Here is a 57,671-nt window from a genome sequence, read left to right on the forward strand (position 1 = left end):
GAGCGAGACGGCGAGTGCAGGCAGTCCAAGATGCCGGCCCTCCATGGCCGCAGCAACCGTTCCGGAATAGATCACGTCATCGCCAAGATTCGGCCCGGCGTTAATACCCGACACGACAATGTCGGGACGCGGCTGCATCAGCTTGTTGACACCGAGAAACACGCAATCGGTCGGCGTCCCCATCTGTATGGCAATATCGCCATTTTCATGGGTAAAAGTGCGCAACGGGGTTTCTAATGTCAGAGAGTTTGATGCGCCACTGCGATTGCGATCGGGCGCAACCACCTGCACCTCAGCAAACTCACGTAGCGCGCGAGCCAGCGTCTGAATGCCGGGAGCATGAATTCCATCGTCGTTGCTGAGCAATATCCGCATCTATTCCTGACCTTTGTTCATTCAACTGGCCCTCAACCCACCTGCTAAACGCAGCTCAACCGTAAAAAGAGGCAATCTGGCGGGACAAGGATGTTTGCATTCTAGCGGTGAGGCGCGGGAAGTGGTAGGCGAAAATCAAGGAACTGCCGGTGTTTGCCGTAACAATATGCAATTAGTGATGATGCGTGAAACAGAAATGCCCGGCGAAAAAGCCGGGCAAATGTGAAGATTACTGACGGTCAGGTAAGCTGACCGCATACAAGTACCAGGCCGAATGAGGCAACCAACCCTCCGCCCAGCGCCAGTCATCGTCTTTTCGTGTAACCGCATAACCTTCGTCGAAGGCGATGCCATCGGCAACCTGATTGGATGCACCGGTAATACCGTTAACAATGCCACCCGGCAGCGTGGTGTATTTCCATGAATTGAAGAACAGATAGCTGATATGGCGATAACCGCTGCCAGTCAGCATGCTGACATCATACGGATTGTTCCCCAGAATCCAGTTAAGCTGATCCCAGGCATAATTTTGCAGCTGCAGCGTAAAGGCTTTGTCTTCAGCAAACAGCGGCATTGCCTGACGTGCCGCCGCAGCCAGCGACGCGACGCGCGCATTTTCACCCTGCCACCACGGCGCGGCTTCACTGTCATGCGGGAAGAAGAAGCTGGTGCGCTTCTCGCCATTTTTTAGCTGAATCAACTGGCGTGCATAGCCAAACGGATTACTGGTTTCTTTTGTCACCGCCAGCTCAAAGCCCAGTGAACGTTTCACCGTATCTTTGATTTTTGTCTGCTGATCGGGGGACGCAATGCGGGCATACTCCAGCAGCGCGATCACCGGCAGGCCAGCATCCGATGGGTGGAAGAAGGGACGCTGCTGCGCATCCGCTCTCCAGTAATCATGCCAGTTATCCAGGGATGTCAGGCGCGCCATCAGGCTTTGCGCCCGCTGTTGTGCTGCCGCCAAATAGTCAGCTTTATGCGAAGCACGATACAGTTCAGTTGCCGCCAACAGCGCGGTATAGTCATCAACGATATTTTCCTTACCGTCGTTAACCATCTGCACATTGTGTTTTTGCAGGAAAGCAAAGGCGTCTTCGGCGGTTTGCAGATACTGTTTGCGACTGAAGTTACCGTCATTTTCCATGGTGCTAGCCAGCGCCAGCGCGGCAATCGACATACCGGCACCGGAACGGAAGCTTGCCTGCCACGCCAGTGGCCCAACGGCATCTTCCTCAACAATGGTTGAATCTGACTCTTTCTCTTTAATCTGCGTACGCCAATTCGGATTAGCAATGACCCGATCCTGCGCCAGCTTCTCTTTACCCGGAGAGGAGATCGCCTGGAAGAACGATTCACCAGGACGTTTCATGCGCACCAGGAAATCTGCGCCGTAGAGACCTTCATCCAGCATACGTCGGCGATACTCATCAAAATTCTGATTATGCCGTTCGCCAAGATGTTGATATCCACGCAAGAGGCTCCAGGCCACCAGCGGAGCCTGCTGTGGATTGAAATAGGAGGTCAGATTTTGGTGTGACAGGTGTACACCGTAATCGCCGGTGGCATCATACCAGCCACCGTGCACATCAACGGTGCCCGATCCTGTGCCGGCTGGCAGCGGGAGTTTCCGATCGGCTTTGTCAAACAGGCCGGTAACGCGCTGGCTTTTGAAGTAAGCAATCACATCAGAAAGCGTGTAGCGTTCCAGCAAATCGGCACCGATGATAAAGGGCCCCGAACGGACGTCACCATCGCTACTGGTGGTTTGCAGCACGTAGCGCCCCGCTTTTTCCAATCCGAGAAATCGGCACGGTAGAAGGTGCGATCGCCCCAACTCTGCACTTCACCCTGCGGCTGCAAAGTGCCGCTCAGCACTTGCTGATTGGTTTCACTGTCGAGCAATACAAAGTTGACCGGCGGTTTAACGCGTGATTCGCCAGTCAATTGCACTATCGCGTTTTTCGGTGCGGCAATGTCGTAGCCCACCTGATTAATTAAAACCTGGGTTTCGGCGTGCGCGAGACCGGCCACCAGCAGCGCTGCGGTTAGCGCGGAGAAACGAATCCTCATACTCATCATCCTTTGTGTCGTGAGTGATTAAAACAGGCTAAAAGGGGCAATCATCAGGAATTTGATGTCCTTTTCGTCCTGGAAAACGTTGCCATAGCCACCACCCCAACTTGGGTTATCGCTATGATTATTGAAGGCGGTGAGATGCAGTTTGAATACGGTGTCTTTAGCCCAGCCAGATTGCACCTGCCAGACCAGATCGCCATTAATGGCGGTTTCGGTCAGGCGCTGGTTCTGTGACCAATCACCACCGCGCGCCGGTTTGCCATCCCAGCCCCAAGCAAAGGAGCCGCCGATGCTAACGCCAGGCCAGACGATATCGCTGAGATCGACCATCATGCCGGCAAACAACGCCTTCTCGCCGTCGGCATTGAAGTCAGAACGCGAGTCCCACCACATATCGATGCGGCCTGCGGAGTTAGGGTAAATCGGTGTCATCGCGACGGTGTAATAGCCCTGTTTACCCGGCGAGTGCACCACACTGCCCTCCAGACGGAACTGATAACGATCCACCTGATACGACAGCGTTAACCCTTGTTGCCAGGCGAATTCATCATAAACATCATGGCGGCCCGTACGATCCTGCGAGCCGTAAAATTGCCAGCTCATGCTCAGCGGATTTTCCCAAAGCGTGGTTTGACGCGCGGCCTTGGCGAAATATTTATCGAGATAGTGCGGTGATTCTCCCCACGCCAGCTCAAGCGTGTTGCCGTTTTTGAAGTCGTATTTGCCGCCTAACGAATGCAAATAGCGAATGCGCGTCTGGCGGTCAATTTCGCGAAACTCGTACATTTTGCGATACCACGGCGCTTTATATTTGTTGGCTCCCATCCATGAAAGCGACAGCGCCCCGGCTGAGCCATAATCATATACAGCTCCGACTTCAACACCCTGATAAGTGCCGGGTAAAAATCCCCACTGCGTACCCAACAACGTCTGGCCGCTCGGCTGGATATAACCGGCACGTAGCCAATAATCACCGGCATTGACCTTCAGCGCTGCACGATAAAGATCGAGGCTATTTTTTTCGCCGACGCCGCGGTCTTCCCACATAGAGGGACCATGGCTAAAGCTAATTTCGTTAGGATGTGCCGGGCTTCCTTCAAACAGATCCCAGGTTCCAAAGGCGGCGATATCAACGCCGACAACGTCCGCCAGATAGCCCGATTGATAATCCAGCGCGCCAGTCAGCGTGCTGTGATGCAAATTGGTTTGATAGTGCTGGTAATGGCTACTATCGGGATTGAGATCTTTGCGTTCGCGATGGCGCTGCCAGTAGTACAGCGTGCCATCTAATTTGCTGTCTTCAATAAAACCTGCGGCTTCAACCGCGGGCGGTGCCGCAAACAACATCAACGTTGCCAACGGCAGCAGCGCCACTTTTTTTCCCTGAAGTAAAGCGTTCATTATATTTCCTTAAGGTGTACGCAACCCTGCGATAGCGGCCGCATACCTATTCCCTGTTGGTCAGTATTTAAAAAATGTTGCGCGTCAGGCGCGGGGCGTCGTCACACTCGGCCGCGTCCAGCGACCATAAATCAGCGTTAGAATGAAGGGGACCAGGAAGGCCACGGCAATTGCCGCCACTTCATAAATCATTTTCGACTCGGGTCCTTCAAACAGACCGAGTTCAAACACGTTCAGTACTGGCAGGAAGCTGTAGGTTTTTACCTGTAGTAGTCCGGTAATGCCGCCGCCCAACGCCGCACCGATGCAGCCGAAGATAAACAACATGCGGAATTTGAGGTTTACGCCGTACAGCGCGGGTTCAGTAATGCCGAAGAAAGCGGAGAGCGAAGCCGAGATGGCAATCTGGCGGTCACGAAGATTACGGGCAATAAAGATCGCGCCGCTCACCGCGCCAAACTGCCCCATCACCGCCGACATGAACATCGCCATGATGGTGTCATAGCCCTGCACCTGAATATTAATCAGCGCGAGGGGGATGATGCCCCAATGCACACCGAATACCACGAACAGCTGGCCAATACCCGCCAGCAGAGCGCCGGAGATCATAGGACTGAGCTGATATAGCCAGCTGTAACCATTGGCGATACCGACCCCCACGTAATCGGCCAGCGGGCCGATGATGGTAAATACCACAAAGCCACAGATAATCAGCGCGAGACACGGCACAAAAACCAGCGCCGCGACGTCCGGAATCCACTGTTTCAGTTTGCGTTCAACTTTGCTCAGCAGCAGGACCGCCAGAATCGCGGGGATCACCGCTCCACCGTAAATTTTCAGGCTGATACTCAAACCAAACAGGGCGAAGTGCTGCGGCAGATCGGGCTGCGTAAGAGGAAATACCATTGCTGCGGTTAGCGCCAGCGCGGTGAAGCGGCTGGCCCCGAAACGATCGGCGGCAGTCACGGCGATAAACAGCGGCAAGAAGACAAATACGCCGCTGGCCAGGGCATTGAACATGGCAAAAAGCAGGTCATCACTGGAAACCAGACCCTGCGTTTGCAGCAGCACCATAACCCCTTTGATGACGCCAATTCCAGCCAGCACGCCGATATAGGGGGTGAAAATAGCGCCAAGCGTCGCCAGCATTTTTCCAGCAAGGCCGCGTTCGTCAGTACCCGGTTTAGCGGGCTCCACTACCGGTGCAGCACCGTGCTGCATGGCCTGATACAGCTGCTCTACCTGCGGGCCTACGACTACCTGCAGTTGTCCTGGTGCATTCACGACGCGAATCACCCCCGGCAAACCGCTAATTGCGGGAATATCGACCTTGGCTATATCGTGAATAGCCAGGCGTAAGCGAGTCGCGCAGTGCGAGATATGGCTGATATTATCGTCGCCGCCGATCTGCTCTTTGATGGCTTGCGCCAGCTTCACGTAATCGAGTTTCATCGTTGTTATCCTTATTACATCGCGCCCGATGTTAGTCGTAATCGCCCGGTTTGGTTTTGCTCTTCATCGACACACCAAAGTCGGTGAAAATACGCTGCGGCAGATTGTTGCCCTTCGCTTCCGCAATGTGGTGCGCCAGGATTTGGAAGGGCACCACCAGCAGCAGCGGCGCGATCCATTCGCTCACTTCTACACCCAGCGCCAGCGTGCGTTCGTCATTGCTTTCGCCCAGGCACAGGCTCCAGACATGAGGCGTCACGCGCTGTTCATAGTCACGTAGCAGGCGCAGACGTTCGCGAACAGGCGCATCAACATCAATAAAGAACAGGCGGTGCTGCGGGTTAATCTCAAAATAGGGGCCGTGCATAAACGCCTCTAGCTCAATTCCCTGCGAAGGCACGCGTACCGTTTCACTGAACTTGGTCTCCATCTCCTTAATCACACCCAATGCTGGACCAAAGCCAATCGAGATAAAACGTGGCGCGGCGGTAAGATCCGCCTGCCAGCGCTGCCAGAAGGTTTCGGTACGCGCAATAATGTCTGGAAGGGCTGCCGCACCGCGCTGCAGCATCGCGAGTTCTTGTTGCTCTTGTTCAGCACTCAAACGGCCGCTCTGGCGAGCGCTATGCAGGCCGATGAGCATCAGCGTCATGATGGTGGCTAAATAGCCTTTCGTAACGTAGCCAACGCGCTCTTCGCCGCTGCGGATCTCCACGGCGTGATCCACCGTCTGAGCGAGAGAACTCGCCATCTTGCTGGTCATTCCCCAGGTTGCCACGCCGTGCTGCTGCTTGAGCGCCTCAATGGCGGCCAACGTTGAAGTGCTTTCACCGCTTTGTGAAATCGCGAAAACCAGATCGGTGGTGGGATCCCACTGCTCGTAATGCTGGAAATGAAACGGCTCCTGTACGCTGATGCGTACGCCCGTTAGCCGTTCAACATAATATTTTGCGCTTAGCGCGGCGTTAATGCTGGAGCCTGTGGCAAGCACCAGCACCGATTTTGCAGCGCCAAGCGCGGGCAAACCTTCTGGATAGTTCGCTAGCAGGTTGCTCAGCACCTCAGGCTGCTGGTGGATGTAAGTCATCATGGTGGGTTTCATTGCCGCTCCTTAAACCGATTTCCTGAAAAAACCTGAAAACGTTTTCAGGTTGCAGGCAAACTTATTTAATGGCGCAGATTAAGTCAACGAGATGATCGACAAAATGCGATCGCGCTAACAAAGCGCGGATCGCTGGGAATTAAAGGAGCGCGTAAAGAATCAGGCGGATTCGCCGGCGATCAGCGCCGGTAGCGGCGGTGCAGTTCGACGCGCCTCATCGGCTAAGATCCCGTCGAGTTGGGCCATCATCATAGTGATGATGTTCTGCCCAAGAAGCGGATTTTGATGATCGACGCTGGTGATGCGGGGAATGAAGAATTCACTACCGGGAAAGCGCTCGCAGCTGATCACGGCAACCTGTTGAGGCACCTGAATGGCGCGATCGTTGAGGGCGCGAATGGCCCCCATCGCCACACGATCGTTGATAGCCACCAGCGCCTGCGGCGGCTGAGGCAAATCCCATAGCGTTTCAACTGCTTGATAACCGTGCTGCGGATAGAAGTTATTCAGGCAAATCCACGCCTCGCACGGCGTAACGCCCCCCTGTTCAAGAGCGCGACGAAAATGGCTGACGCGTTCGCGCGTAACCCATACTTTGCGCGACCCGCCGATAAAGGCGATATCACGCAGACCACGCGACAGCAAATGATTAACCGCCAGCTCGACACAGTGTTGGTGGTCGCGCATCACGCACGGCCAGAGATTATCCGGATGAGGTTGCCCCACCACCACCACCGCCATTTTGCTCATCAGCGTGTCCAGCATCGCCAGATAGCTCGGAGGAATAGGCGCATAGTCGCTATGACCACCCAACACGATCACGCCATCAATTTGGCTATCAATAATTGATTGAAAAATAGCGCTTTCGTCGCCTGAAGCGTCCTGACTGCGGTTGGCGGACTGCGTATCGTAAAGCGTAATTTTATAGCCGATGGCCAGGCAGGCTTGCTGAATCTGCGCCACCAGCGTAACGAAGTAGGGGTTGGTGATATCGGAAACGATGACAGCCAGAGTGTAACTCTGGCGCGAAATCATGCCGCGCGCCATCAGGTTAGGACTGAACTGATGCTCAGCAATCACTTTATCGACGCGCGCGCGCGTCTTTTCTGAAACCCACGCATGCTTATTGAGCACGCGCGAGACGGTAGTAATGGAAACACCGGCGAGCAGCGCAATATCCTTAATAGTGAGATTTTTGCTCATGATTGCCGAATGAGCCTATTCATCGCCAATCGGCGCTGCCGCACCGTTGCTCAGCAGCTCACGTACGACGCTGGTAGCAAAGCTTCCGGCGGGTAGCCAAAACTGCATCTCCAGCGTGACATCATCCCACCAGCTCCAGCGCAGATCTTTTGGTACCACGAGCATGGCGCGACGTGCCGCATCAACGCGTTCGCGATCCAGCAAAGCCAGCAGATCGGATGCGGTCGCCAGCTGTTCCTGTTCGAACGCCAGCACCTCACCCTGGGTCCCTAATTCCCCGCGTCCGGCCAGTGGCGCGGTGATACGCAGCTCATGGTTCGCAACGCGCTGTTGCAGCGACGGCAGCTCTTCAGCTTGCGCGACAAACCAACTGCCGCGACCGGCCAGCTGCAGTGCATCGCCTACCTGTACGCGATCGAGGGAACCTTCGCTTACCAGTCGCGCGCTGGTGAGCTGGTTGAACAGCTGGCTGCGCGTAGCGGAGAGTAAAATGCCTTTCATACTGCGATCGCGCGGGCGGAATTTACCCTCAGCCCACAATTTCGCCTGCGTCAGGTTGTTACCACCGCGACCAAAGCGCTGCTCGCCAAAATAGTTCGGCACGCCGTGCTGTTGGATTTGCTGCAGGCGCGTTTCAACGTCGCTGCGATCGGAAATCTGGCGCACGATTAACCGAAAGGCGTTGCCTGCCAGCGCGCCGGTGCGCAGTTTGCGTTTGTGACGGATCACCTGCAGAATTTCGACGCCCTCCAGCTGAAAACCGGCCAGATTGGGCATCGCATTGCCCGGCACGCGGAAGCACAGCGTCTGCTCGGTGACGGCATGACGATCTTTCATGCCGGCATAGCTGAGATCGCGTACCGGCACCTTAAGAAATTTAGCGATAGCTTCGGCGACAAAGCGGGTGTTGCAGCCAATTTTACGAATGCGAACTAAAAGCTGCTCCCCTTCGCCATCGAACGGATAGCCAAGATCTTCAATCACGACAAAATCTTCGGGATTGGCTTTAATCACGCCGCTGGCATTGGGGACGCCGTGCAGGTAACGCAGCTCACTCATGCCCGATCGGCCTTAATCAGCAGCGCAACCGCCTCACAGGCAATGCCCTCACCGCGACCGGTAAAGCCGAGCTTTTCTGTGGTCGTCGCTTTAACGTTAACTTCATCCATGTGACAACCGAGATCTTCGGCGATATTGACACGCATTTGCGGCACGTGTGGCAGCATTTTGGGGGCCTGCGCAATAATCGTCACATCAACGTTGCCGATGCGGTAGCCTTTCTGCTGGATACGACGCCAGGCTTCGCGCAGCAGGCCGCGGCTGTCCGCGCCCTTAAACGCCGGATCGGTATCGGGGAATAACTTGCCAATATCGCCCATCGCCACGGCGCCGAGCAAGGCGTCCGTCAACGCATGCAGCGCCACATCGCCATCGGAATGGGCGATAAAACCGTGTTCGAAGGGAATACGCACCCCACCAATCACTAACGGACCTTCGCCGCCAAAAGCGTGAACGTCAAAACCGTGACCGATACGCATCATGCGCTCTCCTGTAACTGAATCTGGGTAAGATAGAAGGCCGCCAGCGCCAGATCTTCTGGCCGCGTCACCTTAATATTGTCACTGCGCCCGCTCACCAACTCAGGATGATAACCGCAATACTCCAGCGCTGACGCTTCATCAGTAATGGTAGCGCCTTCATGGAGTGCGCGCGTCAGGCAAGCGGTGAGCAGTTGATGCGGGAAAAATTGGGGTGTTAACGCATGCCATAAATCTTCGCGATCCACGGTATGCGCAATGGCGTTTTTGCCCGGTTCGCCGCGTTTCATGGTGTCGCGTACCGGCGCGGCTAAAATCCCGCCCACCTTGCTGTATTCACGTATTGCCAGCAGGCGCGCTAAATCGTCAGGATGCAAACACGGACGCGCAGCGTCGTGTACCAGCACCCATTCGTGATGCTGAATGGCGTTTAAACCCGCCAGCACCGATTCGGCGCGCGTGTCGCCACCCGTCACTCTGACAATTCGTGAATCCTGCGCCAGCGGCAGCGAATCAAACCAGCCGTCGTCGTTACTGACCGGCACAATGACCTGTTTAACCGCCGGATGAGCCAGAAGCCGTGCGACGCTATGTTCAAGAAGGGTGAATTGACCAATGGTCAGATACTGTTTTGGGCAGGCAGCCTGCATACGGCTGCCCACACCTGCGGCGGGCACCACGGCAATCACATCCGCAAGGATCGGGCGCTGGTTCATGGCTTATCGTTGTTGGTTTTGCGCAGCTTGTTGCGCGTTACGTTTGTTCTGGTCTGGCACCAGACGATAGAAAGTCTCACCGGGCTTAATCATGCCCAGTTCATTGCGTGCGCGTTCCTCGATCGCTTCAGAGCCGCCATTGAGATCGTCAATTTCGGCAAACAGCTGATCGTTACGCGCTTTAAGTTTGGCGTTATTCGCCTGTTGTGACGCCACGTCATCGTTGACGCGCGTATAGTCATGAATACCGTTCTTACCCAGCCACAGGGAATATTGGAGCCATCCCAGCAGCACGAGTAGCAGTAACGTCAGTTTTCCCATCCCCGCCCCCTGAAAAACGGCCCAATCATCCCATAACTTGACGCAGGACTCCACTGCGGCGGCGAAAATGCTGCGTACCCGCGATGATCCGGGCAAATAATGACAGAGAGAGGCGCGAGACGGCAGGTAAAGTTTTGTAACCAGCCGATGCGTTTGCACATCAGGTGCGGGTTACCAACCTGAAAGAAATGAGAACAGCAGCCAGAACAGGCACACCACCACCATCGCCGTGGCGATACCGCTCCAGAATAAGTGGGTGCGGAAAGTCAGGCTCAGCACGATGCCAATCAGCACCGAAACCGGTAATAGCGCGAGGAAGAAGGGCCAGGTGTAGAGGAAGAAGAACAGCGTGTTGGAGCCGTAGAGCAAGAACGGAATCGCCAGCGCGCACCAGTACGAGAGAAAGCCAATCACGCCGCCCGGCAGCGATGAGCGAGGCTCATCTGGGGTGCGTTCATCTTTACGGGCTAGCATGGGCGTTACGTTCTGCATAGAGATCCTGTTGACGCTAAGCGCGGCAAACCCAAGAGGATTCGCCGCTGTCGATTCAGGATTTGATGATATCGCGGTGACGCAGCAGGTCTAACAATTGGCCGGTCAGTTTTGTAACCAATTGTTCGCCATCAAGATGGATTTCAGGAGCTTCTGGCGCTTCATACACGCTGTCGATACCGGTGAAATTACGCAGCTCACCAGCACGGGCTTTTTTGTAGAGACCTTTGGGATCGCGCGCTTCGCATACTGCTAATGGTGTATCGACAAACACCTCAACGAACTGCCCTTCGCCCAGCAGATCGCGCACCATTTGACGCTCGGCACGATGCGGCGAGATAAAGGCGGTCAACACCACTAAACCGGCATCGACCATTAATTTCGCCACTTCGCCCACGCGGCGGATGTTCTCTTTACGATCGTCATCGCTAAAACCAAGGTCACGGCACAGGCCGTGACGCACGTTGTCGCCATCCAGCAGGTAAGTATTCACCCCGGCGCGATGCAGCGCCTGCTCCAGCGCGCCGGCCACGGTGGATTTGCCCGAGCCGGAAAGTCCGGTGAACCACAGCACCACGCCTTGATGGCCATGCTGCTGTTCACGCTCCTCACGCGTTACCGGATGATCGTGCCACACCACGTTTTCATCGTGCTGCGCCATTACTTACCGCCCAGCAGATCGCGTGCGTTCCAGTGCGGGAAGTGACGACGCACCAGCGCATTCAGCTCCAGCTCGAAATCGCTGAACTGACCTGCTTGCGTACGCACATCGCTAAGCGGCTGATTGATCATCCCCGCGCCGACCGTGACGTTGCTCAGGCGATCGATAAAGATCATGCCGCCGGTGACCGGATTCTGACGATAGGCATCCAGCACCATCGGTTCGTCAAAGGTCAGTTCCACCAGGCCGATGCCGTTGAGCGGCAGGCTATCAACCGTGCGTTTCTCTAGCGAGTTAATCTCCACCTGATGAATCACTTTCTCCACGCGCGCACGGGTTTTCTTCCCGGCGATCTTCACTTCATAGCTTTGATCCGGCTGCAGTGGCTGCTCGGCCATCCACACCACGTCCACCGTGGCGGATTGCACCGCTTGCAGATCGGCAGCGGCATCTACCAGCAGATCGCCACGGCTGATGTCGATCTCATCTTTCAGCACCAGCGTAATGGCTTCACCGGCGCCCGCTTCAGGCAAGTCGCCATCGAAGGTGACGATGCGTGAAATGGTGGATTCCACGCCTGATGGCAGCACTTTCACGCGCTGGCCCACTTTCACCACGCCAGATGCCAGCGTACCGGCATAACCGCGGAAATCGAGGTTGGGACGATTGACATACTGCACCGGGAAACGCATCGGCTGATGATCCACCACGCGGTTCAGTTCCACGGTTTCCAGTACGTCGAGCAGCGTTGGGCCGCTGTACCACGGCATGGTCACGCTCGGCGTCGCCACGTTGTCGCCTTCCAGCGCCGACATCGGCACAAAGCGAATATCGAGATCGTCCGGCAACTGCGCGGCGAAATCGAGGTAATCCTGTTTGATTTGTTCGAAGGTCTCTTGCTTATACTCCACCAGATCCATCTTGTTGATGGCGACCACCAGATGTTTGATGCCCAGCAGCGTGGAGATAAAACTGTGACGGCGCGTCTGATCCAGCACGCCTTTACGCGCATCGATCAGCAGGATCGCTAAATCGCAGGTCGAGGCGCCCGTCGCCATATTGCGCGTGTACTGTTCGTGTCCCGGCGTGTCGGCAATGATAAATTTGCGCTTCTCGGTGGAGAAGTAGCGGTATGCCACATCAATAGTGATGCCCTGCTCGCGCTCGGCCTGCAAACCATCGACCAACAAGGCGAGGTCAAGCTTCTCGCCTTGGGTACCGTGACGTTTGCTGTCGTTGTGCAGCGAGGAAAGCTGATCTTCATAAATTTGACGCGTGTCGTGCAGCAGGCGACCAATCAGCGTACTTTTGCCGTCGTCGACGCTACCACAGGTGAGGAAACGCAGCAGGCTTTTGTGTTGTTGCGCGGTCAGCCAGGCTTCTACGCCGCCCTGATCGGCAATCTGTTGTGCAATAACGGTATTCATCTGCGTCTCCTTAGAAATAACCCTGACGTTTTTTCATTTCCATCGAACCGGCCTGGTCGCGGTCAATCACGCGCCCCTGGCGTTCACTGGTGGTGGAGACCAGCATCTCTTCAATAATTTCCGGCAGCGTCTGCGCTTCGGATTCCACCGCGCCGGTTAACGGCCAGCAGCCGAGGGTACGGAAACGCACCATACGCTGTTTGATCACTTCGCCGGGCTGCAGATCGATACGGTCGTCATCGATCATCATCAGCATACCGTCACGCTCCAGCACCGGGCGCGGCGCAGCAAGGTACAGCGGCACGATTTCGATATTTTCCAGGAAGATGTACTGCCAGATATCCAGCTCGGTCCAGTTGGAGAGCGGGAACACGCGAATACTTTCGCCTTTGTTAATCTGGCCGTTGTAGTTGTGCCACAGCTCCGGGCGCTGGTTTTTCGGGTCCCAGCGGTGGAAGCGATCGCGGAACGAGTAGATACGCTCTTTAGCGCGCGACTTCTCTTCGTCACGACGTGCGCCGCCAAAGGCCGCATCGAAGCCATATTTATTCAGCGCCTGCTTCAGGCCTTCGGTTTTCATGATGTCGGTATGCTTGGCACTGCCGTGTACGAAGGGATTTATGCCCATCGCCACCCCTTCCGGGTTGCGGTGCACCAGCAGCTCCGCACCCATCGCTTTTACGGTGCGATCGCGGAACTCGTACATTTCACGGAACTTCCAGCCGGTATCAACATGCAGCAGCGGAAATGGCAGCGTGCCTGGATAGAAGGCTTTGCGTGCCAGATGCAGCATTACCGAGGAGTCTTTGCCGATGGAGTACATCATCACCGGATTACTGAACTCGGCCGCCACCTCGCGGATGATATGGATACTCTCTGCCTCCAGCTGGCGCAGATGAGTAAGACGATTTTGGTCCATAATTTTTCCTCAAGCCAAATTGACAACGGCGGACTCGCGAGTCCCCTGCTGTGCCGAATGTTGGAACCAGGCCAATTGCCCGTGCAAATTCACTACTTCGCCAATCACTAACAGTGCGGGCGTGGGCGCGGCGGCTGCCAGCGACTCCAGTTGATCTAATGTCCCGGTCAGCACCTGCTGATCCTGACGCGTGCCGCGACCAATCACCGCCACCGGCGTGGAGGCCGCGCGCCCATGTTCGATAAGCCCGGCGGCGATTTCCGCTGCTTTCACCGTGCCCATGTAAATCGCTAAGGTTTGCCGTGCGCGCGCCAGCGACGGCCAATCAATGCCGTCCCCCTCCGCGCGGCAGTGGCCGGTAATAAACAACACGCTCTGCGCGTAGTCGCGATGAGTGAGCGGGATACCGGCATAGGCGGTTGCGCCCGCTGCCGCAGTGATGCCGGGCACCACCTGGAAGGGAATCCCGGCGGCCTGCGCGGCCTGCAGCTCTTCGCCGCCGCGACCAAAAATAAACGGATCGCCACCTTTCAGACGCACCACGCGTTTACCCTGCTGCGCCAGGCTCACCAACAGCTGATTGGTCTCTTCCTGCGGCACCGAATGCGCACCGGCGCGTTTGCCGACGCAGATGCGATCGGCATCGCGGCGCACCAGCTCTAACACCTCGTCGCTGACCAGATGGTCATACAGCACCACATCAGCCAGCTGCATCACCTGTAAGCCACGCAGCGTCAGCAACCCGCTGTCGCCTGGACCGGCGCCAACCAGCGTAATTTCGCCCTGGTTATCGCTGTCGTTATCCAGTTCGCGATCCAGCGTACGACGCGCTTCGTTCACATTGCCCGCCGCCATCTGGCTGGCGAACAGCCCGTTAAAGGCGCGCTCCCAAAAACGACGACGTTCAGACATGCGGTGATAGCGCTGCTTCACTTTGTCGCGCCACTGCCCCGCCACTTCGGCCATCTGCCCAAGGTTGGCAGGCAACAACGCCTCAATCTTTTCACGCAGCAGACGGGCCAGCACCGGCGCGGTGCCGCTGGAGGAGATCGCAACCACCAGCGGCGAGCGATCGACAATCGATGGGAAGATAAAGCTGCATTTCGGCTGATCGTCCACCACGTTCACCAGCTTGTGGCGCGCGTTGGCGGCTTCAAATACCTGGGCATTGAGCGCGTTGTCATCGGTAGCGGCAATCACGAGGAACACGCCGTCCAGCTGGGCCGGATCGAAGCTGTGGGCGATCCATTCAATCGCCTTAATCTCCAGCAACGCCTGCAGTTCATGGCCGAGATCGCGCGCCGCGACCAGCACGCGCGCGCCGGCGCGCCGCAGCAGCTCAATTTTGCGCGCAGCAATGTCGCCACCGCCGACAACCAGCACCGGACGGCTTTTGAGATCGGCAAAGAGAGGCAGATAATCCACGTTAACCTTGCTAGTTTTACAATAAGTTAACGCGACTATACGTCCCGCCCTTCCGGCAGATGAAATTACGAATTGGAATGAGTAGTTACCGAATGGAATAACGACCCAGGATTACTGATAACATTTTGTGCTTAACAAATGATATTGCTGGTGTTTCGGAGCAAATCAAATTGTGCAAGCTTCGTCACAGTTTCATACTATCTCGGAATTTTTTTAGCATGACGGGATGTCAGAAAAGGATAATAACTATGTTTGCCACTCTCCGCCGCAGCGTGCTGGCTGCACTGATTGCGGGCGGTTTGCCTTTCTTTGTTCAGGCAGCGAATCCCCTCGCGCCGGGACACTTTGCAGAACAGCAGCTACGCCATATCGCCACCTATTTTCCTGGCCGCATGAGCGGCAGTCCGGCCGAATTGCTGACCGCCGATTATTTACAGCAGCAGTTTGACCAGCTCGGTTATCAGAGCAACACCCGCCAGTTCAACACCCGCTATGAATGGGTGGAGAAAAAGGGTGAGAGCCGCACCCATAAAGTCACCGCCACGTCGGTGATTGCCGCACGTGCCGGGGAAGTGCCGCAGGAGATCCTGATCGTTACCCACCTGGATACCTGGACACCGCTCAGCCGCCATGAGGCCGATAACAATCTCGGCGGCCTGCGTTTGCAGGGCGTGGATGACAATGCATCCGGCCTTGGCGTGATGCTGGAGCTGGCGCAGGCGCTAAGCAAAACCCCGCTACACTATGGCGTGCGCTTTGTGGCGCTGAGCGCCGGTGAGGCGGGCCTGCACGGCATGGATGATTACCTGGCGCGCATGAGCGCGCAGGAGAAGAAGAACACGCTGTTGGTGGTTGATCTCAATAGCCTGATTGTAGGCGATCATCTCTACTTTAATAGCGGCATCAATACGCCGTCGGCGGTGCGCAAGCAAACCAGCGCGCGCGCGGTGCAGATCGCACGTCGTTATGGTATTTCCGCCGCCAGCCATATTATGACCGCACGTGATTATCCGGGCGTGAATCCGTTTGATAAAGCCGGTATGCCGTTAATGGATGTCACCGCCGCAAACTGGACGCTGGGCAACAAAGATGGACAGCAGCAGCGTGCGCGTTCCAGCCATTTTCCGGAAGGCAACGTGCGCCATCAAACCGATCGCGATAACCTCAACTATCTCGATCGCTGGCTGCCAGGCCGTATTACCCAACGCACGCGCGATAGCGTAAAGATTTTGCTGCCGCTGCTGACCGAGCTCGCCAATCCGACAACCTAAGGATTCACTATGTACTTGGTATATCTGAACTATTTTCGTCCGGTAGAAGAAGTCGAAGCGTTGCTGGCACCGCATATCGAGTGGCTGGACCGCTATTTCGCCAATGGCGTGTTTATCGCGGCGGGACGTAAAGAGCCGCGCACCGGCGGCGTGATCCTGGCTAAGGATATCGATCGCGCCCGGTTGGATACCATCCTGGCGGAAGATCCGTTTGTCGCGGTGGCGCATTATGAGGTGACGAAGGTGAATGTGACGCGGGCGGCGGAGGAGTTTGCGGGGTTGCAGGGGGTTTAGGTTGGGTGCGATTTTTCCCTCATCCTAACCTTCTCCCGCAAGCGGGAGAAGGAACTGTTTAGGTGGTGCTGCGTATTAAATCTTCGCTCGATTGGCTCCCTCGCCCGCTTGCGGGAGAGGGCTGGGGTGAGGGGAAAAACGACCTAATCACCCTTCATGCAACCCGCACTCGCGCTTCAGGCCGAAGAAACGCGTCTCTTCTTCTGCCATGCCCGGCTCCCATTTTTTAGTGGTGTGCGTATCGCCGACTGACAGATACCCTTCATCCCACAGCGGATGGTATTTCAGTCCGTGCTGCTTCAGATACTGGTGCACCTGGCGGTTATCCCAATCAATGATCGGCAGAATTTTCAACACGCCGCGCTGCACCGCCAACACTGGCAAACTGGCGCGACTGCCCGATTGATCGCGGCGCAGGCCAGCAAACCAGGTTTGCGCCCCCAGCGTTTCCAGCGCGCGGTTCATCGGCTCGACTTTATTAATCTGGTTGTACTGCTCAATCCCTTCGACTCCCTGCTCCCACAGTTTGCCGTAACGCGCTTCCTGCCACGCCGCGGAGGTCTCCGCGCGGAAGATCTGCAGGTTGAGATTGAGCTTGTCCGTCAGCTCATCAATAAAGCGATAGGTTTCCGGGAACAGATAGCCGGTATCGGTCAGGATCACCGGGATGTCCGGTTTTTGCTGCGTTACCATATGCAGCAAAACCGCCGCCTGAATGCCAAAGCTGGATGACAGTACAAATGCACCCGGCAGATGTTCCAGCGCCCAGCTGACGCGCTCTTCGGCCGAGCGCTTCTCCAGCTGCACGTTGCTCTCTGCCAACGCCATAATGCGATCCACTTTTGATGAACCATTCAATGCTGCGAGATCGAGTACCGTCATACTGCCTCCGAGTCCCAAAAATCACGGGCGGGATCAACCACGGCTTTAATGATGCCTGCACGAATCACAAAGTCACCGAAACCTTCATCGGCCTGACGCTCGGTTGCCCAGCGCGCCACCAGTTCATCGATACTGGCGAGGATTTCGCCTTCGTTGATATTCTCGCGATACATGCGCGGAATACGCGTACCCACGCGGTTGCCGCCAATATGTAAGTTGTATCGACCCGGCGCTTTACCCACCAGACCCAACTCCGCCAGCAAAGCACGTCCGCAACCGTTCGGGCAACCGGTAACGCGTAGCACTATGTGCTCTTCACCCACGCCATGCTTATGCATGATCTCTTCCACCTTGGTGACGAACGACGGCAGGAAGCGCTCGGCCTCGGCCATGGCCAGCGGACAGGTCGGGAACGCCACGCACGCCATTGAGTTTTCACGTTGCGCCGTCACGGCTTCCATCAAACCGTGTTCACGGGCGATGGCTTCAATCTGTGCTTTTTGCTTCTCGGGTACGCCAGCCACAATCAGGTTCTGATTAGCAGTCAGACGGAAATCACCCTGATGAACTTTGGCGATTTCGGCGATACCGCGTTTCAGCGGGCGGCCCGGATAATCCAGCAGACGCCCGTTCTCGATGAACAGCGTCAGGTGCCATTTTTTATCAATGCCTTTCACCCAGCCGATGCGGTCGCCGCGCGTGGTGAACGTATAGGGGCGGATTGGCTCAAAGGTAATACCGGCACGTTTTTCCACTTCAGCTTTAAACGTTTCGACGCCGACACGTTCTAGCGTGTATTTGGTTTTGGCATTTTTACGATCGGTACGATTACCCCAATCACGCTGGGTGGTGACAACTGCGGCCGCTACATCAAGCACCTTTTCCAGCGGCAGGAAACCGAATTCACTGGCGGTGCGCGCATAGGTGGCTTTGTTACCGTGATCGATCGACAAACCACCGCCGACCAGCAGGTTAAAACCAATCAGCTTGCCCTGCTCGGCGATAGCGATGAAGTTCATGTCATTGGCATGCAGATCGACATCGTTATGCGGCGGCACCACTACCGTGGTTTTGAATTTTCGCGGCAGATAGGTTTCACCCAGAATCGGTTCTTGATCGGTGGTGGCGACTTTCTCTTTATCCCACCAGATCTCAGCATAAGCACGGGTTTGCGGCAGCAGATGTTCAGAGAGCTTCTTCGCCCACTCGTACGCTTCCTGATGCAGTTCTGACTCAACCGGATTTGAAGTGCACAGCACGTTACGGTTTACATCGTTCGCCGTTGCCAGCGCATCCAGTCCGACTTCGTGCAGCATCTGGTGCGTCGGTTTCACGTTCTTCTTCAGAATGCCGTGAAACTGGAAGGTTTGGCGGTTGGTTAAACGAATGCTGCCGTAAATGGTTTTATCGGTGGCGAACTTATCAATCGCCAGCCACTGCGTTGGCGTGATGATGCCGCCCGGCAGACGGCAGCGCAGCATCATGGCGTGACGCGGCTCAAGCTTCTGCGCGGCGCGCTCGGCACGGATGTCGCGGTCATCCTGCTGATACATGCCGTGGAAACGGATTAGCAGGAAGTTATCACCAGTGAAACCGCCGGTCAGGCCATCGTCGAGATCGTCGAGGATGGTACCGCGCAGATAGTTGCTCTGTTTTTTTAGACGCTCAGCGTCGACCAGCTTGCCTTCAACGACCAGCGGTCCAGGATGTTTTTCGCTCATTAGTAAACGTCTCGCTGATAACGGCGCTCAATGCGCAGCTCACTCAAAAATTCGTCAGCCGTTTCACGATCCATGCCGCCGTGTTCGACCACCACATCCAGTAATGCTTGCTCAACGTCTTTCGCCATGCGATTAGCATCGCCGCAGACGTAAAGGTGCGCGCCCTCTTCAATCCAGCGCCACACTTCCGCGCCTTTCGCACGGATTCTATCTTGTACGTAAACTTTCTCGGCCTGATCGCGCGACCATGCCAGATCGATATTTGTCAGCAAGCCATCTTTGACGTACTTCTGCCACTCCACCTGATAGAGGAAATCATCGGTGAAGTGCGGGTTGCCAAAGAACAGCCAGTTTTTGCCGCCTGCGCCATCGTTATCACGCTGCTGCATAAAGGCGCGGAACGGCGCGATGCCGGTGCCCGGGCCAATCATTATCACCGGGGTTTCCGGATTTGCCGGCAGGCGGAAATTGTCGTTATGCTCGATGAAGACGCGGATTTCGCCCTCTTCTTCAATGCGATCCGCCAGCCAGGTGGATGCCCCGCCGCCGCGCTGACGACCATCGATCTCAAAGCGCACCGCACCCACGGTGATATGCACTTCGCTTTCGGTTTCCGCTTGCGAAGAGGCGATGGAGTAAAGGCGCGGCGTCAGCGGACGCAGCAGACCGGTAAGTTGTTCTGCATTCAATTCAGTAGGTGCCTGACGCACCATATCGACAATCGGGAAACTCTGCGCATAGCTCTGCAACTTCGGCTTGTCGCCGGCCAGCGCCAGCAGCGCATCGTTGCGTGACAAGGCAGCATACTGCTCGACAATTTGCGGCGTGTTCACCGTCAATTCGAAATGTTTTTGCAGCGCTTCAGTCAGCGGCAGCGTTGTGCCCTGCACCTCAACCGGCTCGTCACCTTTCAGCCACACCAGCTGCAGCAGTTCCTGCACCAGCTCGACATCGTTTTCAAACCACACCCCGAGCGCATCGCCCGGCTGATAGCGCAGGCCCGAATCGCCAAGGTCGATTTCGATGTGACGCACATCTTTATCTGAATCACGGCCAGTGATTTTCTGGTTAGCGGCAAAGCTGGCGGTTAATGGCGCTTCTTTAGTATAGGGGCTGCTGTCGACTTCATTGACGGCGCCCGCCGCGGTGACGGCCGCCTGCGCTGGCGACTCACTTGGCACGCGGGCTTTGAGAATCTCAGTAATCTGCTGACGCCAGGCACTGGCCTGCTCTTTGTATTCAACATCGGCATCCACGCGATCCAGCAGGCGCTCTGCGCCCAGCTCAGCCAGACGTTCATCAAAATCTTTTCCGGCTTTGCTGAAAAATTCATAAGAGGTATCGCCAAGGCCGAAGACGGCAAAGGCAGTGCCTGCGAACTTCGGCGCTTTCTTCGATAGCAGGAACTTATGCAGCGCGACGGCCTCTTCCGGCGGCTCGCCTTCGCCCTGCGTGGACGTCACGACCACCAGCAGCTTTTCCTGGCCAATTTGCTTGAATTTATAATCGCCGGCATTCACCAGGTTAACGCTCAGCTTCGCGGCCAATAGGTCATCGCGCAGCTGCTCAGCGAGGCGACGTGCGTTACCGGTCTGCGAGGCGGAGATCAGCGTGATGGTCGGTGCTTCTGACTGAATCGGCGCGGGGGCGGCAGCCGCACCCGGCGTTTGGTTGACCATGCCCCAAAAGTAGCCAGAGAGCCAGGCCATCTGCGTGGTGTTGAAATCCGTGGTCGCCGCCTGTAAGCGCGCGAGTTGCTCCGGTGAAAGCGGAAGCAGTGAACCTGGTGCCTGAGTCGTCATTGCGTTAAAAATTCCAGTGTCAGAAGTCCGGATCAATATGTTGCGGAAGAGTGCGTAGGTTACCGGGCTGTATATTAACGATTAAATACGCCTTCGACATATTAAATAACCAAAATGACTAAGTGGTTTTTCGGGTAAAGTTAACCAGCAAAAGTGGTAAATGAAGGCGATACGATTCAATGAGTTAATTAGGCGTTTTTCGCGGTGCGCCAGCGTAAAATGCCCTTTTCACGGCGAGCGGGTGCGAAAAATCTGCATTTCAGGTAGACTTCAGCGGTTTTTAAGTCTGAGAGCCATTATGTCTACCACCTTATTTAAAGAGTTCCAGTTTGAATCTGCACATCGTCTGCCACATGTGCCGGAAGGCCACAAGTGTGGACGCTTGCACGGCCATTCGTTCCTGGTGCGATTAGAAATTACCGGCGAAGTGGATGCGCATACCGGTTGGGTAATGGATTTTGCCGAACTCAAGGCGGCATTTAAGCCTCTATATGAACGTCTCGATCATCACTATCTGAATGACATTCCGGGACTGGAGAATCCTACCAGCGAAGTGCTGGCCAAGTGGATTTGGGATCAAATGAAGCCGCTTCTGCCCGAGTTGAGTGCGGTGATGATTAAAGAGACCTGTACCGCAGGTTGCGTGTATCGCGGTTGAGGTCAGTGAAGCAGTAACCGTTGAGTGAGGTCGCCATGAATGGCGACCCTACGTTTACAGAGCTGGGTTTTTCGTAGGGTGCGCATTCATGCGTACCGTGCCGACTCAGGCAATATTCAGATATTTGTGCGTCTGCATTGAAAGCCGCCAGTTACGGGCGATACAGGTTTCAATACACAGTTTGGTGGCAGCATCACCGCGACTGATCGGCTGTAGCGCCACAATGCGCTTTTTATCGTCGTGCAATCCTGCCAGCAACGCATCCAGCGCTTCGACGTCACGCTCACGCGCTACCGGATGTTTAATTTCATCCGCACGTTGTAGCGCCTGCGGCAGCAAATCGTAACCACCGCGCATATTCACCTTTGGTGAAACCGTCACCCAGGTCGCCTCTGAACACTGCACTTCATGCGTGCCGCTGGTTTCGATCTGGCACGCAAATCCCGCCACTTCTAACGCTTCCGTCAATGGACGCAGGTCGAAAATCGCCGGTTCACCGCCGGTAATCACGACATGACGTGCGGTCCAGCCTTGACGCTGGATAGTGTCGAGAAGCATCGCGGCATCGGCGCTGCCCCACGCATCGCTCTCCACGGTCTTCACCAAAATATCACCCAGCGAGGTCTCCCGATCCGCCCGCTTTTCCCAGGTATGTTTGGTATCACACCAGCTACAGCCCACCGGACATCCTTGTAAGCGGATGAACAGCGCCGGAACACCGGTGTAAAAACCTTCGCCCTGCAGCGTCTGGAACATTTCGTTAATCGGGTAGAACATTTTTCACTCACATCTAAAATTTGAGGCGCAGATTATGGCAGATCTTGCGCGCCGAGTAACAGCTGCTTCGTGCCAAATAAAAGCAAAAGCCCCGCACAAGGCGGGGCTTCATTCGGACGATGCTGCCCGCAGGCAGCATACTCAGGCGATTATGCCTGGCCTTTAACTTCTTTCAGACCGTTAAACGGTGCTTTTTCGCCCAGCGCTTCTTCGATACGAATCAGCTGGTTGTACTTAGCAACGCGGTCAGAACGGCTCATAGAACCGGTTTTGATCTGGCCAGCCGCAGTACCTACCGCCAGGTCAGCGATGGTGGCGTCTTCGGTTTCACCTGAACGGTGTGAAATCACCGCGGTGTAGCCAGCATCTTTCGCCATCTTGATTGCAGCCAGGGTTTCGGTCAGTGAACCGATCTGGTTGAATTTGATCAGGATGGAGTTAGCGATACCTTTATCGATACCTTCTTTCAGGATCTTGGTGTTGGTTACGAACAGATCGTCACCAACCAGCTGGATTTTGTCGCCCAGCACTTTGGTCTGGTATGCGAAACCAGCCCAGTCAGATTCGTCCAGACCATCTTCGATAGAAACGATTGGGTACTGTTTGGTCAGGTCTTCCAGGAAGTGCGTGAACTCTTCTGAAGTGAAGGCTTTGTTGCCTTCGCCAGCCAGCACATATTTGCCGTCTTTGTAGAATTCAGATGCTGCGCAGTCCATCGCCAGAGTGATGTCTTTGCCCAGCTCATAGCCCGCTGCTTTTACCGCTTCAGCGATAACAGCCAGTGCTTCGGCGTTAGAACCCAGGTTTGGTGCATAGCCACCTTCGTCACCGACTGCGGTGTTCATGCCTTTAGACTTCAGCACTTTCGCCAGGTGATGGAACACTTCAGAACCCATACGCACGGCTTCTTTCAGGGTTTTCGCGCCAACCGGCTGAATCATGAACTCCTGAATGTCGACGTTGTTATCCGCATGCTCACCACCGTTGATGATGTTCATCATTGGCAATGGCATAGAGAATTTGCCCGGAGTGCCGTTCAGGTCAGCGATGTGTGCATACAGCGGCAGGCCTTTAGAGGCAGCAGCAGCTTTAGCAGCAGCCAGTGAAACCGCCAGAATGGCGTTTGCACCGAAGTTAGATTTGTTCTCAGTACCGTCCAGCTCGATCATGATCTTATCGATGTTCGCCTGGTCTTTCGCGTCTTTGCCTTTTACCGCTTCAGCAATCGGACCATTAACCGCAGCAACAGCTTTGGTTACGCCTTTGCCCAGGAAACGAGATTTGTCACCGTCACGCAGCTCCAGTGCTTCACGAGAACCGGTAGATGCACCTGATGGCGCAGCAGCCAGACCAACGAAACCGCCTTCCAGATGCACTTCTGCTTCAACAGTTGGGTTGCCACGGGAGTCGATGATTTCGCGACCGATGACTTTTACGATTTTGGACATTCGATTTTCCTCAGTACAAGTTAGTCAATCCTAAGACAAACAACGCGCGAAAAGTTCGCGCGCTGCTCGTGAAACTTACTTCGCTAAACGCTTCTGGTGCTCCTGCGCGGCTTTTACAAAGCCAGCGAACAGCGGATGACCATCACGCGGGGTCGATGTGAATTCCGGGTGGAACTGACAGGCAACAAACCACGGGTGATTCGGGATCTCAATGATCTCAACCAGCTGATCGTCGCCGGAACGACCGGCAATATGCAGACCCGCCGCTTCAATCGGCTTCAACAGCATATTGTTTACTTCGTAACGATGACGGTGGCGTTCGGTAATGATTTCAGAACCGTACAACTGACGCACCTTGCTTTCCGGCGTCAACTGGCACTGCTGGCTGCCTAGACGCATGGTGCCGCCCAGATCGCTCTGCTCAGTACGCTGCTCCACGTTGCCCTCTTCGTCACGCCATTCGGTGATAAGCGCCACCACCGGATACTTACAGTCTGGCACAAATTCAGTAGAGTTCGCGCCTTCCATACCGGCAACGTTGCGGGCAAATTCCATCAGCGCAACCTGCATACCCAGGCAAATACCGAGATAAGGCACATTGTTCTCACGGGCGTATTGCGCCGTCATCATTTTGCCTTCCACACCGCGGTAGCCGAAGCCGCCAGGGATCAGAATAGCATCAAGATCTTTCAGTAATTCGACACCGCGCGTTTCCACATCCTGCGAGTCGATCAGCTTGATATTCACGGTCACGCGATTTTTCAGGCCGCCGTGTTTCAACGCTTCAATCACCGATTTGTACGCATCCGGCAGTTCGACATATTTGCCGACCATACCGATGGTCACTTCGCCACCCGGATTAGCTTCTTCGTAGATAACCTGTTCCCATTCGGCCAGGTTCGCTTCCGGCGCGTTCAGATTGAAACGCTTGCAGATGTAATCATCCAGACCTTGCGACTTCAGCATGCCTGGAATTTTGTAGATGGAATCCACATCTTTCAGGGAAATAACCGCTTTTTCCGGCACGTTACAGAACAGCGCGATTTTAGCGCGTTCGTTGGCAGGCACCGCACGGTCCGAACGGCAGATCAGCACATCTGGCTGAATCCCGATCGACAACAGCTCTTTCACTGAATGCTGGGTTGGCTTGGTTTTCACTTCGCCTGCGGCCGCCATATAGGGCACCAGCGTCAGGTGCATATACATGGTGTGTTCACGACCGACATCGACCGCCATCTGGCGAATCGCTTCGAGGAACGGCAGAGATTCGATATCACCCACGGTACCGCCGATCTCAACCAGAACGACGTCATGACCTTCGCCACCTTCAATAATGCGTTCTTTGATGGCATTAGTGATGTGCGGGATGACCTGAATCGTGGCGCCCAGATAGTCGCCGCGACGCTCTTTGCGCAGCACTTCTGAGTAGATACGACCGGTAGTAAAGTTATTGCGGCGCGACATTTTGGTACGGATGAAGCGCTCGTAGTGACCTAAATCCAGATCGGTTTCGGCCCCATCATCGGTAACAAACACTTCACCGTGCTGCGTAGGGCTCATGGTACCCGGATCGACGTTGATGTACGGATCGAGTTTCATGATGGTCACATTCAGACCACGTGCTTCAAGGATGGCTGCGAGGGAGGCTGCGGCAATGCCTTTCCCCAGAGAGGAAACGACCCCGCCGGTCACAAAAATATAATTCGTTGTCATGCTGAACCTGAGAGTTTAGGTTTAAAGACGGTGGAATAACCAAGACGGGAAAATAGTATACCCGAAGTCGTCTTAAGCCACAATTGATGAATCACACCATCCTCCTACGCATGTAGGCCGGTAACATAGCGGATAGCGGGGGGTGAAATGTTGATGTACGTCACAAAGTCACCGCAAAGCTGAATCGAGTAAGCTCAAGCGGTGAAATTATGCGCAGTGCTGGAATAATCACCAGATTACGCTTAACCTTTGTTCTCGCTAACTTTAACCTGCTGCCAGGCCTCTTCCATCTGAGCCAAAGTTGCATCGCTCATCGCTAACCCTTGCGATGCGATAATTGACTCAACCTGGCGGAAGCGGCGCTCAAACTTATCGTTAGCTTTCTGCAAAGCAACTTCCGCTTTGCTGCCTAAATGGCGCGACAAATTGACGGTGGCGAAGAGTAAATCGCCGATTTCCTCTTCCAGCTTGTCTTTATCGACCACCGCTTGCTGCGCTTCATGCATCACTTCATCAATCTCTTCATGCACTTTATCCAGCACCGGGCCGAGATTGTTCCAGTCGAAACCGACCGTGCTGCAACGCTTCTGAATTTTGTGCGCGCGCATTAAGGCAGGCAACGCTTTGGGAATGTCATCTAAAACTGAATGCTGCGATTTTTCCGCGCGTTCACTGTGTTTGATCGCTTCCCAGTTTTTCAGCACGTCTTCGCTGGTTTCGGCCTGAACGTCGCCAAAAATGTGCGGATGACGCCGCTCAAGTTTGTCACTGATGGCATTGCAGATGTCGTCGAAATTAAAGCGCTGCTGCTCATCGGCCATTTGAGCGTAGAACACCACCTGAAACAGCAGATCGCCGAGTTCACCGCGTAAATCATCAAAATCCTCGCGCTGAATGGCATCGATGACTTCGTAGGTTTCTTCCAGCGTGTAAGGCGCGATCGAGGAGAAAGTTTGCTGACGATCCCACGGGCAGCCACGTTGCGGATCGCGCAGGGTTTGCATGATGGTGAGCAGGCGGTTTAACGGGGTCATGAAGGGATCCTTTGGGGCTGCTATGTAAAAAGGTCGCCATAAATGGCGACCCTACGGCGTAATTTGTAGGGTCGCCATTCATGGCGACCTGGAAATCAATGCAAACGGCGCGCGTCAATAATATCCGGCACCTGATTAAGACGCGCCAGCACGCGGCCGAGCACCTGCTGGTTATAGATCTCAATATCCATATCGATGGTGGCAAGCTGCTTTTTGGTATCGCTGCGGCTGGAAACGCCCAGTACATTGACCTTTTCGTTAGCCAGAATCGTGGTGATGTCACGCAGCAGACCGCTGCGATCGTTGGCGGTGACGCGCACCACCAGCGAGTAACCGCTGGAGTAATCTTCGCCCCACACGGCATCAACGATACGTTCCGGCGCGTGGGAAATGAGTTCGGTTAACTGGTCGCAATCCGCGCGGTGAATCGAGATGCCGCGACCTTGCGTGATAAAGCCCACGATATCATCACCGGGAATCGGCTGGCAGCAGCGTGCGATGTGGTGCAGTAGATTGCCCACGCCTTCCACCACCACGCGTCCGCTCTCTTTGCGTGAAGACGATGCATGCGACTTCTGCGTCAGCTGGCGCAGCGCTTCGCGATCTTCCTCTTCCGCACTCGGCTTGTTGAGCTTGCCCTGCAGGAAGTTCACCATCTGATTGAGGCGAATATCACCGCCGCCAATCATCGCCAGCAATTCATCCTGCGAGCTGACGTTATAGCGCGGCAGCAGCAGTTTCTCGGCCTCGCGCATGCTGATATCCATCTGATTCAGCTCGCTTTCGAGGATCTGACGGCCGGCAATAATATTTTTGTCACGATCCTGCTTACGGAACCAGGCGTGAATTTTCGAACGGCCGCGGCTGGTAGTGATATAGCCGAGGTTCGGATTCAGCCAGTCGCGGCTTGGATTTGGCTGCTTTTGGGTGATGACTTCAATCTGATCGCCCATCTGCAGCTGATAGGTGAACGGTACGATGCGTCCGCTGATCTTAGCGCCAATGCAGCGGTGGCCGATATCGCTATGAATATGGTAGGCGAAATCGAGCGGCGTTGAGCCCGCTGGCAGATCGACCACGTCGCCTTTCGGCGTAAACACGTACACGCGATCGTCAAACACCTGGCTGCGCACCTCTTCCAGCATCTCGCCAGAATCGGCCATCTCTTCCTGCCAGGTAATCAGCTTACGCAGCCAGGCAATGCGCTCTTCGTGTCCCGCCGCGCCGCGCGCGTTGCTGGTGGTCGGTCCTTCTTTGTACTTCCAGTGCGCCGCTACGCCCAGTTCCGCATCTTCGTGCATTTGACGCGTACGAATCTGGATTTCAACCGTTTTGCCCTGCGGGCCCAGCACCACGGTATGAATGGATTGATAGCCGTTGGGTTTCGGATTAGCGACGTAATCGTCAAACTCACTCGGCAAATGGCGGTACAGCGTGTGCACCGTTCCCAGCGCGCCGTAGCAATCCTGCAGACGCTCAGCGACAATACGCACCGCGCGTACGTCAAACAGTTCATCAAACGCTAATGACTTCTTCTGCATCTTGCGCCAGATGCTGTAGATGTGTTTCGGGCGGCCGTACACTTCTGCTCGCACGCCCTCTTTCTGCATTTCTGCGCGCAGGTTCTCAACGAAGCTCTCAATATACCCTTCGCGGTCGATACGGCGCTCATGCAGCAATTTAGCGATGCGCTTATATTCATCGGGGTGCAGATAGCGGAAGCAGTAGTCTTCCAGCTCCCATTTGAGCTGACCGATACCCAGGCGATTGGCCAGCGGCGCGTAGATATTGGTGCTCTCTTTCGCCGCAAGCACGCGCTCATCTTCAGGCGCATCTTTCATTTCACGCAGATGCGCAATGCGTTCGGCGAGCTTGATGACCACGCAGCGGAAATCTTCCACCATCGCCAGCAGCATACGGCGGACATTATCCACCTGCTCAGAGGCCATCGAATCGTTATGAATCGCTTTCAGCTGGCGAATGGCATCCATATCGCGTACGCCGTGCACCAGCATGACAATGCCTTTGCCGAACGCTTGCTCCAGATCCTCTTCGCTCACCACATCGGCATTGGCTAACGGAAACAGCAGCGCAGCGCGCAGGCTATCAATGTCCATGCTGAGCATGGTGAGGATTTCCACCATCTCAATGCCACGCCACAGCAGCAGAGCCTGATCAGGATGGTTGTGCGTTTCGGCTTCACAGTAGCGCCACGCATCCGCCAGTCGCTGGCAAGATTGCGGATTGTTGATACTTAAACTGGCGATCCACTGGTCAAGGGCAAACTCACCCGCCGTATTTAAATGCGCACTTCTAACCGCAACCATATCCTCTCCTGCCACAGCGATGTGGACATCGCTTATGTTTTGCTAAATAGCACCATGGACTCGAGATGACTGGTATGTGGGAACATATCCAGCATCGCAACCCTTTCCAATTGGTAGCCCGCTGACAGCAATGTTTGACTGTCGCGTGCAAGTGTTGTTGGGTTACAGGAAACATAGACCACACGTTCCGGCGCAAGTTTAACCACATGCGCCATTACGCCCGCAGCCCCAGCACGTGCTGGATCCAGTAACACCTTGTTAAATCCCTGCGTCGCCCAAGGCTGACGCGTCACGTCCTCTTCCAGGTTATGCTGGAAAAAGCGAACATTCCCAAGATTATTCTGGGATGCATTATACGCTGCCTGTTGCACTAATGCTGCAACACCCTCCACACCTACTGCATTTTGTACGAATTTTCCCACAGGCAAAGTGAAATTTCCCATGCCACAGAACAGATCCAGCACGCGATCTTCCGGCTGTAAATCCAGCCACTCAATGGCTTTTGCCACCATCTGCTGGTTCACCCTATCGTTCACCTGAATAAAATTTTGCGGGCTAAAAGTGAGAGGTAAATCATAAGAACGATAAAACGGTTCGCGATCGCTCAGGGCCTGCAAAGTGTCACTGCCATCAGCCAAATAGAGCATTACCTGCTGCTCATGCGAAAAGCGTTCCAGCTTTGCACGATCGCCTAGCGATAACGCATCAAGATGACGAAGTACCATCAGCGGACCATTGTCTGCCAGCACCAATTCAACGTGGCCCAAACGTCGAGCCGCGCTTAGTTCACTCAGACAGCGGTACAACGGCGCTAACAACGCTTCAAGTTCGGGCACCAAAACCGGGCATTGCTTCAGTTCAACCAGGTCATTGCTGGCCGCCTGACGAAAACCCATTTGCAGACGCTGCTGTTTTGGCTGCCACTGCAACCCTAAACGGGCACGACGGCGATAGCCCCAGGCATCGCCGCTGATAATCTCATCAACGATAACCGGCAGTGGCGCATCACGGCTCAACATACGGCTTAATGCGCGCGCTTTGCTCTCCTGTTGTAACGCCACTGAGGCATGCTGTTGCTGGCAACCGCCGCACACGCCGAAATGAACGCAGCGCGGTTTTTCACGCTGTGGGCTAGGATTGATAATCTTGGTAGCTTTGGCGCGCGCATACTGACGCTTATCTTCCTGCACCGTAACGTCCGCCTGTTCACCCGGCAGCGCACCGCTAACAAACATCGCCTTGCCTTTATGGCGCGCAACACCTTGTCCAAAGGGATCAAGGTCTTCGATGGTGACGGATAAGCGTTGCTTTGTCGCCACACGCTGTTTTGCCGAGTAAAATTGCGCCATAGTATTGTGAAATCTCTATTTTATTGGGTGTGCAGCCAATCACGGCCGTTGCACAGGGATAAAAATGCCAGGAGTCGCCAGGCCACAATTATGACCAAATATAGCCTGCGGGCGCGAATGATGATTTTGATACTGGCGCCAACGCTGATGATTGGCCTGCTGCTCAGTACCTTCTTCGTGGTTCACCGCTATAACGAATTACAACACCAGGTGCAGGACGCCGGGGCGAATATTATCGAACCGTTGGCGGTCTCCAGTGAATACGGCATGACGTGGCATAATCGCGATGCTATTCGCGAGTTAGTGAGCCTGCTACATCGTCGCCACTCTAATATTGTCCGTGCCATCACCATTTTCGACAACAATAATCACGTCTACGTCACCTCGAATAACAATCAGAATCTGGCACTGCTGCAAAAAGAGGACATCTCCACGCTGGAAGATAGCGTCTCCGTTGAGCGCCAGGGCAATTTGATGATCCTGCGCACGCCGATTATTTCTGAACGCTACTCGGTAGATGAACTCCCGGGCGAAGACGCTAAACCTGCGGGCAATCCGTTAGGTTATGTGGCCATCGAGTTGGATCTGCAATCGGTGCGGCTGGAGCAGTACAAAGAGGTATTTGTTGCCACGCTGCTGCTGCTGTTTTGCTTGTGCATCGCCATGCTGTTTGCCTATCGCCTGATGCGCGATGTCACCGGGCCGATTCGTAATATGGTGACCACCGTTGACCGCATTCGCCGCGGCCAGCTCGATAGCCGCGTCGATGGCTACATGCTGGGTGAACTGAGCATCCTGAAGAACGGCATTAATGCCATGGCGATGTCGCTTACGGCTTATCACGAAGAGATGCAGCAGAATATCGATCAGGCAACTTACGATCTGCGTGAAACGCTGGAACAGCTGGAGATTCAAAACGTTGAGCTGGATCTGGCGAAGAAGCGCGCCCAGGAAGCGGCGCGCATTAAGTCCGAGTTCCTTGCCAATATGTCGCACGAGTTACGCACGCCGCTCAACGGCGTCATCGGTTTTACCCGTCAGATGCTAAAAACCGGGCTGAGTACCAACCAGCACGATTACATGAGCACCATTGAGCGCTCGGCCAATAATTTGCTCAGTATCATCAACGACGTGCTCGATTTCTCGAAGCTGGAAGCCGGCAAGCTGGTACTGGAATCCATTCCCTTCCCGCTACGCGCCACGCTGGATGAAACGCTGGTATTATTGGCACCCTCCGCGCATGACAAAGGGTTGGAAATCACCGTGTGCCTGGAAAAACAGGTGCCAGACAATGTGATTGGTGACCCGCTGCGTCTACAGCAAATCATGATCAACCTGATTGGCAACGCCATCAAATTTACCGAGCACGGTCATATTGATCTGCGCGTTGAACTGCGCAGCATTAACACGACACGTGTCGAGCTGGAAATACAGGTACATGACACCGGTATCGGCATTTCTGAACAGCAGCAGTCGCAGCTGTTCCAGGCATTCCGCCAGGCCGATGCCAGCATTACACGCCGCCACGGCGGTACCGGTTTAGGCCTGGTTATCACGCAAAAACTGGTGAGTGAAATGGGCGGTGAGATTGCGTTCCACAGCCGTCAAAATCAGGGTTCGACGTTCTGGGTACACATTCATCTCGATCTCAATCCGAACGCCCCCACCATTCCGCGCATGTTGGGCGATTTACGCGCCACGCCGCTCGCCTATATTGAGCCACATCCTGCAGTCGCCAAAGCGGTGCAGGAGATGCTGAGCATCACGCCGTTACAGGTGCAGCATTTCACCACTCTGGAAGAGATGCCCGATACGCACTTCCCGCTGCTGTTGATGGGATTGCCGGTTTCAGAGACCCATCCTGCCACGCTGCCCGATGCCTTAATAAAACAGCTGCACGCGCGCGCTGATTCCGTGCTGCTGGCGCTGCCCAGCGAAATGATGCTGTTTGCCGACGATCTGCGGGCTCGCGGCATTGCGGGCTGCATTGCGAAACCGGTATCACTCACGCGCCTGCTGCCAATGTTACTGGATTTAGATGACTGGCAGCGTGATGCGCAGCCGCGAGGAACGCGGCAGCCGCTCACGGTAATGGCGGTGGATGACAATCCCGCCAATCTGAAACTGATTGGCGCCCTGCTGGAGGAGCAGGTACAGCACATTATTCTGTGTGATAACGCCGAGCAGGCCATTCGCCAGGCACGCCTGCACAAACTGGACGTGATTTTGATGGATATTCAAATGCCGGATATTGACGGCATTCGCGCCAGCGAAATCATCCGCAGCCTGCCGCTGCATGCCACCACGCCGATTGTTGCCGTTACCGCGCACGCGCTGGATGGCGAGCGTGAGCAGCTGATTAATGCTGGCATGAATGACTATCTGGCCAAGCCGATTGATGAAGATAAACTCAGCCAGTTACTGCAGCGTTATGCGCCACCTCGCGCGGCGCCACAGCCGCTGCGGCCGGATGTTGCGCCGTCGCTGGATTGGGCGCTGGCACTGCGTCAGGCCGCGAATAAACCCGATTTAGCCCGCGACCTGCTGCAAATGCTGCTCGATTTCCTGCCGGAAGTGGAAGAGCGCGTTGAAAGCGCGATGGCGAGGAACGATGTGGTTGGCCTGCGCGAGATTATTCACAAGCTGCACGGCAGCGCCAGCTACAGCGGCGTACCGCGTTTGAAACAGCTGTGTCAGCAGCTGGAGAAGAGTCTGCATCAGGAGAGCGATATCGAGGCGCTTGAGCCGGAGCTGCTGGAGTTAAGCGATGAGATGGCGAACGTGGCGCGTGAGGCGAGGAAGCTGTTAGCGTTGGGTTAATGTTGTGCCACGTTTCCCCTCACCCCAGCCCTCTCCCGCAAGCGGGCGAGGGGGCTGTCCTATGCGGAGTTGGAGATGAGTGCAAAATACTTCACCTCTACGAACGGTTCACTCACCCACTAGCGGCCGACGGGGCCGTCCTATACGAAGTTGAATTTGAGTGCAAAATACATCGCCTGTCCGAACGGTTCCCTCTCCCACTTGTGGGAGAGGGTTAGGGTGAGGGCAACAGGAAAAACCATCACAACCCCTGCCCCGCCTTTATCGTCGCCGCCACATTGCGCGCCGTCAAGCGCACATTCTGCGCCGCATTCGCCAGCGCTTCTTCCAGGGAGCAGATGCTAAACAGCACGCTGAACACCGCATCTAACCCATGCTGATGCACCACGCCAACATCGGCCGTCAAACTCCCGGCGATGCCAATCACCGGCTTGTGATACAGCTTCGCGACTTTCGCAACGCCGACCGGCACCTTGCCATTGACGCTTTGGCTGTCGATGCGCCCTTCGCCTGTAATCACCAGATCGGCATCTTTCACCTGCTCGGCCAGGCCCAACGCTTCGGTGACGATCTCAATGCCGCTGCGCAACTCGGCCTGACAAAATGCGTGCAACGCCGCGCCCATGCCACCTGCCGCGCCGCCGCCGTCGATATGCAGCACATCAATATCCAAATCGCGATGAATAATCTGCGCGTAGTGTTCCAGGGCCTGATCCAGCTGCTGGACCAACGCTGGCGTCGCGCCCTTTTGCGGGCCGAAAATCGCCGACGCTCCTTTATCACCGGTCAATGGATTGGTGACATCGCAGGCCACTTCGAAGCGACACTGCTTAATGCGTGGATCAAGCTGCTCAATATCAATCCGCACCAGCTGTGGCAACGCGCCGCCACCGAAGGCAATTTGCTCGCCATGCTCATCCAGTAAATGCGCACCAAGCGCCTGCACCATGCCGGATCCGCCATCGTTGGTGGCAGATCCGCCAATGCCGATAATGACGTGGTCGACACCGCGATCGAGCGCATCTTTAATCAGCTCACCGGTGCCAAACGAGGTGGTAATCAGCGGATCGCGCTGCGCGGCCGGCACGAGTTCCAGCCCGCTGGCCGCCGCCATTTCGATAAACGCGGTGCGCGCGTCGCCTGATAAGCCGTAGAACGCATCCACGGGTTTGCCGAGCGGTCCTGTAACCGTCAGCCGGACAATGTTTCCCTGCGTTGCCGCCACCATCGCTTCAACCGTGCCTTCGCCACCGTCGGCAACCGGTATTTTCACGTAGTCAGCTTCAGGAAAGATCTCGCGGAAACCCGCTTCAATCGCCGAAGCCACTTCCAGGGCGGATAAACTCTCTTTATATGAATCCGGTGCGATGACAATTTTCATAGGCAATCCAGCGCGGTTGATGACGGACATCCGTCCTTGCTATGGCAGCGAGCCGCCCGGCATCCGCAGACGCCGGGCGCATGCACTACCGGGTGATCTCAACTTTTGCTAATTTTTCATAATAGCAGGCCAGCGCGCTATGATCCGACGTACCCTGTCCGTCCACTTTTAGCGCCTGCATCATCTCCATCACCGCGGCAGTCAGCGGCAGATGCGCGCCAATCTCGTGTGAAGTGTCCAGCGCATTGGCCAAATCTTTGATATGTAAATCGATACGGAAGCCCGGCTTGAAGTTACGATCCAGCACCATCGGCGCTTTGGCATCCAGCACGGTGCTGCCCGCTAAGCCTCCACGAATGGCCTGATACACCAGTTCCGGATTTACGCCCGCTTTGGTTGCCAGCGACAGCGCCTCCGACATCGCCGCGATGTTCAGCGCCACAATCACCTGATTGGCCAGCTTCGTGACGTTACCCGCGCCGATGTCGCCGGTGTGTACCACCGAACCCGCCATCGCTTTCATGATGTCGTAACACTGGTCGAATACCGCTTTATCACCGCCAACCATCACTGACAAGGTGCCTTCAATCGCCTTCGGCTCGCCGCCGCTCACTGGCGCATCGAGCATTTTGATGCCTTTCGCCGCCAGCGCATCGTGCACTTCGCGGCTGGCTAACGGTGCGATGGAGCTCATATCGATGACGATAAGGCCAGGCTTCGCGCCTTCAATAATACCGTTGGGTCCCAGGCAGGCTTCTTTTACCTGCGGTGAGTTCGGCACCATAGTAATCACCACGTCAACCTGCTCGGCTACCTCTTTAGCCGTTTTGGCCACGGTCGCACCCAGCTCAACTAATTCTGCTTCGTTGCTGGCATTGTGGTCACGCACCACCAGCGCATAACCGGCTTTCACCAGGTTCTTACTCATCGGTTTGCCCATGATACCGAGGCCGATAAATCCAATTTTCATTGCCTTTCCCCTACGTCAGTTATTTTTTGAATTTGTCACACAGCGCCTGCGTGGCGTTGCGGAAAACACCCAGATCGCTGCCGACCGCCACAAAGCTGGCGCCCCACTCCAAGTAGCGACGCGCATCGGCTTCAACCGGTGCCAGAATGCCGCTCGGTTTACCCGCAGCTTTCGCGCGTTCAAATACGTGTTTAATCACTTTCAATACTTCAGGATGTGCCGGTTGACCGAGATAGCCCAGCGCCGCCGACAGATCGCCCGGTCCGACGAAGATGCCATCAACGCCGTCCACCGCAGCGATGGCATCAATGTTGTCTACTGCCTGCTGAGTTTCGATCTGCACCAGAACGGTAATGTTGTCGTTGATGGTGCTGTTGTAGTCCGGTAGCGTGCCGTACATGTTGCTGCGATGCGAAACCGAAACGCCACGAATGCCAGCCGGTGGGTAGCGGGTGGAAGCCACCGCGCGAATCGCCTCTTCCTCGGTTTCCACAAACGGCACCAGGAAGTTGTAGAAACCAATATCCAGCAAACGCTTGATGATAATCGGTTCGTTGCACGGCGGACGCACCACCGGCGCGCTGTGGCTGCCCTTCAGCGCCATCAGCTGCGGCACAAAGGTAGTGATGTCGTTCGGCGCATGTTCGCCATCCAGCACCAGCCAGTCAAAGCCCGCCAGTCCCAGCACTTCGGTGGTGAGTGGATTAGCCAGCGCACACCAGCTGCCAATCAGGGTTTCTCCTGCCAGCAAACGGCGACGAAAATTGTTCGGCCAGGCATTGCTCATTGTTTTCACTCCTGTCGGTTACAGCAGGCTCCCGCGCGGGGAGCCGGAAAAGTTAGCGCACCAGGCACGGACGCTTGTTATCAAAGGTCCAGTTCGGTACCAAGAACTGCATAGCCTGCGCATCATCGCGCGCGCCCAAACCGTGTTGCTGATATAGCGCATTGGCCTGCATCACCTGATCCATATCCAGCTCGACGCCCAGTCCCGGTTTCTGCGGCACTTGCACCATGCCGCCTTTAATCTGGAACGGCTCTTTGGTCAGTCGCTGATTGCCTTCCTGCCAAATCCAGTGCGTATCGATAGCGGTAATCGCCCCCGGCGCGGCGGCAGCCACATGCGTGAACATCGCCAGCGAGATATCGAAGTGATTGTTAGAGTGCGAGCCCCACGTTAGGCCGAAGTCATGGCACATCTGCGCCACGCGCACCGAGCCCTGCATCGTCCAGAAGTGTGGATCCGCCAGCGGAATATCGACCGATTGCAACGACAGCGTGTGGCCCATCTGACGCCAGTCGGTGGCAATCATATTGGTGGCGGTCGGCATGCCGGTGGCGCGGCGGAATTCAGCCATCACTTCACGACCGGAATAGCCCTGCTCAGCACCGCACGGATCTTCCGCATAAGCCAGCACGCCTTTCAGCTGCTTGCCGAGCAGAATCGCTTCGTTCAGTGACCAGGCACCATTGGGATCAAGCGTCACGCGCGCCTGCGGGAAACGCTTCGCCAGCGCCGTTACCGCTTCAGCCTCTTCGCCACCGCGCAGCACGCCGCCTTTCAATTTGAAATCGTTAAAGCCGTATTTTTCGTAGGCCGCTTCCGCCAGACGCACCACCGTTTCCGGCGTGAGCGCCTCTTCATGACGCAGACGATACCAATCGCATTTGTCATTTTCCTGGCTCTGATACGGCAACGCGGTTTTCTTGCGGTCGCCGACGTAGAACAGGTAGCCCAGCATCTCAACGCGATCGCGCTGCTGGCCATCGCCAAGCAGTGATGCAACGTTAACGCCTAAATGCTGACCCAGCAGATCGAGCAGCGCCGCTTCAATGCCGGTCACCACGTGAATGGTGGTACGCAGGTCGAAGGTTTGATTACCGCGCCCGCTGGCGTCGCGGTCGGCAAAGGTGCTGCGCACCAGATTGAGAATGTTTTTGTATTCGCCGACGGTTTTCTGCACCACCAGCGCTTCAGCCTCGACCAACGTCTGACGAATCTTTTCGCCGCCAGGGATTTCCCCCACGCCGGTATGCCCGGCGTTATCTTTAATAATGACAATGTTGCGGGTAAAGAACGGCGAATGTGCGCCGCTCAGATTGAGCAACATGCTGTCGTAACCGGCCACTGGGATGACCTGCAGCGATGTAATTTTCGGTGTCTGACTCATTTCCTGCTCCTTAGACTTTATCGCGACCGAAGGCCGGACGCTTGCGGTCGAATGACCAATTGGGCACCAGATACTGCATCGCAGTGGCGTCATTACGCGCGCCAGCCGGCAGTGATTTGTACAGCGCGTTAGCCTGATGCAGGCGATCCCAATCCAGCTCGACACCAAGGCCCGGCTTATTCGGCACGGCGATTTTGCCGTTGCGAATTTGCAGCGGCTCTTTGGTCAGGCTCTGATCGCCTTCCTGCCAAATCCAGTGCGTATCAATGGCGGTGGGTTTGCCGGGCGCAGCCGCGCCCACGTGGGTGAACATCGCCAGCGAAATATCGAAGTGGTTATTGGAGTGACAACCCCAGGTTAAGCCCCAGTCATCGCACAGCTGCGCCACGCGCACCGCACCGCTCAGCGTCCAGAAGTGCGGATCGGCCAGCGGGATATCGACTGAGTTAAGCATTACCGCGTGGTTCATCTCGCGCCAGTTGGTGGCGATCATATTGGTAGCCACCGGCAACCCGGTGGCGCGGCGAAATTCAGCCATCACTTCACGCCCGGAGTAACCCTGCTCAGCACCGCACGGATCTTCGGCGTAGGTCAGCACATCGCCCATGCCCTTACATAAGCGAATCGCTTCGTCGAGCGTCCAGGCACCGTTGGGATCAACGGTGATGCGCGCATCGGGGAAGCGCTTTTTCAACGCCGCCGCCGATTCAATCTCCTGTTCACCGGGCAGCACGCCGCCTTTGAGTTTGAAATCTTTGAAGCCGTATTTGTCCTGTGCCGCTTCCGCTAGACGCACCACGGATTGCGGCGTCAACGCTTCCTGATGACGCAGGTGATACCAATCGTGGCTAGCCCCTTCGCCGGTCAGATACGGTAAGTCGGTTTTACGACGATCGCCGAGATAGAACAGATAACCCAGCACCGTCACTTCATCGCGCTGCTGGCCCGGACCAAGCAGCTCTGCCACCGGCACGCCAAGGCATTGGCCGAGTAAATCGAGCAGCGCCGCTTCCAGCGCAGCAACCGCGTTGACGCGCAGTTCGAAGGTCCAGGCGCCTTTGCCGAAGGTATCAAAGTCCGCCGACTGATTGCCTTTGTGCACCTGCTGCACCAGGCGATTCATGCGTGCCACCTGCTGGCCTTTAACCTGCGGAATCGCCTCAACCAGCGTTTGGTAGATGGTTTCGCCGCCGGGCGCTTCCCCCACGCCGGTATGTCCCGCACTATCGGTGAGCACCACAATATTACGGGTGAAGCAGGCGCTGTGCGCGCCCCCGATGTTCAGCAGCATGCTGTCGTAACCGGCAACCGGAATCACCTGCATTTCGGTGATCACCGGCGTGCTTTGCGTAGTCATAGTCCGTCCTTATGCTCGGGTTTTCAATTCGACGCGTTTGATATCGCCCGCAATCACCAGGAAGCTAAACGCGGCGACAAAGGCATGGATACCGACATAAATCAGCGCGCCTTCAAACGATCCGCTGGTGGCGATGATGTACCCGATGGCAATCGGCGTGACGATGCCGGAGAAATTACCGAACATGTTGAACAGACCGCCGCTTAGGCCACTGATCTCTTTCGGTGCGGTATCCGCCATCACCGCCCACCCCAGCGCACCAATGCCTTTCCCGAAGAACGCCAGCGCCATGAAGAACACCACCACCCATTCGGTGTCGGTGTAGTTACACATCACCATCGAAATGGAGAGCAGCATGCCGAGCACAATCGGCGTTTTACGTGCGATATTCAGCGAGCCGGTTTTACGCATCAGGTAATCGGAGATCACTCCGCCCAATACGCCGCCGAGGAAGCCGCATACCGCCGGAATCGAGGCAATAAAGCCGGCTTTCAAAATCGACATGCCGCGCGCCTGCACCAGATACACCGGGAACCAGGTAATAAAGAAGTAGGTTAAGGCGTTGACGCAGTATTGGCCGAGGTAGATGCCCAGCATCATGCGGGAAGTGAGCAGCTGTTTAATCTGGAACCACTTCTCGCTCCAGCTCACTTTGCGTTCGGCTTTTTTGGCATCCATGTTGATCAGCGCACCGCCCTGCTCCATGTACTCCAGTTCGGCTTTGTTGACGCCCGGATGATCGGTGGGATCGTGGATCACTTTCAGCCAGATGAAGCTGAGGATGATGCCCAATCCGCCCATGAACCAGAACACGTGCGCCCAGCCCACTTCTGACACCAGCCAGCCCATGATTGGCGCAAAGATTACCGTGGCGAAATATTGAGCCGAATTGAAAATGGCCACCGCTGTGCCACGCTCCTGCGCCGGGAACCAGGCCGCGACAATGCGGCTGTTGCCAGGGAAGGAAGGTGCTTCTGCCAGCCCCACCAGGAAGCGCAACATAAACAGCGAAACGATGATGCCAAAGCCGCTGAACACGTCGACAAACCCTTGCAGCAGGGTAAACAGCGACCAGGTAAAGATGCTCCAGAAATAGACGCGTTTCGAGCCGAAGCGGTCAAGCAGCCAGCCGCCCGGAATCTGACCGATAACGTAAGCCCATGAGAACGCTGAGAAGATGTAGCCTAATCCGACTGAATCGAGACCGATCTCTTTAGACATCGCCGAACCGGCGATCGAAATGGTGGCGCGGTCACCGTAGTTGAACGAGGTAACGATAAATAACATCACCACAATCCAGTAACGGGCGTTGGTGCGCTTTTGCACCGCTTCCGCTGTCTGGCTGAAACTATTCATGATGCACTCCTGAAATATAGCGTGAGCTACATTCGCTCTGACTGCATACACATCGCGTTGGGTATCAGAGAGAAGTTGGGTTAAACACGGCGATTTTTATAGTGGCAATACGATGATGCGTCGTGACGAATAACCTAACGTTGAAGAACGAGAATCAGTATAGGAACAGCCAGGCGGCGATACACTGGAAGAACGCATGAGGATTTGGGTTGATTAATACTGTTTTTGCGGCATCTGCACATAATGCTGCGGCGTGGCTCACGGAACGGTTCGTTACCCCGTAAAGTTGCTCATTAAACGCACAAGCTAACGATACTTTGTGAGTCCCTTCACTTGCTTTTGGTTAAACGAACCAAATTGCCGTGATAAATCCCCTTAAAGCCAGTCAGTTGCACAATGCGCAGGCCAATACCCCTGCATATACTGAGGCTGGCAAAAAACGATGACGTGATGGAAGCATTTTTAAACCGCGCCGCTATGTACCGCGCGACGAACTGGAAGGTGAGCAATGAACCGTCCTCTGACTGAAAAACCGCTCTATATCAAAGTACACGATGCCGATAACGTGGCGATCGTGGTCAATAATCAGGGATTGCCGTCCGGCACACGTTTCGACGACGGACTGCAGCTAACCGAACATGTGCCGCAGGGGCATAAAGTCGCGCTGCGCGATATCCCACAGGATGGCGCTATCCTGCGCTACGGTGAAGTGATTGGCTACGCGCTACGCCCGATTGCACAAGGCAGCTGGATTGAGGAATCGCTGGTGGCGCTACCCGAAGCACCGCCGCTCAACAGTTTGCCGCTGGCAAACAATGTGCCGCCCGCCCTGCCACCGCTGGAGGGTTATACCTTTGAGGGTTATCGCAACGCCGATGGCAGCGTAGGAACACGCAACCTGCTCGGTATCACTACCAGCGTGCACTGCGTGGCTGGGGTAGTGGATTACGTGGTGCAGATCATTGAACGAGATTTGCTGCCGCGTTATCCCCATGTCGATGGCGTGGTGGCGCTGAATCATCTGTATGGCTGCGGGGTCGCGATCAATGCGCCTGCCGCGGTGGTGCCGATTCGCACCATTCATAATCTCGCGCTCAATCCTAATTTTGGCGGTGAAGTGATGATCGTCAGCCTCGGCTGCGAAAAATTACAGCCGGAGCGTCTGCTGACCGGTACGCCGGACGTGCAGGCCATTTCGCTCGATGATAACGACATTGTGCGTCTGCAAGATGAGCGACTGGTGGGCTTTGGAGCGATGGTGGATGAAATCCTGCAGGTCGCCGAACGTCATTTGAAAAAGCTCAATCAACGCCAGCGGGAAACCTGCCCGGCCTCTGAGCTGGTGATCGGCACGCAGTGCGGCGGCAGCGACGCCTTCTCCGGTGTAACGGCGAATCCGGCGGTAGGCTTTGCTTCTGATTTGCTGGTGCGCTGCGGCGCGACGGTGATGTTTTCGGAAGTGACTGAAGTGCGCGATGCCATTCATCTGCTGACGCCACGCGTGGTGGATGAAACCGTCGGCAAGCGGCTACTGGAAGAGATGGCGTGGTATGACGATTATCTCAGCCAGGGCCAGACCGATCGCAGTGCAAATCCCTCACCGGGTAATAAAAAAGGTGGGCTGGCAAACGTGGTTGAGAAAGCGCTGGGATCGATTGCCAAATCGGGCCGCAGTCCGATCGTCGAGGTGTTGTCGCCAGGCCAACGTCCAACCCAGCGCGGGCTGATTTATGCCGCGACGCCCGCCAGTGATTTCGTATGCGGCACGCAGCAGATGGCATCGGGTATTACGTTGCAAGTGTTCACTACCGGGCGCGGCACGCCTTACGGTTTGGCGGCGATTCCGGTGATTAAAATGGCGACGCGCAATGCGCTGGCCGAACGCTGGCATGATTTGATGGATATCAATGCCGGAACCATTGCGACGGGCGAAGAGAGTATTGAGCAGGTCGGCTGGCGATTGTTTGAGTTGATTCTGGATATTGCCAGCGGGCGCAAACAAACGTGGTCAGATCGATGGGGGATCCGCAATCAGCTGGCGGTGTTTAATCCTGCGCCGGTGACGTGATTGCTAATCTGGCAGGTAAATGTAGGGTCGCCATTCATGGCGACCTTATGTATTACAGCAACTTACCCCAGCTCTCCACCCACGGTGACGTTACCGATTCTGGCTCAGGATGTTCCGTCGCATCCACCAGCAACACCTCTCCAACGCGCTTGGCGCTTTGATCCTGCAAGGTGACATCGAAGGTTTTACCGGCACCGCAGAAATTGTCATAGCTGCTGTCGCCCAGCCCAATCACGCCATAACGTAGCTCAGGCTGATAACCGAGATCATCACGCACCGCGACATACAGGCGGGCAATGTTGTCCGGGAAGTCGCCCTGACCGGTGGTTGAAGTCACGATCAGCACCACGTCTTTGCTGTAAGCCTGCCAATCCGCCAGCGACGGATCTTCAAATACCTTCACCTCGTGGCCCTGCTCTTCCAGCACCGTCTGTGCTTCTTCAGCCACCAGCAGCGCATTGCCGTAAACCGTACCTGTAAAAATGCCAATCTTTGCCATCTTGCCGCTCCCTTTATTCTGTCGGCTTATCCTGGACTGCATCAAGGGCAAACTCAACCCTGGGAACATCAGGGATCTGATCCTGCCAGCCAAACTGCTCGAGCATCTGCTGCCAGACGCGGTCCAATCCGGCACGGATTATTAGCGGCTCACCGGTTACCGGATGCGTGAAGCTGAGCGCGCTAGCATGCAACATCAGACGGTTAAGCCCAAAATGCGCCGCCGCGCCACGATTCTGCCGCAGATCGCCATGTGCACTGTCGCCAATAATCGGGTGCCGTAAATGCACCATATGACGACGCAGCTGATGCTTGCGGCCGGTATGTGGCGCCATCTCCACCAGCGTATAGCGCGCGGTGTTATAACGACTGATTGCGACCGGCATCTCAACGTGCGCCAGCGCCTGATAATCCGTTACTGCTGGTTGTGCTACGGGTTCTTGCGTGGCGAATTTGTCGGCAATCTTATCCAGCTCTTCCACCAGCGGATAATCCAGCGTCGCACCACCTTCAAGCCAGCCGCGCAGCACCGCATGATAGGTTTTCTGCATGTGATGCTGCTCAAACTGTTGCGCCAGTAAATGGGCAACCTCGCTTGATAAGGCCATCAGCAGCACGCCGGACGTTGGGCGATCGAGACGATGCACAGTGAAAACGTGCTGACCAATCTGATCACGCACCGTTTGCATCACCACCACTTTTTCGTTGCGGTCGAGCCAGCTGCGATGCACCAGCCAACCAGCCGGTTTATTCACCGCGACCAGCCATTCATCTTGATAGAGGATTTCGAGCATCAGACAGCAGCGTCCTGGAAGAGCGCGTCAAACTCATTGAGAACCAATAATAACGCAGCATAACCGGGCGTATCGTTCGGCAGTGCCACTTCATAATAGGGTGCGATAGCGAAGTTTTGCGGCAGTGGAGCACCGCTCTCGAGCAGCGCATAAAAACGCGGCATAAATACCCATTGCAGCCACTGCAGCGGCTCCATGGTGTCGAGACAGAAAGGCTCGGTACTGGCGAAGGCATTCGCCTCAGGCGATTGCGTCTGCCAATGGTCGTGCTCGCGCATCACCGTTTCGACCTGCTGCAGGCGCTGAATAATCATTTGCGACGACATGCGCCACCTCCAGAGAAAAATTGGGCGGCAAGCATATCATCAGTCGCGCGATGCGCAAAAAACGCATAAAAAAAGGGAGCACTGTTGTTACAGTGCTCCCGGTTTTCGTTCGCAGCATTCCAGCCACCGCAGTGCTCCCTGCTCATCCATGACAACTTTTCCTGCGCTATCCATCGCTTGTCATCATGACATGAATCCTTAGCATCCTGGCCCACCACAATCCGCGTGGCTCTCATTCTCCGTCCTGGAGGTGTCCCTGACTCAATCCTGAGTGTCCTGCTTCATCCTGAAGCCTTCCATGTGCCGTAAACTCCGTTACGTTCCCGCCTCCTGGCTGACTTTCTCCTGAACGTCTCTTAATCCTTAGCATCCTGCCAGTGGTGACTATTCTCCCAGAAACCATCACAATAACAACCAGGTAAGAGGTGTTAATGGATCAAGTCCTGTCTTGTTTTTCAGATTGATACCATAAGTTCATGATTCACAATCTTTTTACATCTCCGGTTTCCGGAAGTCTGCAGAATGATCAAGCGATCTCTTACACCTCACGTGAGAGATCTCTCACAGCAGCCACGCGAAAAATCTGTAGCTCATCCACTAACCGGTTGTAAATCATTAAGAAATGTCTTAATGCTTTGTGACAACACCTTACGCTTTTTAGTACCAGGCTCTTCTAGAATGACCTCCCCAGTAAGATTACACAGGGCAATCACCTCACTCTCCGAGTCGGTTGTGGCGACAAATAGGGTTGGCGCTTGTCTTAAGCGGCGCTTCATAACCAGGTGCCCAATCAGATTCTCCTGCAAGCGAGTGAAATCAGCCTCGCTCCACACCTGCAGCAGCGTCACCGGCTGCTGCTCAAATGTGGCCGTCATATCGCCGGCAAATTGCGTGGTATAGAACGCCGTGATTTCGGGCTGCAGCTGAATATCCAGCGCACGCTCTACTGCTTCAAGCGTAGCGGGCAGAGTAAAGGGCTGCGGCTGCCACAGCACGCGATCGTTCAGCGTGCTGATAATACATTCGGAAGGAACGCCAAGTAGATCTGTGCTGGCAGGTAAATGCCCTGTGTGTTGCTGCCAATGGCTTACGTAGCGGGCGGTAAACTCACGCAGAGCCTCTGCGGTTTGCTGCATCATTCATATTCTCGTCGGTGTTGGGTTACACTTATCCACTTTGATGAAATTTAGTGGTAACCGTTATGTCTTCTGAAAACCGCGTTCCGGCACTAAGCGGCCTGACCTTAGGCAAGCCCACGGCTTATGTTGATCGCTACGATAACACGCTGCTGCAATCCGTACCGCGCAGCCTGAACCGTGAACCGCTAGGACTTTACCCTGATAATCTGCCTTTTACGGGCGCAGATATCTGGACGCTGTATGAACTCTCCTGGTTGAATAGCAAAGGCGTACCGCAAGTGGCCGTAGGTGAAGTGGTACTGCGCGCCGATAGCCAGAACCTGATCGAGTCCAAGAGCTTCAAGCTTTATCTTAACAGTTTTAACCAGACAGTTTTCGCTGACTGGGGCGAAGTACGCCAGACGTTAGAGCGCGATCTCAGCGCCTGTGCCAACGGCGACGTCAGCGTGGCACTGTTTCGTCTGAACGAAGTGGAAGGCCAGCCTATTGGTCACTTCAGCGGTGAAGTGATTGACGAACAAGATATCGAAATTCACGACTACGCTTTCAATGCGGATTATCTGGCGCAGGCAACAGGACGCGAGAGTGTCGAAGAAACGCTGGTCAGCCATTTGCTGAAATCCAACTGTTTAATCACCAATCAACCCGATTGGGGATCGGTGATGATTCGCTATAAAGGTCCACGTATCGATCGCGAAGCACTGCTGCGTTACCTGATCTCCTTCCGCCAGCACAATGAGTTCCATGAACAGTGTGTTGAGCGCATTTTCAATGATATTCAGCGCTTTTGTCAGCCAGAAGCTTTAACCGTTTATGCGCGCTATACCCGTCGTGGTGGCCTGGATATCAACCCATGGCGCAGCAACGTGCCCTTCTCTCCGGGATTTTCCCGCCTGGTTCGCCAGTAACAGATTGCGAGACGCCTCGCAGGCCGCTGCACGGATGCGCGGTTCCTCTTGAGCATTCACGGCGGACAACGTTACTCTGGTGAAGGCGCGATCGTTACAGCAGGCGCGACCAGGGATTTTCGTCACTGCGCTCAATACGTTAAGCGTAGCGTCATCAGTCACGCATTTGCGTGTAAAGGAGTTCTCTTGATTACACATATCAGCCCCCTTGGCTCGATGGATCTGCTTTCACAACTTGAAGTCGATATGCTGAAGCGCACGGCGAGCAGCGACCTGTATCAGCTTTTCCGCAACTGTTCTCTTGCGGTACTTAATTCTGGTAGCCAGACCGATAGCAGCCACGAATTGCTTTCACGCTTCGAAAACTTTGATATCAATGTGTTGCGCCGTGAACGCGGTGTGAAGTTAGAGCTCATCAACCCGCCGGAAGAAGCCTTTGTTGATGGCCGTATCATCCGTTCGCTGCAGGCCAACCTCTTCGCCGTGCTGCGTGACATTCTGTTTGTAAATGGTCATCTCTCCGCGATCGAGCGTTTCCAGCCAGAAGATACCGAAGATTCCGCGCACATCACTAACCAGGTATTCTCGATTTTGCGTAACGCACGCGCACTTCATATCGGCGAATACCCGAACACAGTGGTGTGTTGGGGTGGCCACTCCATTAATGCGGTGGAGTATCAATATTGCCGTAATGTCGGCACCCAAATGGGCCTGCGCGAACTCAACATCTGTACCGGCTGCGGGCCGGGTGTGATGGAAGCGCCAATGAAAGGTGCCGCGGTTGGCCATGCACAGCAGCGCTATCATGACAGCCGCTTTATCGGCCTGACTGAACCTTCAATCATCGCCGCTGAGCCACCGAATCCGCTGGTTAATGAATTGATCATTATGCCGGATATCGAAAAGCGCCTCGAAGCCTTCGTGCGTATCGCCCACGGCATCGTGATTTTCCCCGGCGGCGTAGGGACGGCCGAGGAGCTGCTGTATCTGCTGGGTATTCTGATGAATCCGCACAATCGCGATCAGGTATTGCCGCTGATTCTAACCGGACCAAAAGAGAGCGCCGATTACTTCCGCGTGCTGGATGACTTCATTGTTAACACGCTGGGTGAAGACGCGCGTAAGCATTACAAAATCATCATTGATGACGCAGCTGAAGTGGCGCGTTTGATGAAGAAGGCCATGCCGCAGGTGAAAGAGTATCGTCGCGAAACCGGCGATGCATACAGCTTCAACTGGTCAATTCGTATCGCCCCCGATCTACAGGTGCCCTTCCTGCCAACGCACGAGAACATGGCTAACCTGAAGCTGTTCCCGAATCAACCTGCCGAGCAGTTAGCGGCAGACTTACGTCGTGCCTTCTCCGGGATTGTGGCCGGTAATGTTAAAGAGGTGGGTATCCGCGAAATTCGTGAAAAAGGGCCGTACAAGCTGCATGGCGATGCGGATCTTATGCACCGCATGGACGAACTGCTGCAGGGCTTTGTTGCGCAGCAGCGTATGAAGCTGCCGGGCAGTGCTTACACGCCCTGCTATGAAATCATCAAATAACCTCTCAGGAAGGCAGCCTGCGGGCTGCCGCTATCGCTATGTCGCTTCATCTTCTTATCATTGATGCATTAAACCTGATTCGTCGCCTGCATGCCGTTCAAGGCTCGCCGTGCCGTGATAGCTGTGTTGCGGCTTTGCATCAGCTATTAGGTCACACACAGCCCACGCACGTGGTGGCGGTTTTTGATGGCGTTGAGCGTCAACCGGGTTGGCGTCATCAACTTCTGCCGGATTACAAAGCGGGCCGCCCGCCAATGCCAGACGATTTACATCATGAAATGCCGGCCTTACAGGAAGCCTTTCGCGCCGCGGGCGTCAGCTGCTGGGTAGCCGATACCGATGAAGCCGACGATCTCGCCGCTACGCTGGCGGTAAAAATGGCGGATGCTGGTCATCAGGCGACGATTGTGTCCACCGATAAAGGCTACTGCCAGCTGCTGGCACCCAATATTCGCATTCGCGACTACTTCCAGAAGCGCTGGCTGGATGTGCCTTTTATCGAGCAGGAGTTTGGTGTCTCACCGGTGCAGTTACCGGATTACTGGGGATTATGCGGCATCAGCAGCAGTAAAATCCCGGGCGTTCCAGGGATTGGCCCAAAAAGCGCGCGCGAGTTGTTAATGCAGTTTGGCTCGCTGGATGCGATCTATCAGCAATGGGAAAAAGTACCGAGCAAGTGGCAGGGAAAATTGCAGGAACAGCGGGAAATGGCAGAAGTTTGTCGGCAAGTATCAACGTTAAAGCGGGATTTGGTGTTGCAGGGCAATCTCAACACGTTGAGATATCGAGCTAAATAGCGGTCGCCATAAATGGCGACCCTACGAAATAGTTCGTTATCAAACGCATCCTGGTGTTTCGTTATCAAACGCATCCTGCGTTTCGTTATCAAACGCATCCTGCGTTTCGTTATCAAACGCATCCTGGCGTTTCGTTATCAAACGCATCCTGGCGTTTCGTTATCAAACGCATCCTGGCGTTTCGTTATCAAACGCATCCTGCGTTTCGTTATCAAACGCATCCTGCGTTTCGTTATCAAACGCATCCTGGCGTTTCGTTATCAAACGCATCCTGCGAAATAATTTGCGCTACAGCAAGGCGGCAAGTGCGCGAGTCCCCGGGAGCATACATCAGTATGTGACCGGGGCGAGCAAACGCAGCCAACGCGGCTGTAGCGCAAAGTATGAAGCAGGATTAGCGCTCGTCGCGACGGCCGCCAACTGCCGCCCAAAGACGACGTACATGAACGGTGACTTCTTCGCGATCGTGATACAGCTGGCGTGCCTGGATTTGCGCATTGATGCCCTGCGCTTTCAGCGCGTCATCAATCATTGCCAGGTTCTGCGTAACCTCTTCGTAGCGCTTCTTCATCGGCAACTTGAGATTGAAGATGGCTTCACGACACCAGCCATTCACCAGCCATTCGGTCATCAGACTGGCCACGCGCACCGGTTTTTCCACCATGTCGCACACCAGCCAACTGATGTTGGTACGCGGCGGACGAAATTTAAATCCGTCTTCACGGCAGTGGGTGACCTGTCCGGTATCCATCAGGCTTGGCGCCATTGGACCGTTATCGACCGCAAAAACCCACATGCTGCGTTTCACCAATTGATAGGTCCAACCGCCCGGGCAAGCGCCGAGATCGACGGCGTACATGCCGCTGGCTAAACGCTCATCCCACTCATCGGCGGGCACGAACACGTGAAAAGCTTCTTCGAGCTTCAGCGTCGAACGGCTCGGTGCATCCGAAGGAAACTTCAGGCGCGGGATGCCCATGTAGAACGGCGAGTTGTTTTCTGGCAGCGAATAGCCAACATAACAGGTACCTGGCGCAATAAAGAAGACGTGCACTACCGGGCGTTTCGCCGTTTCATAGTTAAGCAGGATTTTGCTTTCACGCAGACTGGCGCGCAGCGGTACGGTTAATTTACGGCAGAACTTGGTGAGTTCCTTCGCTTCATTGGTGTCTGGCACTTCAACCCGCAGTTCACCGCCTTTCTCCACCACGCCGGTCAGCATACCGACAATCGGGGTGATGCGATCTTCCTGGGGTAAATCACGCAGCAATTCGCCAACCACTAACATCTGACGCGCAAAAATCAGCTCAGCAAACGGCAACGTTTGGATCAGCTTCTCCGCGTCTTCCGGTTGATAGCATTCATACAGCACATAACCCGAGTCATCTTTTACGCGTGGGAAACCGTAAACTTCGCGTTCAGCCGCTTTCGCGCTGATTTCTGCCGCACACTCTTTCTCAAATCCCGGACGGCAATAGAGTAAAACTTTATTCATGGCGATCTGCCTTTCGTTTCAGACGCAGTGCGCCAATCAACATCAAGAACCAGCCAATCAGGAAGCACAAGCCGCCCACTGGCGTAACAAAAACCCAAAACTTCATATGCGACAGCGCCAGACAATAGAGACTGCCACTGAACAACACGGTACCCAACGCCATCGCGGCGCTACTCCAGTAAAACCAGATATTGGCGCGGCGCAGCATAGCGGCTCCCAAGCCAATGACCGCAAGCGTGTGATAAGCCTGATATTCGAGGCCGGTATGTATCCACGCCATTTCAGCAGGACCGAGCGATTTGCTCAGCACATGCGCCCCGAAAGCACCAAATGCCACCAGCAGAAATCCGCTAATGGCAGCAAAAACAAACATGGCACGACTGGACATCAAAGAATCCTCAAGGTATTGCGCACGTTACCGTGCAGCCATTAACGCGTTAATGATCGTAGCGAAAACGGAATTTTTCTTGTTCATTGGCCGCTTTTTCCAGGATCCACTGGCGAAAGGCGGCTATTTTACCCAGTTCTGCCTGGCTGTCATGACAAACCAGATAAAAAGCATTTTTACTGACCAATACGTCGTTAAAAGGACAGACCAGACGCCCGGCTTCGATTTCACTCTGCGCCATCACATTGTTGGCCAGCGCCACGCCCTGGCCATGAATGGCCGCCTGTAGCACCATTGCACTGTGACTAAAAATCGGCCCCTGCTGCACATTAATATGCTGCAGGCCGAGCTGGCGAATATACGATTGCCAATCACGGCGCGACGCATCATGCAGCAACGTGCAGTGCGCCAAATCCGCAGGCGATTTGAGGGGATGATCGCCAGTGAGCAACATCGGAGAACAAACCGGCAGCAAATATTCGGCGTACAATTTTTCCACGCGCAGGCCCGGCCAGTTACCGCGACCATAGAAAATTGCCACGTCGACATCGTCGGCTAATTTCTCTTCGTCGCGGTCCACCGCCTGGATGCGTACGTCGATGCCCGGATAAGCCATATTAAAGCTGGAAAGGCGGGGCACCAGCCACTGAATGGCGAAGCTTGGTAGCAAACTGACGGTCAGCGCGCCCTTAGCGCTACGCGCTTGTAACTTGCGCGTTGCATCATTCAGTGCGGAGAAAATCTCCTTGATATCCAAATAGTAGCTTTGCCCTTCTTCCGTCAGTAAAAGCGAACGATTCCTCCGGCGAAACAGCTTTAGACCAAGGAAATCCTCCAGAGATTTAATCTGATGGCTGACAGCAGCCTGGGTAACAAACAGCTCTTCAGCGGCTTTGGTAAAGCTTAAATGACGGGCAGCAGCATCAAAGACGCGTAAGGCATTGAGCGGCGGAAGGCGTTTAGACATGGTTTTCCGTATCCGGATTGATAAGGTAATACTTCAACTTATACAAAGTCGCTACGTATTAGTTTTTTTAATCCGAGACATTATAATTTGTCCGTTGAGGAAGCTCCAGCAAATACCTATAGTTGCCGCACTTCCTAAGCCGGAACGAAAAGATTTCTAGAAACGTGCGAGAGATCGCAGACTTTTGGAGAGCTTTTGGCTTGTGGTCGTGATGTTGTGTTTGCATTTTGATCTGACGCTTGCAGATCAAGCTTTTAATTCCTGTAGATTTACCCTGTCTGTCCATAGTGATTTTAAATAGCACCGCAAATTGCGGTGCTTTTTTTTACGTCTTTACTGCCCCATCTCTACCATCTCTTTGACATCAGAGCGGTTAATCTGCTGCTTGTTGCCATTGGCATCCTTATAGCTGATCATACCGGTTTCATCATCAACTTTGGGTTTGCCATCGGCTACGATAGTGCGACCATCGTTAGTGTGCATGACATAATTGCTGGAACAAGCGGTCAGGGTAAAGGCCATGGTGCACACGGCCAGCACTGCGGTGAGTTTATTCATCTTCTATCTCCTTGCAGATTGATTGCATTAAACCACCCGCATGCGCCAACCAGCGGTGGCACTAGTGAAATCGACCAAGAATCACGACTCGATATGCGGGTTTCGGTTCAAACCTTGCAATAATTAGCATAACGCGCTTTTCCAGCTTTGCCAGGCAACCGGCCAGCTTTCGTCCTGGTCCTAACATGATTAAGAGTGGGCTGAGTATGACCATTTTTTCCCCTGGCGCCTTTCGCCAGCAGTTTCCCGCGCTGAGCGATGCCGGTATCTATCTTGATAGCGCTGCCACTGCATTAAAACCGCAGGCCGTGATTGACGCTACCACGCAGTTTTATAGCTTAAGCGCCGGCACCGTACATCGCAGCCAATTCGCCGCTGCCCGCGCACTGACGGAAAAGTATGAGCAGGCGCGCGGTCTGGTTGCTGGCTGGCTTAACGCGGCTGACGATCGTCAGATTGTCTGGACGCGCGGCACCACTGAGGCGATTAATCTGGTCGCCAATGGCTGGCTGGCACCGCGCCTGCAGGCAGGTGATGAGATTGTGGTGAGCGAAGCCGAGCACCATGCCAATCTAGTGCCGTGGCTGATGGTGGCGCAGGCCTGCGGCGCAAAAGTGGTGAAATGGCCGCTGGGTGCCGATCGCCTGCCGGATATCGCTCAACTGCCCGCTTTGCTCAACGCCCGCACCCGATTACTCGCCGTGGGTCAGATGTCGAACGTCACCGGTGGCTGCCCCGATCTGGCGCAGGCGATTCGTTTAGCCCATGACGTGGGCGCGAAAGTGATGGTCGATGGCGCGCAGGGCGTGGTGCATTGCCCCCCCGATGTACAGGCGCAGGATATCGACTTCTATGCGTTCTCAGGTCACAAGCTTTATGGGCCAATGGGCATTGGCGTGCTGTATGGCAAGGCTGAATTGCTGGAGGCGATGCAGCCATGGCAGGGTGGCGGCAAGATGCTGACGCAGGTTGATTTTAACGGGTTCACACCGCAGCCGGTGCCGTGGCGCTTTGAAGCTGGCACGCCGAATGTGGCGGGCGTGGTGGGATTAAGCGCTGCATTGGAGTGGCTGGCGCAGCATCATGCCGAAAAGGCCGAAATGTGGAGCCAGCAACTGGCAAGTCTGGCTGAAGAGCAATTGAGCGAGATCCCCGGCTTCCATAGCTTTCGCTGTGGCAATGCCAGTCTGCTGGCGTTTGATATAGAAGGTATTCACCACAGCGATATCGTTACGCTACTCGCCGAGCAAGGTATTGCGTTACGCGCCGGGCAGCACTGTGCGCAACCCTTAATGGCGGCGCTGGGCGTCACTGGCACATTGCGCGTCTCATTCGCCCCCTATAATAATCTGCAGGACGTGGATGCGCTGGTGCGCGCCATGCACCACGCCATTGACCTACTGAGTGAATAATCCCATGACATCATCCCTGCTCGCTCCGCATCCGTTTGGCGATTTGATTACTGAAGCCAGCCTGACAGAGAAATTTACCCATTTTCATCAGTGGGAAGATCGCTATCGTCAGCTGATCCAGCTCAGCCGCCAGCTGCCTGCATTATCGGAAGAATTAAAGACAGCGGAAATCGAGCTAAGTGGCTGTGAGAACCGCGTCTGGCTGAGTAGCCAGCTGCTGAACAACGGCACGCTGCACTTTTACGGCGACAGTGAAGGACGTATCGTGCGTGGTTTACTGGCGGTGTTATTGACGGCGGTAGAAGGCAAAACGCCAGCCGACTTGCTTGAGCAAGATCCGCTGGCGCTGTTTGATACGTTAGGTTTGCGCGCGCAGCTGAGTGCATCGCGCAGCAGCGGTTTACAGGCGCTGGCGGATGCGGTGCAACGCGCCGCACGCGAGCACACTCAGGCCGTTTGACGCGCCGCCTTAGCAAGAAACTTCTTCAGCGCATGAGCAACCGCCACAAAGCCAAAGGTGGCGGTCACCATGGTGGCAGCCCCAAACCCGGCGGCACAATCCATGCGTTTTGGCCCTTCGGCGGTACTCCGTGAGGTACACACGCTGCCATCGGGCTGCGGATACATCAGCGCTTCCGTCGAAAACACGCAGTCGATGCCGAGCTTTCCTTTACTGTTCTTCACCACGCCAAAATCGCCTTTCAATCGTTCGCGCAGCTTGGCCGCCAGCGGGTCCTGAATGGTTTTCGCCAGATCGCTAACCTGGATCTGCGTGGGATCGATCTGGCCGCCTGCGCCGCCAGTGGTGATCAGCGGGATCTTGTTACGCCGACACCAGGCAATCAACGCCGCTTTCGGACGCACGCTATCAATCGCATCAATCACATAGTCAAACCCCGCGGACAACAGTTCAGCGGTATTCTCCGGCGTGATGAAATCATCAATGCAAATCACTTCGCATTCAGGGTTGATAGCACGCATCCGCTCCGCCATGACCTCGGTTTTCGCCTGGCCGACTTTACCCTGCAGCGCATGAATTTGCCGGTTGGTATTGGTGATGCAGACATCGTCCATATCGATCAGGGTGATTCTACCGATGCCAGTGCGCGCTAGCGCTTCCGCCGCCCACGAGCCCACACCGCCAATACCAATCACACAAAAATGGGCGTCGGCAAAACGCTGTAACGCATCCTGCCCATATAGACGCGCCGTGCCGCCAAAACGTTGACGCCAGGCATCACTTACCACAGCCATAACAAACCTTTCTCAACAAGACGGAACATCAATTAGACCCCAATAGCAGTGAACCATTGTTGCCATTTTGTGGGTTGCTAAACACCGGCTGACCGGTGCCCGGCGCGGCTTTCAGCACCCAAACGCGACCATAATGGTTGTAAAATCCGGCCAGATGCGCGGCATCCGGGCCCACGCCCTGATAGATATCGAAGTGCTGGCCTTTAATCGCGCCGCCCACATCTAGCGCCACCATCAAGCGCATCTCATATTTTCCGTTGAATTTACCCTTCTCGTTCAGCTGCGGCACTTCCGCTAATAGCACGGTCCCGGCAGGGATCAGTGACCGATCGGATGCAACCGAAGCCTTAGCGATTAGCGGCACCGCGCTGGCACCGCGAACCGGCACGTACTCTTCTGGCTTGAAGAACACGAAGGATTGGTTGGTTTCCAGCACCGAACGCACTTCCTGCGGCGAATGTTCTTGCGCCCACTGACGAATCGCCTGCATCGACATATCTTCGCGCTTCACTTCACCGCGATCGATCAGCTCTTTTCCGACGCTGTGGTACGCCCAGCCATTTTTGCCGCCGTAGCCAAAGAAGCGCAGCGGGCGACCATCACCAAAATCAACATAACCGCTGCCCTGCACATCCATCATGAAATTATCGATCAGCGAATTGCTGTAAGCGATCACGTAGCGCTCATCAAGGCCGCCACTATAGATAGAAGCGCGGCTCGGCAGTTTCTGTCCGCGCGGACGCGGTGGCATGCGATAGATTGGATACTGGAACTCGCCCTGACGGGTATAACGCGCTTCCACTACCGGCGTGTAGTAGCCAGTGAATTGCACGTTGCCATAATTGTCGGTGCCTTCCATCTGATAAGCATTCAAACCAAACTGGTTGAGCTGGCGCGTATCGGCACCGGACAGCAGCCAGTTTTGCACCGCGCTATAGGTGCCGTTGTTGCGTCCGAACAGACCGGAAGAGGCCGTTTGAATCTGCACAACCTGATCGCTGAAGTCTTTACCGTTGACCGGACGCCCTTTGGCATTGGGCTGATTCACCAGCCCGAGCGGCTGCTCCAGCTTGCCATCGATATATTGCTGACCACGATCGGTCGGTTTAGAACTACAACCCGCTAACAGCGCGAAAAATGCGCCAGTCAGTGCATACTTCGCCCAATGTCCTTTCATACCCTTCTCTTTTTATCGATTGTTTGCCCGGCGACGATAGCAAACGGGCGGAGAGAATGAAATCCACCACAACCTGCCTTGCTCACATCTGTATAATAAAGCGACGATTGGCGACTTTATTCATCAACTAACTGTAAATTTAGTGATTTGTCTCAAAAAGGAGTTGCATCGCCGCGCGTCCAGAGTATAGTGCGCATCCACGGACGCGGGGTGGAGCAGCCTGGTAGCTCGTCGGGCTCATAACCCGAAGGTCGTCGGTTCGAATCCGGCCCCCGCAACCAATTCTTCTTAAGTGAAGAGACAATGTGAAGTGTCGTGTAACGCGTCAGACGGACGCGGGGTGGAGCAGCCTGGTAGCTCGTCGGGCTCATAACCCGAAGGTCGTCGGTTCGAATCCGGCCCCCGCAACCAATTGTCTATAAGAAGAATACAATGTGAAGTGTCGCTTAGCGCGACAGACGGACGCGGGGTGGAGCAGCCTGGTAGCTCGTCGGGCTCATAACCCGAAGGTCGTCGGTTCGAATCCGGCCCCCGCAACCAATCATTTAAACACCTTAACGGGTGTTTTTTTGTTTCTGCCATACGCTAAAAGCGGCATTTCTGCCGCCCGCTTCAACGATGCGCCAGCGCCGCCCCTTTATCAAAATACGCCTTGATGCCATGCAAAATCGCCTCAGCCACCTGATGCTGATAGCGCGCGGTACGCAGCTTACGCTCCTCCTCCACATTACTGATAAACGCGGTTTCTACCAGAATGGAAGGAATATCAGGCGCTTTCAGCACGGCAAATCCAGCCTGATCAACCGTGCGCTTATGCAGATGATTAATGTGCCCCATACGCGCCAGCACCTCTTTGCCGAACTTCAGGCTGTCGCTGATCGTTTGACGCTGCACCATATCGAACATGGTGTGATCGAGATAGCGATCGCCGCTCATGCTGACACCCCCAATCAAATCGGCTTCATTCTGCGTCTGCGCCAGGAAGCGCGCTGCCGTCGAGGTTGCGCCCCGCGTTGAGAGTGCAAACACCGATGATCCACGCGCCGCCCGGCTGGTGAAGGCATCGGCGTGGATCGAGATAAACAGATCAGCACGCTGCTTACGTGCTTTCGCGACCCTTACACGTAATGGAATAAAGACATCTTCGTTACGCGTCATGTAGGCTTTCATGTTGCGCTCTTTATCGATCAGCGCCTTCAGATAGCGCCCGATTTTCAGCACGATATCTTTCTCACGCGTTTTATATTTACCATGTGCGCCCGGATCTTCACCGCCATGCCCAGGATCGATCATGATAATAATTGGCCGATCGCGCCCTGCTTTGCCCGGCAGCGCAGCCTGCACGGGCTGATCGCGTTCGAGATCGCCCTGATTGTAATCCTGTAGTAACGCCAGAAGCGGATCCTCCTCCTGTGACTTTTGGCTGGGATAGAGATCCACGACTAAACGATGCTTAATGCCCGCCACCGGCGCCAGTGTGAAGGTCTTCGGCGCGATACTGCGCTTGAGCTCCAGCACGATGCGCACCGTATTCGTATCAAATTGACCAACGCGCGCGGTTTTGATGTAGGGATCGTCCATACGCACCAGCTTATCCACGCCTTTTAGTACCGGATTGATGTGCATATTTTCGATATCAATAACCAGACGATCGGGATTATTCAGCGTGAATTGCTTGTACTTGAGGGGAACATTCGATTCCAGTGTAACGCGGGAGTATGTTGAGGATGGCCAGATGCGCACCGCCACAATATGCTGGCTGGCTGCCACTCCAGTGCGCGTGACGCTCAACAGCCATAATGCCCCAGCGCCCTGTAATAATCGTCGTCGTGTAAAAGCTTCGGACATGCCGCTCCACTTGCTATGTTGTGTCTAAAAAAACGTCAAATGATGGCAA

The 57,671-nt window shown here is 55.2% G+C and carries 52 protein-coding genes and 3 tRNA genes (1 of these 55 running past the window's edge); 13 read left to right on the forward strand and 42 right to left on the reverse strand.

The genetic code is table 11. The annotated features are described in order from the left end of the window. From surE to cysG, 16 genes are all read right to left on the reverse strand, one after another. Positions 1-375, reverse strand: the 5' end (the start) of a protein-coding gene (gene surE / locus AC07WB_RS15030; RefSeq protein WP_494940745.1) for a 5'/3'-nucleotidase SurE. The gene continues 387 nt to the left of window position 1, outside the view; 375 of the gene's 762 nt are visible here — the first part of the coding sequence; it begins with the start codon at positions 373-375; its stop codon lies off the left edge, out of view. 229 nt (positions 376-604) lie between these two features. Further along, positions 605-2,152, reverse strand: a complete 1,548-nt coding sequence (locus AC07WB_RS15035; RefSeq protein WP_494940746.1) for a glycoside hydrolase family 9 protein — start codon at positions 2,150-2,152, stop codon at positions 605-607. Continuing rightward, on the reverse strand, positions 2,059-2,448 hold the full coding sequence (locus AC07WB_RS15040; protein WP_494940747.1) for a cellulase N-terminal Ig-like domain-containing protein: 390 nt from the start codon (positions 2,446-2,448) through the stop codon (positions 2,059-2,061). The genes AC07WB_RS15035 and AC07WB_RS15040 overlap by 94 nt, the downstream gene beginning before the upstream one ends. A 27-nt stretch (positions 2,449-2,475) precedes the next feature. Continuing rightward, positions 2,476-3,855: an OprD family outer membrane porin gene (locus AC07WB_RS15045; protein ID WP_097096264.1), complete on the reverse strand. Its 1,380-nt coding sequence runs from the start codon at positions 3,853-3,855 to the stop codon at positions 2,476-2,478. A gap of 84 nt (positions 3,856-3,939) precedes the next feature. Next, positions 3,940-5,307, reverse strand: a complete 1,368-nt coding sequence (locus AC07WB_RS15050; protein WP_494940748.1) for a PTS transporter subunit EIIC — start codon at positions 5,305-5,307, stop codon at positions 3,940-3,942. 31 nt (positions 5,308-5,338) lie between these two features. Then, on the reverse strand, positions 5,339-6,409 hold the full coding sequence (locus AC07WB_RS15055) for an SIS domain-containing protein (RefSeq protein WP_494940749.1): 1,071 nt from the start codon (positions 6,407-6,409) through the stop codon (positions 5,339-5,341). A gap of 159 nt (positions 6,410-6,568) precedes the next feature. Next, complete coding sequence (locus AC07WB_RS15060) at positions 6,569-7,612, reverse strand: LacI family DNA-binding transcriptional regulator (protein WP_061719934.1); 1,044 nt, start codon at positions 7,610-7,612, stop codon at positions 6,569-6,571. Positions 7,613-7,627: 15 nt separating this feature from the next. After that, entirely contained in the window at positions 7,628-8,671 is a 1,044-nt protein-coding gene (gene truD / locus AC07WB_RS15065) for a tRNA pseudouridine(13) synthase TruD (protein ID WP_494940750.1), read from the reverse strand. Next, positions 8,668-9,150 (reverse strand): 2-C-methyl-D-erythritol 2,4-cyclodiphosphate synthase, encoded by a 483-nt coding sequence (ispF, locus tag AC07WB_RS15070; protein ID WP_097096259.1) that lies wholly within the window; start codon positions 9,148-9,150, stop codon positions 8,668-8,670. Before ispF ends, truD begins: the two co-directional genes overlap by 4 nt. Then, positions 9,150-9,866: a 2-C-methyl-D-erythritol 4-phosphate cytidylyltransferase gene (gene ispD, locus AC07WB_RS15075; protein WP_345828513.1), complete on the reverse strand. Its 717-nt coding sequence runs from the start codon at positions 9,864-9,866 to the stop codon at positions 9,150-9,152. Before ispD ends, ispF begins: the two co-directional genes overlap by 1 nt. 3 nt (positions 9,867-9,869) lie before the next feature. Further along, the gene (ftsB, locus tag AC07WB_RS15080) at positions 9,870-10,187 is read right to left on the reverse strand and encodes a cell division protein FtsB (protein WP_013510229.1); all 318 of its coding nucleotides are present in this window, start codon (positions 10,185-10,187) and stop codon (positions 9,870-9,872) included. A 171-nt stretch (positions 10,188-10,358) separates the two neighbouring features. After that, positions 10,359-10,679, reverse strand: a complete 321-nt coding sequence (locus AC07WB_RS15085) for a DUF3561 family protein (protein WP_097096257.1) — start codon at positions 10,677-10,679, stop codon at positions 10,359-10,361. Between the two features lie 55 nt (positions 10,680-10,734). Further along, the gene (cysC, locus tag AC07WB_RS15090; protein ID WP_494940751.1) at positions 10,735-11,340 is read right to left on the reverse strand and encodes an adenylyl-sulfate kinase; all 606 of its coding nucleotides are present in this window, start codon (positions 11,338-11,340) and stop codon (positions 10,735-10,737) included. After that, on the reverse strand, positions 11,340-12,767 hold the full coding sequence (gene cysN, locus AC07WB_RS15095) for a sulfate adenylyltransferase subunit CysN (RefSeq protein ID WP_494940752.1): 1,428 nt from the start codon (positions 12,765-12,767) through the stop codon (positions 11,340-11,342). The genes cysC and cysN overlap by 1 nt, the downstream gene beginning before the upstream one ends. Positions 12,768-12,777: 10 nt before the next feature. Then, positions 12,778-13,686, reverse strand: coding sequence for a sulfate adenylyltransferase subunit CysD (cysD, locus tag AC07WB_RS15100; RefSeq protein WP_007893231.1), 909 nt, complete (start codon positions 13,684-13,686; stop codon positions 12,778-12,780). 9 nt (positions 13,687-13,695) lie between these two features. Beyond that, positions 13,696-15,111: a siroheme synthase CysG gene (cysG, locus tag AC07WB_RS15105; RefSeq protein ID WP_494940753.1), complete on the reverse strand. Its 1,416-nt coding sequence runs from the start codon at positions 15,109-15,111 to the stop codon at positions 13,696-13,698. Positions 15,112-15,359: 248 nt separating this feature from the next. Here cysG and AC07WB_RS15110 point away from each other — a divergent pair, with 248 nt between their 5' ends. Together AC07WB_RS15110 and AC07WB_RS15115 are read left to right on the forward strand one after the other, a co-directional pair. Then, on the forward strand, positions 15,360-16,382 hold the full coding sequence (locus AC07WB_RS15110) for an aminopeptidase (protein WP_097096253.1): 1,023 nt from the start codon (positions 15,360-15,362) through the stop codon (positions 16,380-16,382). 9 nt (positions 16,383-16,391) lie between these two features. After that, positions 16,392-16,676 carry a YciI family protein gene (locus AC07WB_RS15115; protein WP_494940754.1) on the forward strand — a complete coding sequence of 95 codons (285 nt, stop codon included), beginning with the start codon at positions 16,392-16,394 and terminating at the stop codon, positions 16,674-16,676. Between the two features lie 147 nt (positions 16,677-16,823). Here AC07WB_RS15115 and AC07WB_RS15120 read toward each other — a convergent pair whose 3' ends face one another. From AC07WB_RS15120 to cysJ, 3 genes are read right to left on the reverse strand one after another with little or no spacing between them, the layout of a single operon-like run. After that, positions 16,824-17,558 carry a phosphoadenylyl-sulfate reductase gene (locus AC07WB_RS15120; RefSeq protein WP_494940755.1) on the reverse strand — a complete coding sequence of 245 codons (735 nt, stop codon included), beginning with the start codon at positions 17,556-17,558 and terminating at the stop codon, positions 16,824-16,826. Further along, positions 17,555-19,279 carry an assimilatory sulfite reductase (NADPH) hemoprotein subunit gene (gene cysI / locus AC07WB_RS15125; RefSeq protein WP_097096248.1) on the reverse strand — a complete coding sequence of 575 codons (1,725 nt, stop codon included), beginning with the start codon at positions 19,277-19,279 and terminating at the stop codon, positions 17,555-17,557. Before cysI ends, AC07WB_RS15120 begins: the two co-directional genes overlap by 4 nt. After that, a complete protein-coding gene (gene cysJ, locus AC07WB_RS15130) occupies positions 19,279-21,081 on the reverse strand; it encodes an NADPH-dependent assimilatory sulfite reductase flavoprotein subunit (protein WP_345828495.1) in 1,803 nt (600 codons plus the stop codon). Before cysJ ends, cysI begins: the two co-directional genes overlap by 1 nt. 298 nt (positions 21,082-21,379) lie before the next feature. Between cysJ and queD the strand changes: the two genes are divergently transcribed. Further along, entirely contained in the window at positions 21,380-21,739 is a 360-nt protein-coding gene (gene queD, locus AC07WB_RS15135) for a 6-carboxytetrahydropterin synthase QueD (protein ID WP_097096245.1), read from the forward strand. 105 nt (positions 21,740-21,844) lie between these two features. Here the strand turns inward: queD and queE are convergent, their stop codons facing one another. The 6 genes from queE to rlmD all read right to left on the reverse strand — a co-directional run bounded on the left by queE (position 21,845) and on the right by rlmD (position 30,387). Next, entirely contained in the window at positions 21,845-22,516 is a 672-nt protein-coding gene (gene queE, locus AC07WB_RS15140; RefSeq protein ID WP_494940756.1) for a 7-carboxy-7-deazaguanine synthase QueE, read from the reverse strand. 149 nt (positions 22,517-22,665) lie between these two features. Then, a complete protein-coding gene (gene eno, locus AC07WB_RS15145) occupies positions 22,666-23,964 on the reverse strand; it encodes a phosphopyruvate hydratase (RefSeq protein ID WP_097096241.1) in 1,299 nt (432 codons plus the stop codon). A 75-nt stretch (positions 23,965-24,039) separates the two neighbouring features. After that, positions 24,040-25,677: a glutamine hydrolyzing CTP synthase gene (pyrG, locus tag AC07WB_RS15150; RefSeq protein ID WP_007891723.1), complete on the reverse strand. Its 1,638-nt coding sequence runs from the start codon at positions 25,675-25,677 to the stop codon at positions 24,040-24,042. A 242-nt stretch (positions 25,678-25,919) separates the two neighbouring features. Then, a complete protein-coding gene (gene mazG, locus AC07WB_RS15155; RefSeq protein ID WP_097096239.1) occupies positions 25,920-26,711 on the reverse strand; it encodes a nucleoside triphosphate pyrophosphohydrolase in 792 nt (263 codons plus the stop codon). 95 nt (positions 26,712-26,806) lie between these two features. Further along, positions 26,807-29,038, reverse strand: a complete 2,232-nt coding sequence (gene relA, locus AC07WB_RS15160) for a GTP diphosphokinase (protein WP_097096237.1) — start codon at positions 29,036-29,038, stop codon at positions 26,807-26,809. A gap of 32 nt (positions 29,039-29,070) precedes the next feature. Continuing rightward, the gene (gene rlmD, locus AC07WB_RS15165) at positions 29,071-30,387 is read right to left on the reverse strand and encodes a 23S rRNA (uracil(1939)-C(5))-methyltransferase RlmD (protein ID WP_097096236.1); all 1,317 of its coding nucleotides are present in this window, start codon (positions 30,385-30,387) and stop codon (positions 29,071-29,073) included. A 90-nt stretch (positions 30,388-30,477) separates the two neighbouring features. Here rlmD and barA point away from each other — a divergent pair, with 90 nt between their 5' ends. Continuing rightward, the gene (gene barA / locus AC07WB_RS15170) at positions 30,478-33,207 is read left to right on the forward strand and encodes a two-component sensor histidine kinase BarA (protein ID WP_097096234.1); all 2,730 of its coding nucleotides are present in this window, start codon (positions 30,478-30,480) and stop codon (positions 33,205-33,207) included. Between the two features lie 241 nt (positions 33,208-33,448). On the opposite strand, the gene AC07WB_RS15175 is transcribed toward barA, so the two are convergent. The 6 genes from AC07WB_RS15175 to AC07WB_RS15200 form a co-directional block, all read right to left on the reverse strand. After that, positions 33,449-34,588: a glycerate kinase gene (locus tag AC07WB_RS15175; RefSeq protein WP_097096233.1), complete on the reverse strand. Its 1,140-nt coding sequence runs from the start codon at positions 34,586-34,588 to the stop codon at positions 33,449-33,451. Positions 34,589-34,673: 85 nt separating this feature from the next. Continuing rightward, a complete protein-coding gene (garR, locus tag AC07WB_RS15180) occupies positions 34,674-35,558 on the reverse strand; it encodes a 2-hydroxy-3-oxopropionate reductase (RefSeq protein ID WP_494940757.1) in 885 nt (294 codons plus the stop codon). 19 nt (positions 35,559-35,577) lie between these two features. After that, the gene (garL, locus tag AC07WB_RS15185) at positions 35,578-36,345 is read right to left on the reverse strand and encodes a 2-dehydro-3-deoxyglucarate aldolase (protein ID WP_007891731.1); all 768 of its coding nucleotides are present in this window, start codon (positions 36,343-36,345) and stop codon (positions 35,578-35,580) included. 52 nt (positions 36,346-36,397) lie between these two features. Beyond that, positions 36,398-37,729, reverse strand: coding sequence for a glucarate dehydratase (gene gudD, locus AC07WB_RS15190; protein ID WP_097096228.1), 1,332 nt, complete (start codon positions 37,727-37,729; stop codon positions 36,398-36,400). Positions 37,730-37,739: 10 nt separating this feature from the next. After that, positions 37,740-39,086 carry an enolase C-terminal domain-like protein gene (locus AC07WB_RS15195; protein ID WP_494940758.1) on the reverse strand — a complete coding sequence of 449 codons (1,347 nt, stop codon included), beginning with the start codon at positions 39,084-39,086 and terminating at the stop codon, positions 37,740-37,742. Positions 39,087-39,095: 9 nt separating this feature from the next. Next, the gene (locus AC07WB_RS15200; RefSeq protein WP_097096225.1) at positions 39,096-40,442 is read right to left on the reverse strand and encodes an MFS transporter; all 1,347 of its coding nucleotides are present in this window, start codon (positions 40,440-40,442) and stop codon (positions 39,096-39,098) included. A 508-nt stretch (positions 40,443-40,950) separates the two neighbouring features. On the opposite strand from AC07WB_RS15200, the gene garD reads away from it, so the two are divergent. Next, positions 40,951-42,510: a galactarate dehydratase gene (gene garD, locus AC07WB_RS15205; protein WP_494940759.1), complete on the forward strand. Its 1,560-nt coding sequence runs from the start codon at positions 40,951-40,953 to the stop codon at positions 42,508-42,510. A 52-nt stretch (positions 42,511-42,562) separates the two neighbouring features. Here the strand turns inward: garD and AC07WB_RS15210 are convergent, their stop codons facing one another. From AC07WB_RS15210 to syd, 4 genes are all read right to left on the reverse strand, one after another. After that, positions 42,563-43,009: a flavodoxin gene (locus tag AC07WB_RS15210; protein WP_097096222.1), complete on the reverse strand. Its 447-nt coding sequence runs from the start codon at positions 43,007-43,009 to the stop codon at positions 42,563-42,565. A gap of 13 nt (positions 43,010-43,022) precedes the next feature. Beyond that, positions 43,023-43,802: a tRNA pseudouridine(65) synthase TruC gene (truC, locus tag AC07WB_RS15215; protein ID WP_097096220.1), complete on the reverse strand. Its 780-nt coding sequence runs from the start codon at positions 43,800-43,802 to the stop codon at positions 43,023-43,025. Beyond that, entirely contained in the window at positions 43,802-44,128 is a 327-nt protein-coding gene (locus tag AC07WB_RS15220; protein ID WP_494940760.1) for a YqcC family protein, read from the reverse strand. The genes truC and AC07WB_RS15220 overlap by 1 nt, the downstream gene beginning before the upstream one ends. Before the next feature lie 590 nt (positions 44,129-44,718). Continuing rightward, positions 44,719-45,267 (reverse strand): SecY-interacting protein, encoded by a 549-nt coding sequence (syd, locus tag AC07WB_RS15225; protein WP_494940761.1) that lies wholly within the window; start codon positions 45,265-45,267, stop codon positions 44,719-44,721. Between the two features lie 62 nt (positions 45,268-45,329). Here syd and queF point away from each other — a divergent pair, with 62 nt between their 5' ends. The 3 genes from queF to xni all read left to right on the forward strand — a co-directional run bounded on the left by queF (position 45,330) and on the right by xni (position 48,523). After that, a complete protein-coding gene (gene queF / locus AC07WB_RS15230) occupies positions 45,330-46,175 on the forward strand; it encodes an NADPH-dependent 7-cyano-7-deazaguanine reductase QueF (protein ID WP_494940762.1) in 846 nt (281 codons plus the stop codon). 186 nt (positions 46,176-46,361) lie between these two features. Beyond that, positions 46,362-47,726 (forward strand): nucleotide 5'-monophosphate nucleosidase PpnN, encoded by a 1,365-nt coding sequence (gene ppnN / locus AC07WB_RS15235; protein WP_345828479.1) that lies wholly within the window; start codon positions 46,362-46,364, stop codon positions 47,724-47,726. Positions 47,727-47,764: 38 nt separating this feature from the next. Then, entirely contained in the window at positions 47,765-48,523 is a 759-nt protein-coding gene (gene xni / locus AC07WB_RS15240; protein ID WP_494940763.1) for a flap endonuclease Xni, read from the forward strand. 394 nt (positions 48,524-48,917) lie between these two features. Here xni and rlmM read toward each other — a convergent pair whose 3' ends face one another. The 4 genes from rlmM to AC07WB_RS15260 all read right to left on the reverse strand — a co-directional run bounded on the left by rlmM (position 48,918) and on the right by AC07WB_RS15260 (position 51,931). After that, on the reverse strand, positions 48,918-50,018 hold the full coding sequence (rlmM, locus tag AC07WB_RS15245) for a 23S rRNA (cytidine(2498)-2'-O)-methyltransferase RlmM (RefSeq protein ID WP_097096211.1): 1,101 nt from the start codon (positions 50,016-50,018) through the stop codon (positions 48,918-48,920). Continuing rightward, the gene (locus AC07WB_RS15250; RefSeq protein ID WP_008109570.1) at positions 50,011-50,406 is read right to left on the reverse strand and encodes a DUF423 domain-containing protein; all 396 of its coding nucleotides are present in this window, start codon (positions 50,404-50,406) and stop codon (positions 50,011-50,013) included. The genes rlmM and AC07WB_RS15250 overlap by 8 nt, the downstream gene beginning before the upstream one ends. A 49-nt stretch (positions 50,407-50,455) precedes the next feature. Further along, a complete protein-coding gene (locus tag AC07WB_RS15255; protein ID WP_097096210.1) occupies positions 50,456-51,373 on the reverse strand; it encodes a transcriptional regulator GcvA in 918 nt (305 codons plus the stop codon). A gap of 333 nt (positions 51,374-51,706) precedes the next feature. Continuing rightward, positions 51,707-51,931: a YgdI/YgdR family lipoprotein gene (locus tag AC07WB_RS15260; protein ID WP_097096208.1), complete on the reverse strand. Its 225-nt coding sequence runs from the start codon at positions 51,929-51,931 to the stop codon at positions 51,707-51,709. A gap of 206 nt (positions 51,932-52,137) precedes the next feature. Here AC07WB_RS15260 and csdA point away from each other — a divergent pair, with 206 nt between their 5' ends. Further along, positions 52,138-53,343: a cysteine desulfurase CsdA gene (gene csdA, locus AC07WB_RS15265; RefSeq protein ID WP_494940764.1), complete on the forward strand. Its 1,206-nt coding sequence runs from the start codon at positions 52,138-52,140 to the stop codon at positions 53,341-53,343. A gap of 4 nt (positions 53,344-53,347) precedes the next feature. After that, positions 53,348-53,803, forward strand: a complete 456-nt coding sequence (csdE, locus tag AC07WB_RS15270; RefSeq protein ID WP_097096207.1) for a cysteine desulfurase sulfur acceptor subunit CsdE — start codon at positions 53,348-53,350, stop codon at positions 53,801-53,803. Here csdE and tcdA read toward each other — a convergent pair. Further along, positions 53,791-54,597, reverse strand: a complete 807-nt coding sequence (gene tcdA, locus AC07WB_RS15275; protein WP_494940765.1) for a tRNA cyclic N6-threonylcarbamoyladenosine(37) synthase TcdA — start codon at positions 54,595-54,597, stop codon at positions 53,791-53,793. The two genes, csdE and tcdA, sit on opposite strands and share 13 nt — an antisense overlap. Before the next feature lie 28 nt (positions 54,598-54,625). Next, a complete protein-coding gene (gene mltA / locus AC07WB_RS15280; RefSeq protein WP_345828467.1) occupies positions 54,626-55,774 on the reverse strand; it encodes a murein transglycosylase A in 1,149 nt (382 codons plus the stop codon). A gap of 204 nt (positions 55,775-55,978) precedes the next feature. Here mltA and AC07WB_RS15285 point away from each other — a divergent pair. The 3 genes from AC07WB_RS15285 (at position 55,979) to AC07WB_RS15295 (ending at position 56,314) form a co-directional block, all read left to right on the forward strand. Then, positions 55,979-56,055, forward strand: a tRNA-Met gene (locus AC07WB_RS15285). Positions 56,056-56,108: 53 nt separating this feature from the next. Further along, a tRNA-Met gene (locus AC07WB_RS15290) sits at positions 56,109-56,185 on the forward strand. Positions 56,186-56,237: 52 nt separating this feature from the next. After that, a tRNA-Met gene (locus AC07WB_RS15295) sits at positions 56,238-56,314 on the forward strand. A gap of 72 nt (positions 56,315-56,386) precedes the next feature. On the opposite strand, the gene amiC is transcribed toward AC07WB_RS15295, so the two are convergent. Then, entirely contained in the window at positions 56,387-57,622 is a 1,236-nt protein-coding gene (gene amiC / locus AC07WB_RS15300) for an N-acetylmuramoyl-L-alanine amidase AmiC (protein ID WP_494940766.1), read from the reverse strand. Positions 57,623-57,671 lie beyond the last annotated feature (49 nt).

It is taken from the genome of Pantoea sp. GW821-FHT03E06 (genome assembly GCF_059420725.1).

Bases quoted from the DNA above. Each gene is read 5' to 3' on its own strand.
- AC07WB_RS15040 (WP_494940747.1), bottom strand. From the start codon at position 2,448: ATGAGGATTCGTTTCTCCGCGCTAACCGCAGCGCTGCTGGTGGCCGGT.
- AC07WB_RS15045 (WP_097096264.1), bottom strand. From the start codon at position 3,855: ATGAACGCTTTACTTCAGGGAAAAAAAGTGGCGCTGCTGCCGTTGGCA.
- AC07WB_RS15050 (WP_494940748.1), bottom strand. From the start codon at position 5,307: ATGAAACTCGATTACGTGAAGCTGGCGCAAGCCATCAAAGAGCAGATC.
- AC07WB_RS15055 (WP_494940749.1), bottom strand. From the start codon at position 6,409: ATGAAACCCACCATGATGACTTACATCCACCAGCAGCCTGAGGTGCTG.
- AC07WB_RS15060 (WP_061719934.1), bottom strand. From the start codon at position 7,612: ATGAGCAAAAATCTCACTATTAAGGATATTGCGCTGCTCGCCGGTGTT.
- truD (WP_494940750.1), bottom strand. From the start codon at position 8,671: ATGAGTGAGCTGCGTTACCTGCACGGCGTCCCCAATGCCAGCGGCGTG.
- ispF (WP_097096259.1), bottom strand. From the start codon at position 9,150: ATGCGTATCGGTCACGGTTTTGACGTTCACGCTTTTGGCGGCGAAGGT.
- ispD (WP_345828513.1), bottom strand. From the start codon at position 9,866: ATGAACCAGCGCCCGATCCTTGCGGATGTGATTGCCGTGGTGCCCGCC.
- ftsB (WP_013510229.1), bottom strand. From the start codon at position 10,187: ATGGGAAAACTGACGTTACTGCTACTCGTGCTGCTGGGATGGCTCCAA.
- AC07WB_RS15085 (WP_097096257.1), bottom strand. From the start codon at position 10,679: ATGCAGAACGTAACGCCCATGCTAGCCCGTAAAGATGAACGCACCCCA.
- cysC (WP_494940751.1), bottom strand. From the start codon at position 11,340: ATGGCGCAGCACGATGAAAACGTGGTGTGGCACGATCATCCGGTAACG.
- cysN (WP_494940752.1), bottom strand. From the start codon at position 12,767: ATGAATACCGTTATTGCACAACAGATTGCCGATCAGGGCGGCGTAGAA.
- cysD (WP_007893231.1), bottom strand. From the start codon at position 13,686: ATGGACCAAAATCGTCTTACTCATCTGCGCCAGCTGGAGGCAGAGAGT.
- AC07WB_RS15110 (WP_097096253.1), top strand. From the start codon at position 15,360: ATGTTTGCCACTCTCCGCCGCAGCGTGCTGGCTGCACTGATTGCGGGC.
- AC07WB_RS15115 (WP_494940754.1), top strand. From the start codon at position 16,392: ATGTACTTGGTATATCTGAACTATTTTCGTCCGGTAGAAGAAGTCGAA.
- AC07WB_RS15120 (WP_494940755.1), bottom strand. From the start codon at position 17,558: ATGACGGTACTCGATCTCGCAGCATTGAATGGTTCATCAAAAGTGGAT.
- cysI (WP_097096248.1), bottom strand. From the start codon at position 19,279: ATGAGCGAAAAACATCCTGGACCGCTGGTCGTTGAAGGCAAGCTGGTC.
- cysJ (WP_345828495.1), bottom strand. From the start codon at position 21,081: ATGACGACTCAGGCACCAGGTTCACTGCTTCCGCTTTCACCGGAGCAA.
- queD (WP_097096245.1), top strand. From the start codon at position 21,380: ATGTCTACCACCTTATTTAAAGAGTTCCAGTTTGAATCTGCACATCGT.
- queE (WP_494940756.1), bottom strand. From the start codon at position 22,516: ATGTTCTACCCGATTAACGAAATGTTCCAGACGCTGCAGGGCGAAGGT.
- eno (WP_097096241.1), bottom strand. From the start codon at position 23,964: ATGTCCAAAATCGTAAAAGTCATCGGTCGCGAAATCATCGACTCCCGT.
- pyrG (WP_007891723.1), bottom strand. From the start codon at position 25,677: ATGACAACGAATTATATTTTTGTGACCGGCGGGGTCGTTTCCTCTCTG.
- mazG (WP_097096239.1), bottom strand. From the start codon at position 26,711: ATGACCCCGTTAAACCGCCTGCTCACCATCATGCAAACCCTGCGCGAT.
- relA (WP_097096237.1), bottom strand. From the start codon at position 29,038: ATGGTTGCGGTTAGAAGTGCGCATTTAAATACGGCGGGTGAGTTTGCC.
- rlmD (WP_097096236.1), bottom strand. From the start codon at position 30,387: ATGGCGCAATTTTACTCGGCAAAACAGCGTGTGGCGACAAAGCAACGC.
- barA (WP_097096234.1), top strand. From the start codon at position 30,478: ATGACCAAATATAGCCTGCGGGCGCGAATGATGATTTTGATACTGGCG.
- AC07WB_RS15175 (WP_097096233.1), bottom strand. From the start codon at position 34,588: ATGAAAATTGTCATCGCACCGGATTCATATAAAGAGAGTTTATCCGCC.
- garR (WP_494940757.1), bottom strand. From the start codon at position 35,558: ATGAAAATTGGATTTATCGGCCTCGGTATCATGGGCAAACCGATGAGT.
- garL (WP_007891731.1), bottom strand. From the start codon at position 36,345: ATGAGCAATGCCTGGCCGAACAATTTTCGTCGCCGTTTGCTGGCAGGA.
- gudD (WP_097096228.1), bottom strand. From the start codon at position 37,729: ATGAGTCAGACACCGAAAATTACATCGCTGCAGGTCATCCCAGTGGCC.
- AC07WB_RS15195 (WP_494940758.1), bottom strand. From the start codon at position 39,086: ATGACTACGCAAAGCACGCCGGTGATCACCGAAATGCAGGTGATTCCG.
- AC07WB_RS15200 (WP_097096225.1), bottom strand. From the start codon at position 40,442: ATGAATAGTTTCAGCCAGACAGCGGAAGCGGTGCAAAAGCGCACCAAC.
- garD (WP_494940759.1), top strand. From the start codon at position 40,951: ATGAACCGTCCTCTGACTGAAAAACCGCTCTATATCAAAGTACACGAT.
- AC07WB_RS15210 (WP_097096222.1), bottom strand. From the start codon at position 43,009: ATGGCAAAGATTGGCATTTTTACAGGTACGGTTTACGGCAATGCGCTG.
- truC (WP_097096220.1), bottom strand. From the start codon at position 43,802: ATGCTCGAAATCCTCTATCAAGATGAATGGCTGGTCGCGGTGAATAAA.
- AC07WB_RS15220 (WP_494940760.1), bottom strand. From the start codon at position 44,128: ATGTCGTCGCAAATGATTATTCAGCGCCTGCAGCAGGTCGAAACGGTG.
- syd (WP_494940761.1), bottom strand. From the start codon at position 45,267: ATGATGCAGCAAACCGCAGAGGCTCTGCGTGAGTTTACCGCCCGCTAC.
- queF (WP_494940762.1), top strand. From the start codon at position 45,330: ATGTCTTCTGAAAACCGCGTTCCGGCACTAAGCGGCCTGACCTTAGGC.
- xni (WP_494940763.1), top strand. From the start codon at position 47,765: ATGTCGCTTCATCTTCTTATCATTGATGCATTAAACCTGATTCGTCGC.
- rlmM (WP_097096211.1), bottom strand. From the start codon at position 50,018: ATGAATAAAGTTTTACTCTATTGCCGTCCGGGATTTGAGAAAGAGTGT.
- AC07WB_RS15250 (WP_008109570.1), bottom strand. From the start codon at position 50,406: ATGTCCAGTCGTGCCATGTTTGTTTTTGCTGCCATTAGCGGATTTCTG.
- AC07WB_RS15255 (WP_097096210.1), bottom strand. From the start codon at position 51,373: ATGTCTAAACGCCTTCCGCCGCTCAATGCCTTACGCGTCTTTGATGCT.
- AC07WB_RS15260 (WP_097096208.1), bottom strand. From the start codon at position 51,931: ATGAATAAACTCACCGCAGTGCTGGCCGTGTGCACCATGGCCTTTACC.
- csdA (WP_494940764.1), top strand. From the start codon at position 52,138: ATGACCATTTTTTCCCCTGGCGCCTTTCGCCAGCAGTTTCCCGCGCTG.
- csdE (WP_097096207.1), top strand. From the start codon at position 53,348: ATGACATCATCCCTGCTCGCTCCGCATCCGTTTGGCGATTTGATTACT.
- tcdA (WP_494940765.1), bottom strand. From the start codon at position 54,597: ATGGCTGTGGTAAGTGATGCCTGGCGTCAACGTTTTGGCGGCACGGCG.
- mltA (WP_345828467.1), bottom strand. From the start codon at position 55,774: ATGAAAGGACATTGGGCGAAGTATGCACTGACTGGCGCATTTTTCGCG.
- amiC (WP_494940766.1), bottom strand. From the start codon at position 57,622: ATGTCCGAAGCTTTTACACGACGACGATTATTACAGGGCGCTGGGGCA.